Source organism: Belliella calami, from assembly GCF_022549695.1.
GTDB lineage: Bacteria > Bacteroidota > Bacteroidia > Cytophagales > Cyclobacteriaceae > Belliella > Belliella calami.
The window spans coordinates 346,029-403,699 of record NZ_JAKZGS010000003.1; the positions used below are offsets into that span (position 1 = coordinate 346,029).

A 57,671-nucleotide genomic window follows, 5' to 3' on the forward strand; every position below is an offset into this window, starting at 1 on the left:
ACATAATTTACTTTCAATTCAATAAATGTATCATTTCCTTTTCCTAAAGGAATCATCAGTCCACCTCCAAGCTGATAGATTGTTGCCCAATCATAAACTTCAGTCCCTGAAGAAATGGGTTCCGAAATTCTGTTTTCCCTAACTCTGGATCTTGTGTAAGTATGAATCCCTCCAAAATGACCTTCTACAAAGGGCCTTACCAAGAAACTTGTCACAGGCATTACTCTCACTACTCCAGTAAGATTGACGGCATTGTTGTTTCTTCTGATCCGGAAACTTTGTTCTGTGCCATTGATGATATTGCTGCTTCGGGTCATTTCTGTCCCATATCTTCCATAGCCAAGTTCACCACCGACGAAAATTGGAGTTTTAGGGATTTTATATAGACCATTTATACTGATTGAGGGAAAAACAATATTGCCAACCTCAGCATTAAAATCACCAGTTGGAATGCCAGCGTTGAAATTTATTCCTCCGAAGCCTTCCTGAGAAAATGCAGTATGTGATATAGTGAATAAAAGTATTATTCCACAGAGTAAATTCTTCATGCTTATGGTATTTAGAGATGGAAAGTTTTACTTTTTTACGGTAAATAATTAGGAAGGTTAGTTCGTTAGCAATTAATACCTCACTCTGGGGGTGATCCCTCGCATTTATTGGTTTTTTTCTTTGTGAATTTGGTGTTTTTACTTTATGATCCTTGTGGTAAAAATTATAAATACAAAGGAGATCACTAAGTCTCGGATGCACTTTAGTTGCCTTTAGGCGAAACCAAACCTGTCGGTCTTTAGCCGATGGTAGTTTAGTTTACATTACAGGCCCTTTCTTACAAGTAGCCATACAAAATGATATTTTTTTAAATCAATTGATGTACTGATAACTAATCTAGTAATAACCCATAACTATTATCCGCATGAATTTATCGGGAAATCCACCTATTGGTGCCATAGCGGATAATCATATTAATTTAAATGGAATTTAACATTTGCTTCGCAAAAGATTTTTAAAAGCTGTAATTTAGCGGCAGCAATAATCTTCGAGCAGTGTACAAATCCCTTATAAAACCGATTCTTTTTCAGAAAAACCCTGAATCAGCGCATCATTTCACCTTTTCTTTAATCAAAAGCACTTTCAATTTGCCGGTTGTTAAGCAGTTTGTCAAAGCGCAATTTTCCTTCAAAGCTCCAAATTTGGAAAGGGAGGTTTTTGGATTGAAATTCAAAAATCCAGTCGGTTTGGCAGCTGGATTTGATAAGGATGCCAAGTTGATAGATGAAATGGCCATGTTAGGTTTTGGATTTATAGAAATCGGCACTTTGACCCCAAAGCCTCAAGAGGGCAATCCACAGCCAAGGCTGTTCAGGCTTCCGGAGGATGAAGCTTTGATCAATAGAATGGGCTTCAATAATGGCGGAGTAAAGGAAGCTGTGGAGCGCTTGAAGAAAAGAAAATCTGATGTGATAATAGGTGGCAACATTGGAAAAAATAAGCTGACGCCAAACGAAAATGCGGTAGATGATTATTTGATCTGTTTGGAAGCATTGCATCCTTATGTGGATTATTTTGTAGTGAATGTAAGTTCTCCAAACACTCCTAATCTGAGGGATTTGCAAGAAAAGGAGCCTTTAAAGAAATTATTGCTTGCTGTCAAAGAAGCTAATGACAAAAAAGACTTTCCAAAACCAATCTTGCTAAAAATCGCTCCTGATCTTACAGATGGACAATTGGACGATATTGTAGAGATCGTACAAGAGACAAAGATAGCTGGAGTCATAGCTACAAATACCACCATAGATAGGAGTAAACTGAAAACAGATCCTTCATTAGTAGCATCCATAGGTGCAGGTGGGGTTAGTGGCAAAGTTTTGGCTAAGAGAAGTACTGAGGTAATCAAATATTTGTCCCAAAAGTCAAACAAGTCTTTTCCAATAATTGGCGTTGGTGGCATCATCACAGCAGCGGATGCGATCGAAAAACTTGAAGCGGGAGCAAGTTTGGTTCAGGTATATTCGGGGATGATTTATGAAGGGCCAAGTATGATCAAGAAAATCAAAAAGGGACTTTCGTCACATTTCCGAGATCAATAAATTAGAATTCTGTATATTTCGATTTAATCATTTTCATTAATAGATTGACAAGTTCAAAATATGGCGTCATCGACCCCCAAAACAAATACTTTTAGAAAGAAAAATGAAGCTAGGGAAAAAGCTGGAGCAAAGCCTGCCAGAAAGTTTTCCTTTGAATTCATGAAAGATAAAAAGATTCCCATCACTATCGGTATAGTGATGATTGTCTTTGGTTTGGTAATGTTTTTTGCTTTTACAAGCTATTTGTTTACCGGAGAAGCCGATCAGAGCACGCTGACTGAATTGGACGCTGGTGTTAGGGAAAATGCCACCCAAACAAAAAATTGGCAGGGTTATTTTGGTGCATATCTTGCCGAATTGTTTATCAAAAGATGGTTTGGAATAGCAGCATTTCTTTTGCCACCATTCTTGATATTACTCGGAGTAAGGCTGACATTTAAGTATACGATTTTTTCACTTACGCGATACAGTATTTTTGCATTGTTTTTCACCTTTTGGATAGGTTTGCTGACTGGATATATCGTACAGTTGACTGAAGGATATTCTGCTTTCAATAACCTTAGTGGAGGTTTTGGCTATGAATTGGGTAAGTTGGGAAATGATTTTCTTGGATGGGGTACCATTGCCTTGGTGGCAGGTGCATTGCTGATTTTTGTCGTTTTCTTTTTTAATATAGATCAGCTAAACTGGTTTTCGAATGGACAAGCTGATTCAGGAGATAGTGATAAAAGTGATAATGAGGCAATCAAAAATGCCAAACATAGCATTGATGCCGATGAAGAAGAATTTATTGATGATCTTGATGAAGATTTGATTTCTCAAGAGGAAGAGACGGATATCAATGATAAGTTCAAGGCGATGTATGGATCAGTAGACTTAACTGAAGAAGATGAAGCGCTAGAAAATGATATTCTTGATGATGGGAGTTCTTGGACTATCAATAAAGATGCAAAAGAAGATAAGAAAACAGCACCTGAGCTTGATTTCAAGATAGAGGGTGCAGAAGATTTACCAGACGAATCAGAATTGGAATTGGTTGAGCCACTGGAGAAACGGTTTTCCGTAGCCACTGCTGGGGAGGAAAAAACGGCAGAAGAAGTCTCGAATTTAGATCCTTATGATCCGACTTTGGATTTACCATCCTACCAATACCCAATACTTGACCTTTTGAATGAATATGATGTCAAAAAAGTCACTGTATCTCGTCAAGAACTTGAGGAAAACAAAAACAAGATTGTAGAGACTCTTGTGAATTTCAAAATCGGAATCCAAGAAATAAAAGCTACAATAGGGCCGACAGTAACTTTGTATGAAATCGTTCCGGATCCGGGAGTGAAAATTTCGAAGATCAAAAACTTGGAGGATGATATTGCATTGAGTTTGGCGGCATTGGGAATTAGGATTATTGCCCCGATTCCTGGGAAAGGAACAATCGGGATTGAAGTTCCGAATAAAAACAGAGAGTTGGTACCGGCTAGGGCCGTGTTGGGGACAGAGAAGTTTATGCATAGCGACAAAGACTTGCCTGTTGCCCTTGGAAAGACGATTTCCAATGAAGTATTTGTGATGGACTTGGCGAAAATGCCTCACTTACTAATGGCCGGAGCTACCGGACAAGGAAAGTCCGTAGGTTTAAATATGATTTTGGCCTCTTTGGTCTATAAAAAGCACCCGTCACAACTCAAATTTGTTTTGGTGGATCCGAAAAAAGTTGAGTTAACACTATTCAACAAAATTGAGAGACATTTCTTAGCGAAGCTTCCGGGAGCAGAGGAGGCGATTATCACAGATACCAAGAAAGTAATTTATACCTTAAATTCACTTTGTATTGAAATGGACAATCGCTACGATTTGTTGAAAGATGCAGGTTGTAGAAATTTGAAAGAGTACAATGCGAAATTTGTAGCCAGAAAACTTAATCCTGAAAAAGGTCATAAGTTCATGCCTTATATCGTCTTGGTTATAGATGAGTTGGCAGATTTGATGATGACTGCGGGCAAGGAAATTGAAGCGCCTATTGCGAGATTGGCGCAATTGGCAAGGGCTATCGGGATTCACTTGGTAGTAGCAACACAAAGACCATCGGTCAATGTAATTACAGGTATCATTAAGGCAAACTTCCCAGCAAGGCTTTCATTCAGGGTTACATCCAAAATTGACAGTAGGACGATCCTCGATGCAGGAGGAGCAGATCAATTGATCGGTATGGGTGATATGCTGCTTTCCACGGGTTCAGAAATGACCAGGTTGCAATGTGCATTTTTGGATACCCCTGAAGTAGATGCGATTTGTGATTGGATTGGAGAGCAAAAAGGCTATCCTGATGCATATTTACTTCCAGAGTTTGTAGGTGAAGATGGTGACGGTAGTAATTTGGATGTAGATCTGTCGGATAGAGATCCACTTTTCGACGATGCAGCCAGGTTGATCGTGATGCATCAGCAAGGAAGTACATCATTGATTCAGAGAAAATTGAAACTTGGGTATAATAGAGCTGGTAGGATAATCGATCAATTGGAAGCTGCAGGAGTTGTTGGGGCTTTTGAAGGAAGTAAAGCAAGAGAAGTTCTAATCCAAGATGAGGCAAGTTTGGAACGGTTGTTGAGTAGCTTATAAAACCTAAACATTAGGTTCAAATAAGAGAATTAGACAATGTCATGTTAAAAAAAATAATAGTAGTTATACTGCTGGTTTCTGGGATTTCTTGGACATCATCAGCACAAAAAGATTCAAACGCCAAAGCAATACTAGACGCAGTCAGCGAGAAGTATCTAGCGCTGGAGGGGTTGAAGGCCACATTTGAATATTCATTTGGGATGGTAGGGGAGTCATCTCCACAGAGCCAGACAGGAGAAATTGCAATTAAAGGAGATAAATACCATCTTGTGTTACCTGATCAAGGTCAGGAGATTTTCAACAATGGCAAAACGATTTGGACATTTATCAATTCTGGAAATTATAAAGAGGTAACCATCAATTCTGCAGGTGAAATGGATGATGAACTAAAGCCTTCATCAGTTTATACCATTTACAAAAAAGGGTATAACTACAAATTACTTGGCGAGAAGACAGTCAATGGACAAATAGTTCAAGAAGTTGAGTTGACAGCAGAAAAATCAGGACAACCTTTCAAAAAAGTGACGCTATTTGTTGACAAAAACAAAAAAGACTTAGTAGGTTGGGAAATACTTGATGATCAAGGAGGGAAATTGAAATATCAATTTAAATCTGTGGATACTAAAGTGAAGTTGGCTGATAGTTACTTTGTGTTTGATCCACAGAAACATGGAAAAATAGAAATAATTGACTTGCGCTAAGAAATACACTTAGCGCATTTTTTATTTTTTCTGTTCAAAAATCCCTATTTTTGCCCAAACCCAGCAAAGGCATGAACAAGGCAGAATTATTTCAACAAATTAAGCGTAAATCATCTTTTTTATGTGTTGGATTGGACACTGATCCATCCAAAATACCAAGTAGCCTCCTAAAACTTCAGGATCCGATTTTTGAATTCAACAAGCAGATTATTGATGCTACGGCAGATTTTGCAGTAGCCTACAAGCCAAATATCGCGTTTTATGAAGCACTTGGCCCAAAAGGTTGGGAAAGTCTGCAAAGAACACTCGATTATATTCCCAACGATATTTTTACAATTGCAGATGCAAAAAGAGGGGATATAGGAAATACTTCTGGATTGTATGCAAAGGCATTTTTTGAAACCATGAACTTTGATTCTATTACCGTAGCACCATATATGGGTGTAGATAGTGTGCAACCGTTTTTGGAATTCAAAGACAAGTGGGTAATCCTTTTGGCTTTGACTTCAAATGGTGGAAGTTCAGATTTTCAACTGATAGAATCAAAGTCGGGAAAGCCATTGTTTCATGAAGTTTTGGAAAAAAGCCAAGTTTGGGGAAATGCAGATAATATGATGTATGTAGTAGGTGCTACAAGAGGGGAGCTGATAGCAGAAGTAAGGAAGATTGTTCCCGATCATTTTTTCTTAGTACCCGGAGTAGGTGCACAAGGAGGAAGTCTGAATGAAGTCGCTAAGTATGGAATGAATGCCTCCTGTGGACTTTTGGTCAATTCATCAAGAGGGATAATTTACGCAGGGAAAGGTGATGATTTTGCAGAAAAAGCAAGACAAGAAGCTGAAAAACTCCAGAAAGAGATGGCTGTTTTGTTGGAAGAGTATTGTAAGTAGAAATTTTCAAAAGAGAATTTTTTAGCTTATTTTTAATCAGTTTTAGTGACTGGCATTATTGTTTTACATAAAATTTTTAAAGATGGATTTTCAGGAAAATTTTCTTCAGACGGTATGGAAATACCAGTATTTTGATAAAAATAGTTTAAATACGACAGATGGAAGCGCTTTGTCAATTCTTAAAATTGGCTATCATAATTTTCATGAAGGCCCAGATTTTTTGGAAGCCCAGATTCAAATAGGGGAGATGAAATACTTCGGTCATGTGGAGGTGCACCGCAAGTCTTCCGACTGGAAAAACCACGAACATGATGTCGATCCTAGGTACAATAGTGTAATTCTTCATGTGGTTTGGGAAGATGATAGACCGATATTGAGAAATGATGGGACAGTTATTCCTACTTTGGTTTTGAAGGGAAAAATTTTACTTGATGTCGTCCGGAATTATGAACGTTTGGTGAATGGCAAAGGGGCTTTGATATGTGCTTCGGGACTGGGAGAGATTCCAGATATCATTCGTTTTTCTTCGTTGGAAAAATCATTGGTAGAGCGACTGGAAGGTAAAGCAAAACTAATTTTCAAATTACTAGATGATACCAACAAGGATTGGGAAGAAACCTGCTTCCGTTGGCTAATGTCAGCATTTGGTTTCAAGACAAATAGTGAGACGATGCTCAGGCTTTCAGAAAAAATCCAATTTAAAACCCTGAAAAAGCATAGTGGAAATACGGTCATTATCCAAGCTTTGTTGTTAGGCCAAGCAGGAATGATTCCTAATCAGCAAAGAGATGATTATGGAGATGTGCTCTTTCGGGAATATGATTTTTATCAGAAAAAGTACGGTTTACTACTTCCTGTTTATTTTTCGGAGTGGAAATTTATGGGAGTAAGGCCAGGGAACTTTCCTTCGCTACGACTCGTGCAGCTTGCGGAGATTATTTCCAAAAATCCGAGTCTTTTGTCCACAGTTCTGAATGATGCAAGGAATTTTGGTGAGTTCAAAAAAGTATTTGATATCAAAGTGCCTGAGTATTGGCAGCATCACTATCAAATAAATAAACCAACCATTAAAAGGCTTTCTAGATCACTGAGTGCTCAGACCCTGAATTTGTTGATGATCAATTTTGTAGTTCCTCTATGGTTTGCATATGGAAAATACATTCAAGATAGCAGCTGGCAGGAAAAGTGCTTTGACCTATTGCAGGAAATTGATTCAGAGGAGAATTTCATAATTAGAAAATTTAGAGAGTGCGACTGGAAAGCAAGCAATGCATTCGAATCCCAAGGGATGATTGGGCAGTTTCAGAACTATTGTAACCAGAAAAAGTGCTTGGATTGTAAAATTGGACAAAATCTTCTGAAGCCTATCAGAAAATGATTTTTGCTAAAAACCTCAATTAGCCGTACTTTTGCCATCCAAACGTAAAAGCATAATGGAAAAACCTGTAATAATTTTAGGAGCAAAAGGGATAGCGCACCCTGCATTGGAAATTTTCAATAGCAATAAAGTGGTTGTCTATGGGTTTTTGGATGAGGATGAAAAATTGCATGGTCAAGAAATCAATGTGGTTCCTATTTTGGGAAATCCTGAAGATGAAGGCTTCTTGAAGTTGATTGGGAAAAAGTGCGAAGCATTTGTTGCAGTTGATGACAATAAATACAGGCAGTTTTTGGTTAAAATGCTCAATGATAACCGAAAAGTCCAGCCAGTAAATGCAATACACAACACTGCGTATATATCTACAGATGCGGCCATAGGTCATGGTAATTTCTTCAATGCGAAAGTAAATGTCGGTACGGGTGCGACTATTGGCAGTCATTGTATCTTACATTCTGGAGCTATTGTGGATCATGGTTCCAAACTTGCTGATTTCGTCCAACTTGGAGCCGGAGCGATCCTCAACTCCAATGTGACTGTTGAAGAAGGGGCATTTATAGGTTCTGGAGTAGTGGTAGTATCAGGGATTACTATAGGGAAAAATGCTAGAATAGGAGCAGGTTCGGTAGTGATTTCTGATGTAAAAGCAAATGATACAGTATTTGGAAACCCAGCTGCACCTATCAAAAAGTGAGTTTGAATAATTGGGAGTGGCTTTGATCGAAAGAAGTCAGTGCTTGTGGTGATACGCGATAAATGTTAAACGTCAATCTTTAAAATTCCACAAAAACACTTTAGTCAGTACGTGTTTTGATTAGTGATGACAAGATCAAATTACCTTTAATGTAAGTATTCCCTTTCTTGCAAGTAGCCAAACAAAATAGTTTGTTACCAATCAATAGGTTTACTGATAACAAATCGACTGATAACGGAAAACGATCACCCGAATGATTCTATGTAAAAATTCAACAACAGCTGTCATTTCGGATAATCATAATAACTTATTTCTTACTTAAAAAACCAAAACACCTTGTCGGAAACAAGGCTCTAGTTATGGAAAACAAAGACTACAGTATTTTGCTTTATTACTGCTATGCTGATATCGAGGATACAGAAGCATACAGAGAAGAACATCATTTGTTCTGTATTGAAAACAATATCCGAGGAAGGATAATTATTTCTTCCGAAGGCTTGAATGGAACAGTCTCAGGGCTCAAGGAAGACTGTGAAAAGTACATGGATTACATTCACAGTGATGCCCGATTTGCCAAAACTGAGTTTAAGGTGGAGGATCATGATAATCATGCATTTACCAAAATTCATGTAAGGGTAAAGCCTGAGATAGTTCACAGTAGCTTGAGGCATATTGATCCAAAAGTTAAAACAGGAAAGCATCTAGCACCTGATGAATTCAAGGCTTTGAAAGATCAAGAGGATGTGGTCATTTTGGATGTAAGGTCTAATTACGAACATGAACTTGGTAGATTCAAGAATGCTATTACACTGGATATTGATAATTTCAGGGATTTTCCGGAAAAAGTAAAAGAACTGGGGCACCTCAAAGGAAAGAAAGTCTTGACTTATTGTACCGGTGGAATCAAATGCGAAAAAGCATCAGCCTTTTTGCTGGATCAAGGTTTTGAAGATGTTTACCAACTTCATGGAGGAATCATCAAGTACGGTATAGAAGCTGGAGGGGAAGATTTTGAGGGGAAATGCTACGTCTTTGATAACAGAATAGCCGTAGATATCAACAAGGTAAACCCTACAATTGTATCAGCGTGTCATGTTTGCGGAGAGAAGTGTGATCGAATGGTGAATTGTGCCAACCCAAAGTGCAATGAGCATTTGCCGATCTGTGAAGAATGTGGTTGGGAACTGGAAGGGGCTTGCTCGACCGAGTGTAAGGAACATCCAGAGAAGCGTCCTTATGATGGAACTGGATATTATCAAAAAAACACCAATGGATACAATCCTTACAAAGGACTAATCCGAAAAGAAAAAAAGGATAAAACTAAATTAGAGATACATGACTAAGCGCATTCCTGAATCTGAATTGATCATCAATGCCGATGGGAGTATATATCATCTTAACTTGAAGCCAGAACATCTGGCTTCAACTGTTATAGCTGTAGGTGATCCTGATCGGGTGGAGAAAGTTTCCCAACACTTTGACCATGTGGAATTCAAAACATCCAAGAGAGAGTTTGTGACGCATACAGGCACTTACAAAGGCAAAAGGATTACGGCTATCAGCACAGGGATGGGGACTGATAACATTGAGATTTTCATGACAGAACTTGATGCGCTGGTGAATGTAGACTTGCAAACCCGATTTCCTAAAGAAATACACACTAGCCTCGATATTATCAGAGTTGGCACGTCAGGAAGTATGCAAAGTGATGTCCCGGCAGGTTCACTTTTAGCCTCTGCTTATGGAATTGGTTTAGATACTTTGATGGCTTTTTATAATACAGAATATTCTGATTTGGAGAAAGAAGTAGCGCAAACTGTTCAAAAGACTTTGAATTTACCATTTGTTCCTTATTGTATTGAAGGCTCAAAAGTGCTTTTGGAAAAGATTGGAGTAGGATTGATTAAAGGAAATACAGCAACTTGTCCGGGTTTTTTTGGCCCACAGGGAAGAGAAGTGAGGGTGAAGCCAGCTATTCCAGATATTATTGAAAAGTTGTCATCGATTGATTTAGAAGGTTTTAAGATCACTAATTTTGAAATGGAAACCTCAGGTTATTATGCAATGGGTAGATTACTTGGTCATGAAGTGTTAAGCCTTAATGCAATAGTGGCAAATAGAATTACGCAAGAGTTTGCTTCAAACTCATATGATATTGTGGATGATTTGATTAAACATACATTGGATAAGATTGCTGATCAATGATTTGTATTAATTTCGTCAAATCGAAAAATAAATTCAAATCCAGGAATTTCAATTTTGCTATGCCAACACTCTTGTGGGATACATTTCATTGGTAATTTTGATTTGATCCCAGTCGCTGTATTCAATTGTTTTTATCAAGTTTATAAGTTTCTCTGCACATTCTTGTTTACAAATGTAGATTCCAAAGACCTCTTCATTTTTGTTAATTAGAAAAATTCTATTGCTACCAAAGATGCTGCATAAGCTCTTCCAATTTGAAAGAATTAACAATTCATCTTTATTTTTCATTGTTTGAACGATCTTGAAAGAGCCAAAAGAGCATTTGATTTCCATTACAATTTTTTTTAGGTTCAGATCAAAGGTAGTCCGAATGGAAGCTTCATTCAATACGTACAAACACCTATTTTTTGAACTTTGAATAACAAAAAGTGCAATATGGTGTTTTATCAAAGATTCTATTTCTAGAATGAATTCTACCAATATTTTTTGCTAGTTGGATTATCATTGAAGGTGATTTCCTTATTAAAAAGATTCAAAAAATGGAGTTGAAGGAATATACACGGGGATCAAAAAAATTTCCCTTTGTTATTTTGTGCCCATATCAACAAAGAATTATGTTTTTTATCCAAATTCATTTTACTGATAATATTACTTCTGTGTTTGTCAACGGTTCTCTCCGCTATGAATAATTTAATTGCTATTTCTTTAGAAGTGAGGCCATCTGCTATTAGTTTTAATATTTTGATTTCTGAAGGAGTGAGTTTTTCGTTTTGAACAGTATTGAGATTGTTTTTTTCTTCAGGAAACAATTTTTCACTATAATATTCCTCACCGACATTGATTTTTTGAATACAGTTGATCAACTCTTCAATAGCAAAATCCTTCAGTAGATAACCAGAGATATTGAGAGTTTTCGCTTGGTGGAGTATGAATATTTCTTTGTGAAGTGTAAGCAATATTATTTTTGTATTTATTTTTTTTATTCTGCATGCTGTAGCCACTTCCAATCCAGTCATTTCAGGCATTTCTAAGTCAAGAATTGCAATTTTTGGTTTGTGCTTTTCAATTAAACCCAAAGCATCTTTTCCATTGTTTGCCTGTGCTAGAATATTAAAGTTGTTTTCTTCCAAAAAGTCCCTGAGCCCTTTTAGAAGTAATGGATGATCATCTGCAATAATCAGTTCTATGCTCATTTTATATGGTGATTAAAAATGAAAATATTGTTCCTTTCTGCATTTCAGAATCTACCTTCATGGATCCTCCTAAGGTAGCGGTTCTTTCTTTAAGAGTTTTTAATCCTAGGCTTTTAAAGTCATTATATTTTTCGGAAAAATCAAACCCAATTCCATTGTCTTGTATGGTTAGCAAGATTTCTTTTTCTTTTTTGGTTAGCATTACCCTTACAGCAGATGCTTTGGCGTGCTTTATTATATTGTTGAAAGATTCCTGTACTATTCTATAGATGTGAAGTTGCTGGTCTTTGTCAAAAAGGTTGTCAATATTATCGATTTCTGACGACACAAAAATAGCTGTTTCTTCATCTATTTGGTTTAATAGATTCTGAATAGCTCCACTTACACCGAGCTCTTCTAGTTGAAAGGGGTGGAGTGATCTTGATATGCCCCGAAGTTCTTCTATCGCATTGTCAAGCAAAGTTGATGTGGAGTTGTCCTGATTTAAGATGATTTTGTTTTTGATCAAAAGAAGGCTTTGTCCAAGTCCGTCATGCAAGTCTTTTGAGATGCGTTTTCGTTCATTCTCTTGACTTATAAGAAGATCTCTACTGAATTTTTCCTGTTGTATTTTGGCTTTTTTTGCTGCTTTAAGGTTTTTGATCAAAAACCAAAGCAACATCACAGTTAAGATTAAAACAGAGATGATGACGATGGTTCTTATTTTCTTTATTGTTTTGGCTTTGATCTCGGCTAATTCTTGCGTCTTCAGTAGTAAGTCCCTTTCCTTTTTCTCTGTTTCATAGAGTGTTTGGAAGTACGAAAAAGTGTTAGCTTGATTTGCCTGAAAAAGCGAGTCAGTGAAATTTTGGTATTTTGCAAGTGACTCAAAAGCATTTTTGTAATCTCCATGTTTTTCAGAAATCCTAGACTCAATTAGGTAAGCGTCAATGATCTGATCCATATTGGCAGCATCCACAGCTTGTGTTGTGTATTCTTTTGCCAATTCATAAGCTCTATTAAGATTGTTTTGATTTTCATATATCAAAATTCTTGATTTTAATAGAGGGAGCCTTATGAATGATGAACTTTCCAATTGATTTTTCACTAGGAGTTGAGCTTCTTCGAAATGCTTGGTTTGCATTTCTTTATCGTTCTTTTGGGAATAGTAGTTAGATAGGGATAGGTTGACAATCGTGCGTATATCTGGGTCTATAGTGCTGTCATTGTTGATTTTTCCATGTACTTTTTTCAATGCAGCGAAGCTGTCTTCTTGTTTGTTTTGTTTGACGTAATCACGAGATTGGTTGTATAAAGTAATTGCCCAGTCATTAAGATTTCCTTGTTTAAGGTAATTTTCAGCAAGACCAATCCTTATCTTTTCTGCTTCTTGGAAAATGTTGTATTTGCTATACAATACAGCTATTCCATTGTTTACATAATTTACATAATCAATGTCATTCAAGTTTTCATAGATAATTTTGGCTTTTTGATAGTCATTCATAGAACCAATAAGCTCACCTTTGTAGTCCTTAGCTTGGGCTCGAAAAAATATTGCATCAGCTAAATAAATTGAGTCATTTTCGGAAAATTCAAGTTCAGCCATCGTGTAAGCTTCAATTGCCTTTGTGAATTCGGTTTTACTGTAATGTGCTGCAGCAAGTTTGAGATAGATAATTCCCCTCACACGGTTGTCATGCACTTCTTGAATGTGGCTTTTTGCTTGTTTCATCAAGCTTAGTGCTTCATTTTCATCATTTGGATCAAGTCTGTAAATCTCATACAATTCAATGGACCATTTTCCAAACTCCAAAAAGTTTTCAGTTTCCTCTGCAATTTGAAGTCCAGCTTTGTAATATTCAATCACTCTTGACCTATCATAGTCCTGATCGAGATTGGACAGGATATTTTTTATTAATTCGAATCTTTTTTGAAGGTTGTTTTCAACTTCGAAAGCAGGAATAAGTGAATCAACTATCTGATTTTGAGCAATGCTTAAAGTGCTGTACAGTAATTTGATACAAAATATTGCAGTAAATATGGTGTTGCTTTTCAGACTTGTGGTGATCATAGGTGCTAAAGTACTGATTATTAGAATTAAAATTAGAAGATTATAAATTTAAACTATTCCCTTTTGTATAATCATAGGTCAGTACAACAGTCTATTTTACCATATATGTATATGCAACAGTTTTTGGAACATAGATTTGTTTCAGACGTTGTTTATAATGTGCTTTATTCAGTTAAAAATAGAATAATTATCAGATTCTTAAGAGTGCCAATTAGAAGCCCTATTTAGAATATAATTTTATAATTATTAGAAAATTTAATAAAATATAAAGTAAAACTAAACCAACTTTCAAAAAACTAGACATATTATGATTTTGATATGCCTAGTTTATTATTCGAAAAAAATCCATTATGCTAAAGATTTTATCTTATTTATTGTTAACATTTTCTCTAATGTTCTTGCAGAGTGTAAATGCACAAAGTATAGAAATCAAAGGGAAAGTAATTGAAGCTGAAACATCCGATCCTCTAGAATTTGCAAATATAGCACTATTGTCTACTGAAGATTCGACACTAGTGACAGGGGGTATGAGTGAACTGGATGGTACTTTTTCTTTTACAAGTAGCCCAGGTTACTATATTCTAAGAGTAGGTTTCATAGGTTACGAGAGTAGATTTAGAAATGTCACTGTAGGAGAGAAGGAAGTAGTCAATGTAGGAAATGTAAGACTTCGAAAAGATGCACAAAACCTCGATGAAGTAGTAGTAGAGGGAGTGACATCGATGTTTGAAAGTGATATTGACAAGAGAAGGTACAACGTAGAAAACAGCATCGTAGCCGAGGGTGCCACAGCATCAGAGCTTCTTTCTACTTTGCCATCCATCCAAATGGATGATGAAGGTGGTATTTCTATGAGAGGAAGTGGTAATATTTTGATTTATATCAATGGCCGACCTTCAAACCTATCCGGTGATGATGCCGAAAGTGTACTAGCCCAATTTCCAGCCAACAGCATCAAATCAGTAGAATTGATAACCAATCCATCATCTAGATATGATGCGACAGGTGTTGGTGGGATTATCAACATTATCCTTAAAAAAAATGAAAAAACAGGTCTTAATGGGCAAGTAGATGCTTCCATAGGGACACGAGATAAATATAGTGCTGGTCTAAACATGAATTACGGAACTGAAAAGGCAAATTATTATTTGTCTTATAGTTTTCAGGATAGAAGAAGGTTTAGAGAAAGTGAATCTTTTAGACAATCAAATATCACAGGGGTTTCCCCGATCCTTGACCAGGATTCTTACCAGTTGAATAGAGATGTCAATCACCTTGTAAGAGGTGGGATAGATTGGCGCTTGACAGAAAACAAAAGCTTGGGAATTTATGCCCAAGGGAATTTTAGAGATAGAACCGGTAGTGAATTATTAAACCAAAGAAATATTAATGCCAATCAAAGTTTAGATAGCTTATTTCTAAGGGATATTGAAGAGACAAGGTTTAGTACAAATTTTGAAACTGGAATAAATTATTCTGTAGATTTGGATACTTTAGGACAGAGATTTTTTACTTCAGCATCTTTTTCAAGAGATGAAAGGACACAAGAGGAAATTTATAATCAAACTTTTTTCAATTCATTTAACCAAGAAGTACCTTCCAATAGAATTCTCCAAATTAATGAAAGGCCTCAGACCAGTAATTTGTATGTGTTACAACTAGATTATGAAAAGCCCTTCATTGGTGGAGGAATGTTGGAATCTGGACTGAAAGGGACATTTGGGCAGTGGGATCGTTCTCAAAATTTTTCAGAAGGCAATGAAGATAATGGTTTCAATCCAGTACTGAATGATTTCTTCAGTGATGGGTTTAATTTCAAGGAAGATGTATATGCTACTTACTTAAGTTACAGAAATAAACTTGGGAAATTGGGATATCAAGGTGGGTTGCGTGCTGAATACACTGAGACAATTTCCACACTTGAAAGTGACCAATCGCAATATGTTAACAATTACTTCAATATATTTCCAAGTGCTTATTTAAGCTACGAAATTAGACAGGAAGAGGAGTTTACTGCAAATTTCAGTCGTAGGATTTCAAGACCTGGGATTTGGTCTTTAGCTCCGATATTTGGAGTAGGTGATTTATACAACTTAAGTATCGGTAACCCACAGCTTCAACCTGAATTCACAAATAGCTATGAAGTAGGATACATGAAGGGTTGGGAAAAGTACCTTTTGAATGCGACCGTTTACCATAGATATTCTACAGACATCCAAACTAGGGTGATCCGACTAAATGATGATAATGTTGCGATCCAGACCAGAGAAAATGCAAATAGCCGTGCAAGTACTGGTTTTGAATTGATCAATCAAATTCAGTTCACACAATGGTTTGATGCGACGCTTTCAGGAAATTTCTTTTACTCTGAAATCCAAGGTGATAATATTGAGGCAGGTTTCAATAATTCCAACTTTTCTTGGACAGTGAATTTGTTGGCTAATATGGCAATTCCAAAGTTTGCAACCTTACAAATACAAGGAGACTACAGAGGCCCTATAGTTTTGCCGCAAGGTGAGATAGAACCACTTTGGGGTGTAAATGTAGGTTTGCGAAAAGATATTTTGGATAAAAAGGCTACTATAAGTCTTAACGTAAGTGATATTTTCAATACAAGAATTTTCAAAATCAGAACAGAAGATCAAAGATTCACACAAGATCGAATGTTCAATAGAGAAACGAGAATTGGTACTTTATCCTTTACCTATAGATTTGGAGGTTTCAAAGATAAAAGAAATGGTAGTGAAGATCGAGAAAGGGATGATTTTGATGATGGAGATTTTTAGTCTCTCATGAAAAATCCAAAAGGACTCTCCTTTTGGATTTTTTCATTTTTAGTCGGTTTATTATTTTGAACTCCTTTTCTTTGTAGGATGATTACGATTTATACAGATGGAGCAGCCAAGGGAAACCCAGGTCCAGGTGGATTTGGCACAGTGCTGCTTTATAATCAACACAGGAAAGAACTTTCGGAAGGTTTTAGGCTTACCACCAACAATAGAATGGAACTCTTAGCCGTGATTAAGGGATTGGAAGAACTGAAAGTGTTGGGTATTCCAGTTTCTATTTTTTCAGATAGCAAGTACGTTGTCGATGCGGTTGAAAAAGGCTGGATTTGGGGTTGGCAGAAAAAGGGATTTAAGGACAAAAAAAACGTTGATCTTTGGAAAAGATATATCCCCCTACATTTAAAATTCAAGCCTAAATTCGTTTGGGTGAAAGGACATGCCGGAAATCCACTCAATGAACGATGTGACCAATTGGCCGTGGCTGCTGCTGAAGGAAGAAATCTTCAGGCTGACATAGGCTATGAGGCGGATAAAAAAGGAGCTTCTGATTTGTTTTGATCTTTGTTGATTCCAATGGCAAACTCCTTTTTTCAATTCAAGCAATTTGGGATTCATCAAGATCGGTGCGGTATGAAGGTCAGTACCGATGCTGTTCTTTTGGGAGCAATAGCAGGAACTGGAGCTATGGTTTCCGCTTTAGATATTGGTGTTGGTACCGGAGTGATTTCTTTGATGCTGGCGCAAAGGTTTCAAGATATCGAAGTTGTGGGGGTAGAATTAGATGATGAAGCTTATATTCAAGCCTCTGAAAATGCCAAATCATCAGTGTTTTCTAATCGAATCACATTTCATCACGGATATTTTCAGGATTTTTCGAAAAACAACACTGCCCAGTTTAACTTGATTGTCAGCAATCCACCCTATTTTCCTGATCATATCAAAACAAAAGATCTTCAAAGAAACAAAGCGCTCCACAATGATAGCCTCCCATTTGAGGAGCTAGTTCTAAGTGTAGTGCCCCTCCTGGAAAGAAGTGGAGAATTTTGGTTGATTTTACCCCCAAGACAAATGCAGGATTTTCAGGCATTATGCTTGGATCATGGGCTTTTTCCTTTTCATCAAGTTAGGGTTAGTGACAAAGCAGCCTCGAAAGTAATCAGGGTTATCCAAGCTTTTTCTTTTGAACAAAAAGGAATGGTTTCCAAAGACCTTCATATCAAAAATAATGATGGTACTTATGCAATGGGTTATAGAAAACTCCTTAAGGATTTTTTGACCATCTTTTAGATTGATTCGATTTTCTCTTGAAAAATCACATTTTCTTTCTCCAGTGATTCAAGTATTGGAATGTAAATTTCAGGTATGATAGGGATCTGAAGACCTCGAGCTTTGATTTTTCCATCAAGAAATAGATCCACCGCTATCGCAAGTGGCAAGCCGACTGTCTTTGCCATAGCTGTATAGTCTTGGTTTTTCCCTTTGCTGACAAGGCTAGAAGTAATTTTCTTGATACCAGAAGCTGTTTTTACTTCAAACAAATGTTGCATTACGATCATGTCTTTGTCTTCAGGTTTTAGTGCCCATTTAGCCTCGAGTAATACCTGTAAAATGGCTGCAGGGCTTCCCTTTAAGATGGGTAATACTATGTCGTCAAGAAGTCCAAGCCAAGTGATTTTCTCGATGATTTCATCTGTTACCCATGGAAGAAGTTCCTTTATTTTCAATTCTACTGATGTTTCTTCTTGAAATGGTAAAAAGGAATTTACAAACATCCTTGCAGTAAAGTCTTCTGGCAAATCCATTTTGAAGCTATCGTCAGTCATTCCCAATTGGACAAACACATCCCAGCTCTGGCAAAAACCGGCTCTTCTGAGCGTACCTCGAAGCAAGGTAGGAATATTTTCCAATCCATAAATTTTTCGGTAGCTAAGCGAATCTCTATTTGGATAACCATCGAAATCCCCAATCTCGTCAAATGAAATTGTCTCCAACCTTCTGAAAAGCATGTGGTAGGGGATATACTTATATCTTCCGTTTCGGATAAACCTAGAAACACCCTGGCCAGCCAAAACCACATTTCTTGGATTCCAAGTGAACTTGTATTTCCAAGGGTTATCTTCACTTTCGGGAGTCAATACGCCTCCAGTGTAGGATTTGAAACTCAGGATTTCATGGCCCTTGGCTTTTTCTGAGTCGATTATTTTCATAGCTGACATGTGATCTATCCCTGGGTCTAGACCACACTCGTTCAGAAACAGAAGATTTCTTGATTTGATCTCTGCTGACATACCTCTCAATTCTTCTGATTCATAAGATGCAGTGAAAAAATGCTTGCCCAGTTCTAGACAATCCTTTGCAATCACGGGATGAAGAAAAGCAGGTAGCATAGATATAACAACATCAGCATCTTTGATTATAGAATGTCTGTTTTTTATATCTTCCAAATCTATAGATTTGGCAAATACATTGTTTTTGCCATTAATTTTTTTTGCAGCTATTTCTTCCGAGATATCGGCAAGTATGATTTTCCTGTTTTTTCCCTCAGTCGTACCTATCAAATATTCGATTATATATACAGAGGATTTGCCAGTACCAATAATCAAGATAGTATGCATGATTTAGAAATTTGTCTAGTCCAATCCGAAGATGAAAAAAATGAACGACTCAAAAAAATTCAATTCAATATTTTGAATGAAAAATAACATTTGCCATTTTTTTTTTGTTTATTAAAGCCCTTTTAAAATTAATTATGACAAAAAAAATAGAAATAAAGGTCTCTCTCGAAGTTTTTTCTAAAAATGAGTGGCTAAGTGAAGATGCCCATTTAATAGAAAAAGCCAAATCAATTTTGGAAAATGCCCATGCTCCTTACTCCAATTTTTTGGTTGGTGCAGCCTTGTTGTTGGAAAATGGTGAGGTGTTTGTAGCTAACAATCAAGAGAATGTGTCTTTTCCAGTAGGGATCTGTGCTGAAAGAGCTGTTTTGAGCTATGCTATGGGGAATTTTCCCAATGACAGACCTGTTAAGATTGCGATCGTTGCAAAGAGAAGGGTAAACAATCAACTGGCGACAGTGACGCCTTGTGGTCTTTGCCGTCAGACAATCAATGAATATGAAGTGAAATTCAACCATCCAATTGAAATCTTGATGTTGAATCCTCAAGAAGAAATCCTTAAAGCATCAGGTATTGATCAATTGTTGCCGTTTAGGTTTAATGATTTGAACAGCTAATGAAATGTCAAGTCAAATATGAACACATTGCCCAATATTATCTTTCTCATAAGCCATCTGGAGAAGAAAAAGATATTTGGATGGTTTTCCATGGTTATGGTCAATTGGCTGAATTTTTTTTAAGAAAATTCAAAAGCTGTTTTTCAAAAGAAAAACTTTTCGTGGCCCCAGAAGGTACAAATTACAATTATTTGCAGGGATTTGAGGGAAGAGTTGGTGCAAATTGGATGACCAAGCACGAAAGGGAGTTGGCCATTGCGAATAACGAAAGGTTTTTGAATAGTTTGATTGAAGTCATTTGTGAAAAGTATGAAGTTTTGCCAAACATCAATATTTTGGGATTCTCTCAAGGTGCTGCTACTGCTAGTAGGTGGTGTAACCAGCTCAGATACCCTATTAATAAATTGGTTCTTTGGGGTGGAGGTTTTGCCAATGATTTACAAATAGTGGGTTTGGGAGATCGTCTTATGAAATCAGAGATAAGTATTGTTTTAGGTGACCAAGATGAATTTGTCAGCACAGACTCAATTCAAAAACAAGAGGAGTTAATCCTAAGTCTCAAAGTAAAAGTCAATAAAATCACCTACCCTGGAGGACATGATTTGCATACTCCAACACTTGAAATGATAGTTCTTTAAAAAATTAATCTATTGCTTATGAAAAATAGTTTGATATTAACCCTCAGTTACTTAATTTTCTGAAAATTTTATATATAATCTGTAATGCTGACCCTAACAGAAAAAGAAATTGAAAAAGTCGCAGCTCTGCTGCAAAAAGGCATGATTTGTTTTTACCAATTGGATAACAAAAAAACACATCATTTACCAGATGACGAAGATTATTTCAACTACGACTTGACTCCTGAAGAAGAGGATGTACTCGATGAGATAGATGATAATCCAGATAATTTTGCGGAATTCACAAAAATGGATGCCAATCAAGAACATCAAATGATGGAAAATTTTGCTGACAGAGTTGTCAAAGAGAAAAATTTCCAAGACGAACTTTTTAATGCCTTAAGCAAGCCTAAAGCTGCGACAGGCTTTAAGTTTCTTATTGATAATTCAGGTAAGTACAAAGATCGTTGGGTGGAGTATAAGCTTGAGAAATATAAGGATTGGGTAATGGAGCAAATTGATGCTTTCAATTACGCGGATGAATAAAAAAAGGGCTGTGAAATCAAATCACAGCCCTTTTTTTTAAACATTTACATGCCTCTCTGCATGATATGAAGACCTGACCAAAGGTCCAGACTCTACATACTTCAATCCACGGCTAAGTCCCTCTTCTCTATAAAGGGCAAACATATCTGGATGTATAAACTCTGCCACTTCAATATGCATTTTAGTAGGCTGTAGGTATTGACCTAGTGTCAAGATATCACATCCATTTGCAGCTAGGTCATCCATAGCTTTGAATACTTCCTCTTTTTTCTCACCAAGACCTAACATTATACCAGTTTTGGTTCTCTTACCATACTCTTTTGTAAGCTTAATCTGCTCGAGTGATCTGGCGTATTTTGCCTGAGGTCTCACCCTTCTATACAAGCTTTCTACCGTTTCCATGTTGTGGGAAACTACTTCTTGTCCACCACTGATCATTCTGTAGAGGGCATCCCAATTTGATTTTACATCTGGGATCAGGGTTTCAATAGTCGTCTGTGGCGAGAGTTTTTTTGTCTCTACTACAGTTTGATACCAGATTTCGGCACCTTTGTCTTTCAATTCATCTCTGTTGACAGAAGTAAGTACGGCATGTTTTACTCCCATCAACTGGATAGCTTCTGCAACTCTTCTTGGCTCATCTGTGTCGTACTCAGGAGGTCTGCCAGTAGCCACAGCACAGAAAGAACAGGATCTTGTGCAGACATTTCCCAAGATCATAAAGGTCGCTGTCCCAGCACCCCAACATTCCCCCATATTTGGGCAGTTGCCACTTTCACAGATTGTGTTTAATTTATGTTGATCGACAAGTTTTCTGACTTTAGCATATTCTTTTCCTACAGGCAACTTCACCCTGAGCCAGTCAGGTTTTTTTCTTTTTGTTGTCTCTTCAGAAATTACAGGTAGTTCAATCATCTCTTTTTACTTATTGATTGGGCAAAATTAATGTTTATAGCTTTAGAAACCCAAAATAATTGCTACTTCCTGAATCCATAATATAAGGTGAAATATGCAGATTGATAAAACTGCCTATTTTCAGTAGTGGGCATCAATTCGATTTCCTTTGTAAAACCCTCGAATTGGTATCCTAGTTCCAATCCAATGGCACTAGATCGAAATGTTCCAAATTCAAAAAATATGGCAGCTTTTGCATTTCCCCCAAAAGCTATTTCAGATTGACTCAATCCTTCAAAAATCCTTCCTGTACCTAGGATGTTGAACCTGCTTTGGTGTACTTCTGGGTTATATTGTTCCCGGATAGTTTCTACTCTACTAAGCGCATACTCTATGATGTATGGAGATACTAAGCCAATTGAAGGTCCAATTGCAGCTAGAGCAGATATCTGGACACCTTGGGAAGGGGCTTTGTTGAAAAGGACGATTTCCCTTCCATAGTATGGTCGAATTGCGTATAGGTAGTTTGATTTGCCAAAAATATATGAATTGCCTAGTATCGTATTGTACCTCACTTCCTTTGGGTTTTTGACATTTGCCAAATCAAGCCCAAAAAACTGAAAATTCGTATCATCAATTCGATAACCAAGTTTTAAAGAGGCACCTCCAATCAGTCCACCGTTGGTGTTTTTGTTGAGCCCAAAAAACACCTCTCTATCATACTCGTAGTTGCCGGCATCTTCCCTTTGGCCAAAGCTGCTTATGCAGATTGAGATAAAAAGGCCAGTTATTATATATTTTAATCCCTTTGTCATAGTTAGTCAGGAATTTAACGCTAATTTTGGTTCTAAGTTACTAAACCAAAAATAAAAGTAAGAGTTTATGCCAACTTTAAAAAGTTCATACCTAGGAAATCTCCGAACACAAATGAAACATCTTCAGTCAGGGACTGAAGTCATCACAGATGCACCAGTTGATAACAATGGAAAGGGAGAGGCTTTTTCGCCCACTGATTTGGTAGCTGCTGCTTTAGGTAGCTGCATGGTCACTATAATGGGTATTGTCGCAGAAAGAGAAGGAGTTGAGCTATCAGGAATGACGTGGGAAGTGACAAAAATTATGCAGGCACAGCCTAGGAAAATTTCTGAAATCATAGTGGATTTTGAATGGGATGCAGGTACAATTGATGAAAAAATCATCCAAAAATTGAAAAATGCAGCTAAAACTTGTCCAGTGGCACTGAGCTTGGACCCAAATATCAGCCAAACTATAAATTTCAATTTTTAGAATTGATTTAATTATTGGCAGCATGTAAGGATTAGCAAAATCCATACATGCTGCAAATTTTAAGATTAAGAGAAAAGATTTCGCTAGACTGAAATCTCGTGTCATTTTTTTTCTTATTTCTAGGAAATCCAATCACACCAAAAGATTCCTCATTATTCATCATATTGGCGGAGGCCAGCTGCTTGAAGAGTGTTTATTCCAGCACAAAATCATAAGGTATTACTGTTATTGATAATCAATCAGGGCTTGCGTTACTTTATCAATTTAGTTACAGCAATGTTACAAAATTGTGATTAATCCTCAGGAGCGTGATGCTATTGAATACAAAGTTCAAAGCAAGCAGAGTCAAAAACCGAAAATTTCAAAAACGTTGTAGCATTTTATTAGTTTTCTACGTCTCGTAGATATAATCAGGAAAACAATTGTCTGACTCATTGGAGCATCACTATATTCAAAAAGCTAAGAATGGAGATCCTAAAGCTCTAGAATTGCTTTATAAGCATTTCTATGGCTATGCTATGAGTATAGCGCTAAGGTATTCGAATTCAAGGGACGAGGCTTGCGAGATTGTCAATGACAGTTTTATGAAGATGTTTGATAAAATAGGGCAGTACAAAGAAGAAAATTCTTTTAAAGCTTGGTTTAGAAGGATTCTGGTAAACACTTCAATTGATTATTACAGAAAAAATGTAAAGCATTTTGCTGTGATGGATATAGAGTCAGCAGAATTTGAAAGCTATAATCCTGAAATTATAGACCAGCTGTCCAAAGAAGATATTCTTGGGGTGTTAAGAAGTCTTCCTGAAATGCTTAGAATAGTATTTAATATGTACGAAATAGAAGGTTTTTCTCACAGTGAGGTTGCAGAGAAATTGGGAATTCCTGCAAGTACATCAAGGACTTACCTTGCTAGGGCAAAGCATATACTTAGAGATAAAATCACAGTACTTAATCAAATTAACAATGAAGGAGCAGTTCGATAAGAAACTTGCAGACAAGATCAAAGACTCCTTTGCTAACCATACGGAGCCATATGATCCAAAACAATGGGAAAGGCTCTCATCGTTATATTTCAAACCAAGAACCAAGTCTAAGCCTATTTGGGGTTGGTTAGCCACTGGTATAGCAGCGAGTTTGGTGGTTGGCCTATTGGTTTTTTCTCAATTTAGCGGTCTTGAACCAATATTTGAGAACGAACTGTCAATGTCAGATAGCGTCAAGCAAGATGATCAGGAAAGGAATGTATCAGAGAATTTAGCAATAAAAAAGGACTCAACCGATTCAGTAAACGAAAGCCTTGCCTTTTCTAAAAATAATGACCTACATAAACAACCAGAAGAGTTGTCCAACAAAGGTGTTGATGATAAAAGGTTTGATAAGAAAATTGAAGAAGCAAAATCTCAAGAAAATCTTATTGCTCAGGAGTCTAAGCAAAATATACAGGAGTCATTTCCGCCAAGTATTGTAAGGAAAACATTGGGGATGGAGTTCAAACCAGAATTCACATTTGGACTACCACAAGTCGCAAAGATTGATTTGCGAAATGAGCCTGAGAGAAATGTGGCCGTTATCCCACAATTTGACCAGAAAAATGTCGGTATTTTACCTGCAGACCAAAAAAATGCTTTTTTGGCAGATGATGTTGAAAATGCACAGCAAATCATCAATAACTGGCTTGCTGAAGTGAAAGTTGAGGAAGATGAAAAAATGAGTCCAAGAGGAGGGAATGATAAAGCAATGAGGCTGGGGGTAATTCTTGCTCCACAAACAATTTCAAACACTACCCAATCAATGAACCTTGGGGCTGGAGTCTTGTCTGAATTTTCTTTCTCTAAGAGGTTGAAATTGGATGTGGGAGTTGCTTATGCGAGGCAAACTATCAACCCTTCTGTCAACAACGAAGTGAGGGGAATGAATAATGCTCAAAACTCAAGTGATGCATCAAGGTCTTTGTCTTTTGCCAGCAATTTTGTGAACGCTTCTTACGAATTGAGTTTTGGCCAGCTTGAAATCCCTCTTAATTTGAAATATAAATTATTAGATAACAAAGCGTCTGATTTTTATTTGATCACTGGTGTATCGAATATGGTCTATATGAATCAAAAAAATGTAGGAACTTTCACAACAGCAAATTTTAACACTGCTGGATTGATGCAAGCTAATCAGACTGTTCAGACATTTAGTGAAACGGCCACACCGAATACTGTAGATGGCGGAGATGAAATGAATATTGGGCAAATGCTGAATTTTTCTTTGGGGTATGAATACAGTCTGAAAAATGGGACATTTATCTCCTTAGAGCCTTTTTATAAATTGTCAGTGGGAGGACAGACATTTGTCAACCAACAGTTTGCAATAGGTGGATTAAATCTTCGAATGAATTTCCAATTAAAAAAGTAATAAACAAATTATGAAAGCAGTTAGAATACCTGTCATCCTTTTCTTGATGACATTGATGGCAGGAAGTTGTATCCAAGATGATGATTCGAACTATGATAGGATAGTAGAGCGGGATAATAGGTTTCTGAAAGACTACCTTGAAAGAAACAATATCACGGCCATCGAAAATCAACTAGGCTATTATTATGAAAAGGTTGAATCAAATGATGTAGGAAATCAAATAGTCAATGATGACGTGCTAGGTATATATTATGAAATTAAAACAATTGATGGTCAATTGATCGAAAGCTATTTAGATGAATCAAAAAGTCCTAGAATCTTTAAACATAACGATGGAGGCTTAATTCCAAGGGTTATAAATTTCAACTCAGGCTTGGCAAAAGAAGGTGAGACTTTTATGATTTATTCCCCCTCTTATTTAGCTTATCAAGAGTATGGCTTCCAGCAATTGATCATCCCAAATTCGAATTTGGTAATCAAAGTGAAATATGCTTTTGTTTTTAGTGAAGAAGATTTGATCGCTTTAGAAGATGATTTGATACAAAATTATTTAGAGGAAAAAGGGCTTGAAGGCTTTGAAAAGACTGAAGAAGGTCTCTATGTAAGAGTTCTGAACGCTGGAAAAGAAGGTGCAAAAGTTTCTGCAAAAGACAATATTGTACTTTTTGAGTTTGAAGTGAAGCAAATGTTGGGTGATAATTTGATTTCAAAATCAAACACTAATTCTCCAATTCAAATAAAGATTGGTGATCAAGGTAATTTAAGTTTCTTGAATTTAGGATTGATAGGTACCAAAGAAGATATGGAGTTTGAAATACTTTCTCCTTCAAAGCTTGCGTTCGGAGTTAGTCCACAAGTTTTTCCCTTTCAAATTAGACAAGATTTATTTAATAGGGGAGCTTTGAACGTAGCCGCAAGACCCTATGAACCAATTTATTTCAAAGCAAAAATTAAAGAAGTGAAGTAGTTTTTTTGACAGTCAGCAGGCATTTTCTTTTTAGAAAAAAAAGTGTCTGTTGACTGTTATTAGTTTTTATATCCCCTCAATTTCTCAATAAAGTCATCTTTACAGTTTATTGAAATTATATTTTGTAATTCAAATGAGGGCTTTTGAAGAATACTTGCAATACTAAGGCTTTAAAGTTTCACTAATATAAAACTAGCAGAGAGTCCTATTCATTTTTATTTCAAGCCCAATTTGTTTTGTGGTTTACTTTGCTCAAATTTGTTTAAGTATAAACCCAAACAATAGAGATATGAGTTTTCTTTTTGACAGCTTTAGAGGCTGGAAACAATATTGCGAAAATAATCACCTTGAGCTTTTTGAGGCGGTCATTGAATATGAGACCACTCAAAAAGGGAAAGATGAGCAAACTATTTGGGATGGCCTTCAGAATGCCTATGAAGTCATGAAAGATGCAGTAGAGACTGGCCTCAATGAAGAGATGACTTCCAGATCAGGTATGATAAACAATGGGGCAAAAAAAGTTTATAAACATCCTGTTGCAGTTTTATCCCCTGAATTCCAAAAGTTGATTTCACGAGCATTGGCAGCCAAGGAAGTGAACTCATGCATGGGCAGAGTAGTGGCAGCACCTACTGCTGGCGCTTCTGGGATTCTTCCAGGCACGCTCTACACCCTTCAGGAAATTCATGGATTTGAAGATAGAAAAATCCTAGAGGGACTTTTGGTCGGTGCCGGAATTGCTTTGATCATTGAGGAAAAAGCAAGTTTGGCAGGAGCTGTAGGAGGTTGTCAAGCTGAGACGGGTTCTGCTGCCGCGATGGCAGCTGGAGCAATGGTTTACTGTCTCGGAGGGCCAATAGACCAAGTTTTTAATGCAGTGGCTATCACCATTCAATGCATGCTAGGTTTGGTGTGTGATCCAGTAGCTGGCCTAGTAGAAGTTCCCTGTGTGGTAAGAAACGCAAGTGCAGCAGCGATTGCCAACAGTTCTGCACAAATAGCACTCGCAGATGTGAGTTCTGTGATTCCGGTAGATGAATGTATTGAAGCTATGGGAGAAATAGGTTCAAGTATGGAGAGCAAATATAAGGAGACTGCTATGGGTGGGTTGGCTGCTACGATTACAGGTCAAAGTATTTCAAAAAGGGTTTTGATCCAGGATATTGAAATGCTACCAGATGAGGATTCACCCCAATAGTTGGTCTACAAACGGAATGGATAAAATGTGCTGTATAGAAGCCGACAATGTCAATGCCCATATCAAAGCACTAATAAACATATAAGTAAATACTTTCCTTTTCTCAACTCGAAAAGCAATCATGATAATCGTTCCCCCAACTGGGGTCAGGAGAATAGGTGTGATAGTTGCGATTCCGATAGGCCCAAATTTTTGCCAAATTTTGACAATTCTTCTGTTCTTCTTCGAAAATATCATTTTTTTCTTTCGAGATTTTACTTTCCAATTTGCCTTTACCCAATCGCCTAAATAGGATATAAAAAACACCGTGGTCATCATTCCTGAGACAGTTACCAAAGTGATTTCAAAAATTGAATATCCAGCAGCGGCACCCAAAATGGGACCTGCTACAAACTTAAAAAGGCAGGTGAAATATATAGCTAGAAACTTGAGGATATAGGCTATCATAAAATCACAAAAAGGTAAACTGCATAAAACAATACCAATATTCCTCCTTCCCACCTAGAAATATCTAGTTTACTTCTCAGAATTGGAAAAAGAAGAAGTGTGGCTGCAAGCATCCATAAAAAGTCTTGATTTAGAAACTGCTCTGAAACATTGATAGGTTGGACTAAAGCTGTGATACCTATAATGCCCAGTACGTTCATGATATTGCTTCCAAGAATATTGCCTATAGCAATGTCTGTTTTTTTATTGATAGCTGCAATGACAGAAGTAGTCAATTCTGGCAAACTAGTACCGATTGCAATGACAGTAATGCCGATTATCCTTTCACTTACACCAAACAATCTTGAGATCTCGACAGCACTATCGACAAACATATCTGAGCCAAAATAGAGCCCCAAGATACCTAGAACAATAAGGCTTACCGCTTTTATTGACGACTCTTTTTTCAAAAGAGCTGCCTCCTCTGAGTTAATTTCAGGCTCACTGCCTTTCAGTTTTTTGAAAATGTACAAATTCACCAAAACCAATAATGTAACGAGTACAATGCCTTCTATTCTGGAAATTATTTGATTGTAAGCTAAAATGAAAAAAAGTAGAGAAGACAATACTGTGAATAAATAGTCTAACTTGAGTACAGATTTACTGAGGGCTATAGGAAATATTACAGCACTAATTCCAAGTACAAGTGTGATATTAGCAATGTTTGAACCTACTACATTTCCAATTGAAATATCACTTGTTCCTTTTAACGCAGCATTTACACTTACCAACAATTCCGGAGCAGATGTCCCAAAAGCAACTACAGTCAAACCTATCAAACCTGCACTTAAACCTAATTTGGCAGCAATAGTAGAGGCTCCATCTACCAATAATTTACCACCCGCCAATAGAATGACCAAGCCTAATATTAAAATCAAGTAAACTGTCATAATTATAATTTTGTCCCAAAAGCCAAATCACCTGCATCTCCTAACCCAGGCATTATGAAAGATTTTGAGTTCAGTTTTTCATCCAATGCGCAAGTCCAAATGGAAAAAGGAAGGTTAAGGTTATTTTTAATATACGCTATTCCTTCAGGGGCAGCAATGACAGAAGCAATATGGATATGCTTGGGAGTGCCATTTTTAACTAAATTTTCAACACTTTTTACAAAGGATTTTCCAGTCGCTAGCATTGGGTCTATCAATATGACTTCTTTGCCAGTCAAATCTGGTGTAGCTTGATAGTTTAAAGATATATTTATCCCATCAAAATCAGATTCCTCAACTCTAAAAGCCCCTATGAAACCAGAATCAGCATGGTCAAAAAAATTGGAAAAGCCTTGATAAAATGGAACTGCTGCACGCAATACACTGATCAGTATGGGGAAATCTTTAAGGGTATTCAATTCTGTTTTTTGTAGGGGAGTTTCGATTTCTGTCTTTTGATAGGCTAATGATTTGGATATCTCATAAGCTAAAATTTCCCCAAGCCTCTCAAGATTCCTCCTAAATCTTAACCTGTCTTTATGAATAGTAATGTCTCTAATTTCGGACAGGAAGTGGTTTGCAATACTGTTATTTTTGTTTAAGATAAACATAACTGAATGAATTTGGTACAAAAAAAACCCGATCCGTAAAGATCGGGTTTTCAATTGATATATTATATCTTATTTTACTTCGAAGCTAGTTCTTCTAGCAAGTTGACGAGCATCTGCAGATTTTTTATCTACACTTGTGTCTTCGCCATAACCTTTGTAAGACAATCTAGAAGCATCAATACCAGAAGCAACCATTTGGTCATATACTGATTTTGCTCTTCTTTCAGATAACTTCATGTTGTAATCTTCAGGACCTAATTCGTCAGCATAACCTTTGATCTCAACATTTACACCTGGATTTCTTTTCAAGAAATTAGCAACATAGCTTACAGAAGAAGCAGAGTAACCCAAAGGCTTAGCACTGTCAAATGCAAAGTATACGTTTACATAACCTTCATTGATAGCTTTTTTGAAGTAATCAACTTCTTTAACTTCTTCAACTGGACATCCGTCGTTAGATGCTGGACCTGGAGCGAATGGACACTTATCCAAATGATCAGGAATACCATCACCATCAGAATCCAAAGTTCTACCATGTGAATCTACTCTAGCACCAGCTGGAGTGTTAGGCTCTTTGTCAAGATAGTCAGGTACACCATCACCATCAGAGTCTTTCAACATGTCTTTGATTTCACCAATTTGGTTAGCAAGTTCTTCTTTAGTAGCATACTTATCAGCAGCAACATACCAGTCAGCATGAGTGCTTTTGCTTCCAAGATAGAAAGTCAAACCTAAAGTACCTGTCCACCAGTTGCCATTAGCACCATAGTAACCATTGTTAGTACTTGGATTGATGTTTGAAGCACCATCAAAAGCAACATCTTGTCTTCCGTTGATGATTGTGCTGATGTCAGCGTTCAAAGCAATTCTCTCAGATAGTTTAACTTGACCAGTAAAACCAGCAATGAAATTGTAAACGTTGTCATTGAAGTCAGCGTTTGCATTTTCCTGAGGATTTACTTGACCGATACCTGCGCCAAAGTGACCTAAAAGATTCACTCTTCTTGAGAAAGACTCAAAATTCATGATTCTTCCCAAGTTGGCAACTCCTTGTAGATTTGCTCTCCAATAGTTGGTAGAGAATGATGGAGTGTCATTTGCTTCACTGAACGAACCAAATCCGAAATCTAGTTTCGTACCGAATTTTTCATTGAACATGTATCTAACTCCAAGGTCAGCATGTCCTAAATTCAAAGATGGGGAGAAATAACCAGGCGTGATTGGAGCCATTGGTTTGTTGAATCCGCCATTTACTTCGATTGACCACTTGTTGTAGTCATCCTGGGCGTTAGCTCCTAAAGCTAAGGCTCCAGCCATTAATGTAGATAGTAGTAATTTTTTCATGATAAAAAATTTTTTTTCAAAATTTTGAGTGTTTAATTGATTTAATTGCAAATTTATAAACTTTTAACTTATCACAAATGTATATTTAATTTTTAAATCTTTAAACTTTATTCCAAATCTTTTAGAAATAACCTATACATTCGCAGGTTTTCTTTCATAAATAGTGCCAAAATGAAGCTTTTATTAGATTTATTAAATATACAAAGTGTGTCTGGTGGAGAAACACCGATGAATAAGTTTCTTATAAACCTTATCCTACAACGGATGCCAAATTGGAAGGTTACACCAATAATGTATTCAGGTGAAGAATTTCATGATTGTATTCTGCTTAAGTTTGGAAATCCGAAGACTGCCGTGTTTGCCCACATAGATACGATTGGGTTTATGGTTAGGTATGATAACCAGCTGATTACGATAGGAGGGCCTGAGGTTGATGATGGGATTGAATTGGTAGGCCAGGATTCTTTGGGACCGATTTCCTGTAATCTAAAAAATATTGATGGAAATTTATTTCATGATTTCCCTAGGGCAATAGACAGAGGGACTAGCCTATCATTTAGCCAAAACATTAGAATTGATGATAATTTTATCAGTGCAGCATATTTGGATAATAGATTGGGTGTATATAATGCCCTCAAAATTTGCGAAAATTTAGAGAATGGTTGGGTAGTTTTTTCCACATATGAGGAACATGGAGGTGGTAGTATGCCTTTTTTGTTGAAATTTATAATGGAAAATGCACCAATTAGACAAGCGTTGATTTCTGATATAACATGGGTTACAGATGGTGTGACTCACGGAAATGGTGTAGCTATTTCAATAAGAGATAAATTTATTCCTAGAAGGAGCTTTATTGATAGGGTGGTTGAATTGGCACAAAGAAGCGGTGTTGCTTTTCAACTGGAGGTAGAAGACGCAGGAGGGAGTGATGGCCGTGAAATTCAGTTTTCTCCTTACGCCATAGATTGGTGCTTTATAGGAGCTCCTGAAGACAATGTGCATTCTCCAAATGAAAAGGTGGCATTGTATGATTTGGAATGCATGATTGATATGTATAAATATTTAATGGCTCATCTATAATGTATTAGCAATTTTATAGGAGGATGAGAATCATTTTTTTCTATATTTGCGATGCCCTTGTTTATTAAGGGCATTTTTATTTAGCTATGACTGTAAAATTAAAAGACAAAGAATTTGTGCCATTCATCAGTGCTGAATCTATCGATCAGCGATTGAAAATACTTGGGGCACAAATTTCGAAAGATTTTAAAAATGACAATCCAATACTTTTAGGAGTATTGAATGGTTCGTTTATGTTTCTTTCTGATTTAGCCAAATACATTGATATACCTTCAGAATTCACTTTTGTGAAACTATCATCTTATTCCGGTGAGAATTCTACAGGTAAAGTAAAAAGTCTTATAGGATTGGATTCTGATTTGAAAGGCAGAAAGGTAATTGTGGTTGAAGACATTGTGGACTCTGGTCTGAGTATGAGTCATCTCTTGGAGATTCTTCAGACCAAAGAACCTCTTGATATTTCAATCGTATCATTATTGTTTAAGCCGGAAGCATTGAAGTTTCCTGTTGAAATAGATTATGTGGGTTTTGAAATAGCAAATAAATTTGTGGTAGGTTATGGCTTAGACTACGATGGTCTAGGAAGGAATTTGCCATCTATTTATCAATTGAAATAATCGTCGAGTGGTGCTAGTCGCACTTATTGATATCTTATAAATAAAAATAATTCCAAAAGAATTTGTTATGCTTAATATAGTATTATTTGGCCCTCCTGGAGCCGGTAAAGGAACTCAAAGCGAAAAGCTTATTGAAAAATACAATTTAATTCATCTTTCTACCGGGGATTTGTTTAGGAAACACCTAGGAGAAGGGACTGAGTTAGGGAAATTAGCTCGCAAATACATGGATGAAGGCCGACTTGTTCCGGATGAAGTTGTCATTGGTATGGTAGAAGATAAAATCAAAGAAACCAAAAGCGGCAATGGTTTTATCTTTGATGGATTCCCTCGAACGGTTGCCCAAGCAAGTGCTTTGGATAAGGTTTTGGCGGGTTTGAAATTAGAGATTTCTGGTATGATAGCCTTGGATGTTCCTGAAGATGTGTTGAAAGAAAGAATTCGTGAAAGAGGAAAAACTTCTGGAAGAACAGATGACCAAGACGAGTCGAAAATTGAAACTAGGATAAAAGTATATTTGGAAGAGACATTGCCTGTAGCCGGGTTCTATGAAAAGCAAGAGAAATTCACCAAAATACATGGTGTTGGAACAATCGATGAGATATTCAGCAACATTGCAAAAGTGATAGATCAGTATTAATACTCAAATATTTATTACCTTTGCAGCATCAAATATTTTGGCTAAGCATATTTGCTTAGCCTTTTTTATTCCTAAAATTATATATCGTGGCAGATTCCAATTTTATAGATTATGTGAAGTTTTGCTCTAGGTCTGGAGCAGGAGGGGCTGGCTCAGTTCATTTCCGAAGAGAGAAGCACGTGCCAAAAGGTGGTCCTGATGGCGGTGACGGTGGTAGAGGAGGGCATATTATCCTCAGGGGGAGTTCACAATTATGGACTTTGCTGCATTTGAAATATAAAAAACATGTGATTGCCGAGGCAGGAAAGAATGGTGAAGGAGGGAGAAGAACAGGCAGAGATGGCCAAGACATCATTTTGGAAGTTCCTTTGGGGACAGTAGCAAAAGATGCAGAGACATTCGAACTTCGTCATGAAATCACAGAGGATGGTCAAGAAGTGATCCTTACAAGTGGTGGAAGAGGAGGATTAGGAAATGACCATTTCAAAACAGCAACAAATCAAGCTCCACACTATGCCCAGCCCGGTGAAGAAGGAATAGAAGAGTGGATTATATTGGAATTGAAGCTATTGGCTGATGTAGGTTTGGTTGGATTTCCGAATGCTGGCAAATCTACTTTGTTGTCGAGTATATCAGCAGCTAGACCTGAGATAGGGGATTATCCTTTCACTACTTTGGTCCCAAATCTTGGAGTGATACCTTACAGAGATGATAAATCCTTCGTAATGGCAGATATTCCTGGAATAATCGAAGGAGCAGCTGAGGGTAGAGGTCTAGGGATTCGATTCTTAAGGCATATTGAAAGAAATTCTATTTTGCTTTTTATTATCCCGACAGATGCTGACAGTATTAGTGAGCAGTATAGGATCCTATTGGGTGAATTAGAAAAGTATAATCCAGAACTTCTTGATAAAAAACGTCTATTGGCAATCACCAAAGCGGATATGCTCGATGAAGACTTGATGAAGGAGATGGAGGCAGATGTACCAAAAGAGTTGCCTTATGTTTTCATCTCTTCGGTAAGCCAATTCAACTTAGACAAATTGAAAGATATGTTGTGGCAGGCTATCAATGACTGACTTGTGTCAGATTGTCAGCTTTAGGCCTGTGGCAAACAAATTGATAACCATTCGTAGAAATCAGAATGGATTGTCTAAAAACATTTAGTAAAGTGTGGTTTGAGTTTGATTCCACCTAATAGAAAAAGAATAAGATTATTAGAACAATCTGAGCGTATATTAAAAGTGTCAAGTAATTTTAAAAACGTGACAATTAAAAACATGAACAAGGAAAATATGACTTCAGAAGCAGAAGAGATTCAAAAAAATGAAGTGCCTGTGCAAGAGGAGAATGTTGAGAGTAGTGGAGATCAAGTTGCTTTAGAAAGCAAAAGTGAGGAAAAGTTACTTGCAGAAATTCAGGAATTAAAGGACAAATACTTACGGTTGTATTCGGAATTTGAAAATTATAGAAGAAGAACTTCAAAAGAACGCCTTGATTTAATTAAGACAGCTTCGCAAGATTTGATGTCGGAAATAATACCAGTAGTAGATGATTTCGAAAGGGCATTCAAGGCTATTGAAAACGAAGAGGATGCGAATAAAGTGAGAGAAGGGAATCTGTTGGTATTCCAAAAATTCCAAAAAATTCTAGAAAGCAAAGGCTTGAAACCTATGGAAGGCTTGGTAGGGGAGCCGTTCGATGCAGATACGCAAGAAGCGATCACGCAGATCCCATCTCCTTCTGAGGACTTGAAAGGAAAAGTAATAGATGTTGTAGAAAAAGGATATACTTTAGGTGACAAAGTTGTCAGGTATGCTAAAGTTGTCATTGGAGCGTAATTGATATGGCGAAAAGAGACTATTACGAAATATTAGGTGTAGCAAAAAATGCTACACCAGATGAGATAAAGAAAGCATACAGAAAGCTAGCGATACAGTTTCATCCTGATAAAAATCCAGATAATCCGGAAGCAGAGGATAAATTCAAAGAAGCAGCGGAGGCCTATGAGGTATTGAGTAACCAAGAGAAGCGCCAAAGATACGATCAGTTTGGGCACCAAGGAGTAGGAGGAAGTGGTGGATTTGGTGGTGGAGGAATGAATATGGATGACATATTCTCCCAGTTTGGAGATATCTTCGGTGGTGGAGGTGGAGGTTTTGAGTCGTTTTTTGGAGGTGGAGGACGAGGTAGAAGAACCAAAAAAGGAACTAATCTACGTGTGAAATTGAAGCTAACCCTCAAAGAGGTAGCGAATGGTGTAGAAAAGAAAATCAAAGTCAAACGTCATGTCTTAGCTGATGGGGTAACATTTACCACATGTAGAACTTGTCAGGGAACTGGACAAGTAAAAAAAGTAGTAAACACGATGCTTGGTCAAATGGTATCAGCAAGTACTTGTCCCGCATGTGGAGGTAATGGACAAATGATCGATAAAAAGCCGGCAGAAGCAGATGCACGTGGCTTGATTTTGAAAGAGGAAGTTATCGCGATCAATATCCCAGGTGGAGTTGCTGATGGGATGCAATTGAGCATGTCTGGAAAGGGTAACGAAACTGCTGGAGGTATTGCTGGGGATTTGTTGATCGTCATCGAAGAGATAGAAGACGAAACCCTTCAAAGAGATGGAAACAATGTTGTCTATGATCTTTATGTGAGTTTCATAGACGCTGCCCTGGGAGCTCAAGTGGAGGTGCCTACGATAGATGGAAAAGTCAAAATAAAAATCGATGCTGGTACGCAAAGCGGTAAGATGCTTCGACTCAAAGGTAAAGGTATCAAAGATATCAACGGATATGGCAAAGGGGATCAGTTGATCCATGTAAATGTTTGGACCCCGAAGCAATTGAGCAAAGAAGAAAAACAAATGCTGGAAGGATTGAAGGACTCCGATAACTTCAGACCAGACCCAGGAAATTCAGAAAAAAGTTTCTTTGATAAGATGAAAGAATTTTTCTAAAGTTGAAGCTGGAAATTTTTCCAGCTTTTTTTTTTACTAAAAAAAACCTTTTCTGAATATCACCGTAATTTACCCGTATGTTGAGAGGATTGTGTTTTATGATTTGTCTGGTTTTTGGAGTCGAAATACCCTCAAAAGCCCAGATAAACAAAGTTTTTAAGATTGAGGAGCGCAAAGGATACAATTTAGTTCACGTGGATTTCAACGTGTACAAAGGGATTACTGAGCTCAAAAGAAGTCATGGGGATTTTCCTCTGCACATCAATTCATCCCTTTCTAAAGTAAATATTCTCCCTACATTTTCTCATGAAATAGAAAATGGGGTCTTGTTTACATATCTGACTCACAGAAATGTGGAGTCGGAAACTTTGGGAAAAAGTCTTTCTTACAAATTGTTTTCAAGTGATTCTGAGGACTTCGATCACAAGTGGGATGTAGGTTTGAGTTCTAACCATCTGTATGATCTCAATCTTTATTTTGGAATTGGTAAAGCTGATTTGGATTTTTCATATATCCCAATTTCGAATTGTAAGATAAAGTCTGCCAGTGCAGATATCAAACTGGGTTTTAGTAAAAAAATAGCAAACTCAGTGACAATGGATACGATGATGGTTTCGATCAATATGGGGAGTTTGGATGCCTCAAATGTCAATTTCGCTAATGCTGAGAATATGATGTTTGAAATCAATTATGGAACTTTAGACCTTTCTTTTTCTGACAATATGCTTCATGATGTCAAAGTTTCTGCAGTCGTAGGAGCGGGTAAAGTGAATCTGACACTTCCTGACCAGTCCCAACCTTATCGCTTGAAAATTATTTCGACTGCAATGACGAGAACTTATCTTCCCAAATATCTAAAGGATGCAGGAAACAAAACATATTATAGTAAAAGCTACAAACCTGATGCACCTGACCTGCTGGACCTTACTATTGATGTCTCTGTAGGTTCTGTCACAGTAAAATAGATTTTATGTCTCCAATTCATTACTTTTAGGAAAAGCAATCACCTTGAATATTTTAGAAGTCCATCACCTCCATAAAGCCTACGAAAATCACATCGCGCTCCAAGATGTAAGTCTTTCTATACCCAAAGGCTCAATATTTGGTTTGTTAGGGCCAAATGGTGCTGGCAAGACAACTTTGATCCGAATCATCAATCAAATCATCGATAGAGACTCAGGTGAAATTTTTTTCAACAATGAGAAATTGCAGTCCAAGCACATTCCTTTCATCGGCTATTTGCCAGAGGAAAGAGGGTTATATAAGAAAATGCAAGTTTGGGATCAATTGATCTATTTTGCCAGATTGAAGGGAATGCCACTTCAGGAAGCAAAAACCAAAGTGAATTATTGGCTTGACAAATTGGAAATACAATCATGGAGAGAAAAGAAGATTGAGGATCTATCGAAGGGGATGGCTCAGAAAATCCAATTTATAGCCACTGTGATTCACGAACCAGAGCTATTGATATTGGACGAACCTTTTTCTGGATTTGATCCTGTCAATGCTGAATTGATCAAGAACGAGATTTTGGAATTGAGAAAAAAGGGCATTACAATAGTTCTCTCAACCCATAGAATGGAATCCATCGAGCTTTTGTGTGATCATATAGCAATGATACATCAGTCCAAATTGATTCTAAGCGGTGGACTTTTAGAAGTAAAGAGGAAATTCAGAAAAAAAATCTATAAAGTGATTTTGGAGCCTTATGGTGATCTAGAAGTGCCAAAAGAGTGGAAATCAATTACTGCTGATAACCAGATGATATTTGAAGTGCCACTTCAGGAAAAAAGCCCAAATGTGTTATTGAATGAAATGATAGCAATAGGGGAGGTTCAAGGTTTCTCCGAAATAATCCCGACTATGGAAGAGATTTTCATCCAACAAATCAAATCCCATTCTTATGAATAAGGTTTTTCTAGTGATTCAAAGAGAGTATTTGGCGAGGGTAAAAAAGAAATCATTTTTGCTTGCGACTATTCTGACGCCTTTGATTTTCCCAACTGTAATGGGGATATTTCTTTGGATTGCTGTGGGGGAAGAGAAGGGAGCTTCTTTGAGAATCATTGAAGTCGTTGATGACAATAATCTATTTTTCTTAGAAAGCAGAGATCAGTATGCCTTTTCTTTTTCCAAAGTAGCTATTGATGAAGGCAAGCGTCAGGTTCAATCGGGGGAAAGATTCGGCTTTTTGTATATCCCAAAAATCCAACTTGACAGTCCTACAGGGATTACTTATTTCGGAGAGACCAATCCAAGTATGACTTTTATCGCTGACCTGGAATCCAGTTTGAAAAGAAGGATAGAAGAACAGCGTATGATGGAATCAGGAATAGATCCCAAAGTACTGGATGCCTACAGGACGCGCGTGAGTATTCAATCAATTACCCTCGATAATTCGGGAAATGAAAAGATTAATGACGCCACAATTAACTATGGAATAGGTTTTTTTACCGGGATCCTAATTTACATATTCATTTTTGTCTATGGCAATCAGATCATGCAAGGGGTTATTGAAGAAAAATCTAGTAGAATCATTGAAATTTTGGTATCCTCGATCAAGCCCTTTCAGTTGATGTTAGGAAAAATAATTGGGATAGGAGCAGTAGGACTGACTCAGTTCCTGATTTGGTTGATGCTCATAGCAGGTGTCTCTAGTATAGTGATAGGGTATTTTGGTATGCAAATGCCACAACAAACAGCCATGGAACTTGCAAGTCCAGCCATGACTGAGATGTCAAATATGAACATCAATAATGATTATTCTGAAATTATTCAGGTTATTGGGGGGATTAATTTTGTCAAGATAGCATTGACCTTTGTCTTTTATTTTATAGGAGGGTATTTGTTGTATGGGTCATTCTTTGCTGCGATAGGTGCTGCTGTAGATACGCCTTCCGATGCACAACAATTTATGCTGCCTGTGACCATACCTTTATTGATCGCTTATTTGGGTTTATTTGTTTTTGTGCTTGATGATCCCAATAGCAATGTGTCATTTTGGCTGTCAATTGTCCCTTTTACTTCTCCGATTGCAATGATGGGAAGAGCCAGTTACGGGGTGCCATTCTTCGACCTCGCTTTGTCAATGTCCCTATTGATAATTGGGTTTTTGTCTACAACTTGGTTTGCAGGAAAAATTTATAAAATCGGTATACTCATGCACGGGAGTAAGGTGAATTACAAAACTTTGTGGAAATGGATAAAAATGGACTAATCAAAAAGCCCGAAACTAATCGGGCTTTTTGATTTTATTCTTTTGATCTTTTAAAATTCAATCGATTACTTCAAGTAAGCAGAAAGCATCCAAACTACTTTCTCTTTTCCAGTGATGTATCCACTCATCAAGTCAACCGTTCCTTCATCATTCTGCTCAGAGGCTGTATCAAGCGCTTCTCTTTCGAGCTTCAAAAGTACATTCAGGTTTTCCCTTACAGTTTCCACCATTTTCTTTGCATCGGTGATTTCTTTGGCTTCTTTGATTTCTGAATTTTTGATATATTCCTCAAAAGAAGAAAGTGGTCTTTCTCCAAGCGTCAAAATCCTTTCCGCAGTCTCATCAATTCCCAAATTCGCCTCGTTGTACAACTCTTCAAACTTCGCATGAAGTTCAAAGAAATTAGGGCCTGACACGTTCCAGTGGAAGTTTCTTAAGTTTTGATAGTAAATTTCATAATTCGCCAAAAGGCTATTTAGCTTTTTAACTAATTTTTTACTGTCTTTTATTTCTAATCCTATATCGTTTGTGCTCATTTTATTATATTTTTGGTTTCTGTGTACACTTTAAGAACAAATATAAAGCCATAGTCAATCAAAGTAAATTTTGTCCGATTGATAATAACTATCGAAATATCGAGTTCTCTATAATGTTACCCTCAAATCCAATTAGAGTTGCCAAATGAAGAATACCCTTCACGAATTTACCACTTTAGATTTTTATCAGAATAAAAGCAGGATCAAATGGTTGATATTTATTTGTTCAGTCGTGATAAGTTTTGGCTCCATCTACTATACAAATAATCTGGTCGAGGAACTCAAAGAGCGAGAAAAGAGGCAAATCGAGCTTTTGGCAAGAGCCTTGGAGTATGCTTCGATTTATACTGACAATTTGACCTTTATCAATCAAGAAATCATCCAGCAAAACAACTCCATTCCCTTGATAATCATGGACGAGTATGGGAATCCTGGGGAGTATAAGAATATCAAGTTTGGGAAAAGGGCTACAGAAGAAGACAAATTAGAAGTCCTCAAATCTGAGCTGCAGAAGATGAAGCAAGATTACGAACCCATCCAAATGGAGAATGGTTCTTTTATTTTTTATAGAAATTCTGAATTGCTTACTTCCTTGAGATACTATCCCTATGTACAATTGGCAGTGATTATTGTCTTTGGTATATTGGCGTATGCTGTCTTCAACCAATCAAAGATTGCTGAGCAAAACCAAGTCTGGGCTGGACTCACAAAAGAAACAGCGCACCAGCTAGGTACTCCTATAGCATCGCTTATGGCGTGGATAGACTACCTCAAAAATTCCCCAGTTTGGGAAGAAAACAAAGAAGTAATCCAAGAAATGGACAAGGATGTCATCAAGTTGAGAATGGTGACCGAAAGATTCAGCTCCATAGGGAGCAAGCCGGTGATTGTGTCTGAAAATGTATTCAAAGTGGTAGATGATGCAATCACTTATCTCAGACCTAGGATATCCAGTAAAGTGGAAATGAATGTAAATGGATATGCGAGAGATATCGAAGCCATGATCAACAAACCTCTTTTCGAATGGGTAATAGAGAATATCTGTAAAAATGCAGTAGATGCCATGAAAGGTCAAGGTAAAATCTCAATTGATATTGTGAAGGAAAGTGAGCAATATGTAATTGTCGACATTACTGACAATGGGAGAGGGATGGAAAAAAATATGTACAAGAAAGTCTTTAACCCTGGGTTTTCGACTCGGAAAAGAGGTTGGGGACTTGGGTTGACTTTGGCTAAGCGAATTATAGAAGGCTATCACCAAGGGAAGGTTTTTGTAAAAACATCAGAAGTTGGGAAAGGGACTACCTTTCGTATTGTTCTAAATGGAGTGAAGGAACAGATGGATGAGAAAACCAAAGAGAATTTTTTCAGTTTTTGATAAATAAAAAAGGCTTCAAAGAAGCCCAGATAAAAGATAAAACAACCAGAGATTGTCAAATCTTTCCATTTATTAAACCTTACAGCTACTAAGGTACTATACTCAACCGATTTATCAAAATTTTTAGAATCTACGGTCAGCAAAGGAAGTTCAGCTGGTCGTATGGGTTCCAATTCTGATACTTGGGAAGGTAAAAGGCAGCTGTGTTGTTTTGAAGACTTGTACTTGCTATTTTCAAATCCATCTGTATCGGACAGATATTCTTCGGGATAGTTGTTAAGTTTAAAGTTTTAATCATAATTACAACTTTAAACTTATGTGAATAAGTTGTAATTAGGGTTACAGTATATTTGGTTGATGTTGTAATCATAATTACATAAAATGTTTCGATACCTCAAAAATCAAAGACAACTACCTTAAGACTGTCATTACGATGGAAAGGTTTGATGGCAATACTTTCGATGGAATCAAACAATTGGATTTGAGGAGTTTTTTGAAAGAGTAAAGTATAGTCTCAAATTGGTGCAAGACTTAATCTTGGGCCTTTGCATTAGCAGTCCAAGGACTTCTTTCTTAAAGTAATAGTCTGAAGACTGTTCAAGTATGATGAATTGAGCCACCTACCCACTCAATCCGCCGCATTCCAATAAGCCATCCTTTCGCAGCTTTCTACTTCGATACTGTAAAAGTCAAATTCTTGGGTCACTTTGCCTTTGATCAAATAGATGCCACGTCCTTTGAAAGGGTGCTTTTTGACCACAGGAGGGAAATGTACTGTGTCAATCCAATCTCCTTCCCGGTCTATAAAAGTCCCAAAATTCATCACATCTCCCTTTACAGTTCTGGTGTATTTGATCGTAACCAGATAGCCGACTATCTGTACAGACTTACCCAAGTACTGCTTCAGGTCTTGAGCCTTGATGCTGAAGACGGTCTGATCCTTGACTAGATGGAAAGGTGAGTCTAGGGGAAATTCTAATATTTCGATCTGGTCTACGATCTCTTGCCTTACATCTGCGTCTTCTAGCTCGGGAACTTCAAGTTCCCGAAAGCCAGCTTGCTTGAAAAGCTCGTTGGCTGTATTTACAGTCTTGCGTTTGTTGAGGATAAAGTGTGCTTCCCAGAGCAAGGTCTGCTTGCTTTTTTCCGTAAAGCGAAAGCATCCTATCCGAATCAAGATCAATAGCTGCTCCAAGCTAATGTTTGCCCGTGCAACAAAATCAGCCAAACCAAGAAAATGGCCATGCTCCTGTCTTTCGTTGAGGATTTTATCAATGCTGTTTTTCTCTAAAAACTTTAAGTGAATAAAGCCAAGATAGACCATTTTTTCACTGATACGCGTCAAGTAATTGCTTTCGTTGATATGTGGAGCTTGGATGTCTGCGCCGTTCATCCGCAATTCGTGGATGTAGAATTCGGTATGATAGAATCCTCCAAAATTATTGATCACCCCGACCATAAATTCCAATGGGAAGTAAGCTTTCAGATACAAGCTCTGATAGCTCTCCACGGCAAAGGAAGCAGAGTGCCCTTTGGCAAACGAATAGCCAGCAAAACTCTCGATCTGATGCCATACTTCTTTGGTGATCTTTTGGTCTCTTCCCAGTCTTTGGCAATTGCTAAAAAACTGATCTTTGACCCTTTGGAATTCGTCTTTTGATCTGGATTTTCCACTCATACCTCGACGCAGCACATCTGCTTCTGACAGGCTAAGTTCTGCAAAGTAGTGGGCCACTTTGATCACGTCCTCTTGATAGACCATGATACCGTAAGTTTCGGGCATGATATCGACCATAACGGGATGGGCGGTTTTTCTCCGCTCGTGATCGACATGCCTGAGAATGTACTCGCGCATCATTCCCGAACGCGCCACACCCGGGCGTATGATGGAGCTGGCAGCCACGAGCTCTAGGTATTCGTCTGCTTTCATCTTGGCCAGCAGCATACGCATGGCGGGAGATTCTACATAAAAAGCCCCGATTGTATGGCCTTTTCTGAGGTGCTCCTTGATTTTTGGATCTTTTTTGAATTGTTCCACTTGGCGGATGTCCACTTTTACACCTTGATTTTGATAGATGATCTCCATGGCACTTTTGATATGGCCCAGACCCCGCTGGGAGAGGATGTCAAACTTGTGCAAGCCAATATCTTCAGCTGTATGCATGTCAATATGTGCGAGAGGAAATCCCTTGGGAGGCATCTCTGTAGCGGTATAGTAATGTATGGGTTTGTGGGAAATCAGTATTCCACAGGCATGGATAGTCAAGTGCGAGGGCATGCCGTGGAGGACTTTACTATATTTGATGATTATTTTCCCGTACTGATCAGGGATGTAATCAGGTTTGGCAGCGTGATAGATGAGGGATTCGATTTCGGTTTTTGGAAGTCCGAAGACTTTTCCAAGTTCGCGTAGCATCGAATTGGACTGAAAGGTGCTGTAGGACCCCAAGAGTGCGACATGTTCGTGGGTTTCTGTATTGTATTTGTCAAAAATATAGCCCGTCACTTCATCACGATCCGTCCAGCTGAAGTCCAGGTCAAAATCGGGTGGGTTTTCCCTGTATAAATTGATAAATCGCTCAAAGTAGAGGTCTAGCTCTATCGGGTCTACATCAGTGATATACAGGCAATATGCTACAATGCTATTTGCACCACTGCCTCTGCCCACGTGATAGAAGTTTCTGCTGTGGGCAAATTTGATAATGTCATAGTTGATCAAAAAATAGGACACGAAGCCTTTTTGCTGAATAAGGAGTAGTTCTTTTTCTATTCTTGAGCTGATCTCAGGACTGAGCTCAGGATATCTTCCCAATGCACCTTTGAATGTTTCCTGCCTGAGGTAATCGTAATCCTCCCAGTCTGATCCGAGGATGTCTCTTTTGTTTTTGACAGCTTGGAAATAAAATGAGAATTGACATTGTTCCAAGAGTTTTTGGGCATTGTAAAGCAGGTAGCTATGTCCTTCACAGCGGGCCACCATGTCGGCATAGCTGTAGAGCATGTCGCTGATATCTCCCTGTTCTTCGGTTTTTAGTTTGCTGAGCAATGTGTTGCCATCGATTGCCCTGAGAAGACGATGGGCATTGAAATGAAGCTTGGAGCTAAAAGTAGCAGGCTGAAGCAAGACAAGTTTGTCTTTGTACCGAAACCAAGCGGATTTAGCGATTCTGTTGAGTTGATGGGGATGGATACCGATAAACTCATTTTCCCGAAGGGTAAATACTTTTTCAGGAAGTGGATAGATGATAAAGCTATTTTGGAATGAAGGTGCCTTTTCTCCAAAAGAAAAACCCTTGACCCTGTGCTGTGATAGGTGGAGGTTTAGTTCATGAAAACCTTCCTGGTTTTTTGCCAAACCAATGTACTGTTGCTTTGATCCATTTCTGAAATCAATACCGATCACAGGGTGGATGCCTCTTTTTTGTGCTTCTCTGATAAAAGGAAATACACCTGCTACGCAATTGATATCGGTCAATGCAAGAGCGTCGAGCTTTTTGCTTTTAGCCTCATCGATCAGTTCGGTTATGGAGAGAGTGCCATATTTGAAGCTATAGTAAGAGTGGCTGTTGATGAACATATAGATTCTACTTTGTGAAATCAGGATTCCTTTGGTCGGTATTACATGTTTATGTTGTCGGGAATGTCAATTTTATAAACATTTTGGTGTTTATAATTTAATCATTATAAATTGATAGATACAAGCTTGTGGAGAAAATTGTCGATGAAAGTTTTTGGACTGCCAATAAAATGGATGAAATTGTATGTTGATAAAAGTGTATGTATAAATAATGAATTTTTAAGGATATGGAAGAATGGATTGATTATCTAAATGGCATCATTGAATATGAGTTGAGATGGAATGCCTATAAGACTATTTTAATTGTTTTGACTCTATGGTTGATCAAAAAAGGTGCATTCAAGATAATCGGGTCTAAGAGGGAAGAGACCGAGCTCAAAAAATTCTATCACTGGAGAAAAACAGTGCAATACACCATCGTGTTTTTGGGGTTTTTGCTGATAGGAAATATTTGGATTAGCAATTTCCAATCAATCACAACGTTTTTGGGTTTGCTATCAGCAGGGATTGCAATTGCATTGAAAGATATCTTTGTAAATATCGCCGGTTGGATGTTTATTCTTTGGAGAAGACCTTTTGATATTGGTGATAGGATCCAAATCGGAGAATTCAAAGGCGATGTGGTTGATACAAGGTTTTTTCAGTTTAGTATATTGGAGGTGGGCAACTGGGTAGATGCCGAACAAAGTACTGGAAGGATAATCCATGTTCCCAATGGGATGGTTTTCTCAGCGCCACAGGCCAACTACAGTCAGGGTTTTGATTATATTTGGAATGAGCAGAGGATCAATATCAGCTTGAATTCAGATTACAAACGTGCCAAATTGATCTTAAACGAAATGCTTGATGAGATTTTTAGAAAAGAGTATAAGGGGATCCAGATCGCATTAAAGAGGGCACACAAGGAGCATTTTATTTCTTTTACGCAATATACACCAACTATATATGCAAAGATCCACGAAAAGGGCATTCAACTCTCCTTACGTTATTTGTGCAATCCGAGAAAGCGAAGGTTTTTCGAGCACCTAATCACAGAGAGCATTCTAGATCGATTTAGGGAAGAGCAAAATGTCAAGATCGTATATCCAACTACTTCTGTGATTATTGAAAATTCAGGCAAGGAATAATTGTTCTTTTTAGCTGACTTTTTTTCATACCACTCGATAAGAAATCATTTAGTGTTTGATTAATTGGCGCTTATAGAAATAACTAAATATGATTATACGCTTTTTTGCCAGTAGCTTTAATTCCATGGTCGATTGCTTGCTTATGTTCAATATCTAAGAGTATCTAATATCAATTTATATCGGATCTAAGCTAAATCAGGCTTGTCTTTAGTTAGTGGAAAAGTTCCATATATCCATATAACTAAATTAGTATATTGTATATAGATGTTATTTTTACCTTGATTTTTCCAATGCATTTTCCACATCTTTGATGATGTCTTCTTGGTGTTCCAAACCAACAGATAATCGGATAAGCCCATCTGAAATCCCGACTTGAGCTCTTTCTTCCTCGCTTAGCTTGCTGTGTGTTGTAGATGCAGGGTGTGTGATGATGCTTCTGCTGTCCCCAAGATTGGCTGTCACAGATATCATTTGAAGTTGATCAATAAACCTTTGTGCTCTTTCAATTCCACCTTTTAGGTTCAAAGTGATGATTCCACCACCATGTTTCATTTGTTTTTTTGCCAAATCATATTGTGGATGAGAAGCTAAAAAGGGATACTTCACAAATTCCAAATCCCTATTTTCTTGAAAATATTTCGCTACCGACAGTGCATTTTCACAGTGCCTATCCATTCTTACTGCTAATGTTTCCATGCTTTTTGCTAAAATCCAGGCATTGAACGGGGAAATAGAAGGACCCGTATGTCTTGTGAAGAATTGTACTTCTTTGATCAATTCACTTTTACCCAAGATCAAACCTCCCAAAACTCTTCCCTGTCCATCAATGTATTTAGTGGCAGAATGCGTCACGATATGTGCTCCCCATTTGGCAGGTTGTTGCAAGTAAGGTGTAGCAAAGCAATTATCAACCACCAAAATTAAATTGTGGGCTGCTGCAAATTTCCCAACCCATTCCAAATCTATAATCTCCAACCCTGGATTTGAAGGGGTCTCAATAAAGAGCATTTTAGTGTTTGGCTGAACCAATTTTTCCCAGTTTGCAATGTCAGAAATATCACCGTATGTTGAAGTGATCCCCCATTTTGGAAAAACTCTTGTCAGAAGTTGATGGGTAGAACCAAACAAAGACCTTGAAGCCAAAATATGATCGCCTTGCTGCAGGAGCGAAGCAATACTGCCAAACATTGCCGCCATTCCAGAAGCTGTAGCGATACCGTCTTCAGTTCCTTCGGCTGCACAGACTTTTTCTAGGAGCTCAGAAGAGTTTGGGTTTGCATATCGGGAATAGATATTTCCTTGGATTTCCTCAGCAAACATAGCCCTTGCTTCTTCGGCAGAGTCAAATGTAAAACTGGATGTAAGATATAAAGGAGCCGAGTGTTCTCTTTGGTTAGATTTTGAAGAACCTATTCTGATGGCATCTGTTTCGAAGTGAGACATGGTATATTAGTTAACTTTGAATTAGTTATGAGTGAATAGGGTAAGAAATTTGAAGATTAATATTTCTGAAACAAGTTAGAAATATGATAGCAATACAGTGGAAATACTGTTTGAAGATAGGGAGACATGCTAAATTTCTATTTACATTTTTAATAATGTAAAAGAATCTTAAAGCATGCAAAGACTGATTAGAAATATACATAACATCTAATTTATAGTTCCCACTTAGGGCAGGTTTTGGCACCTTTCACTTGGGATGTGATGGTTGCCAGAGGTTCATTGAGCCTGTTCTCTCACCTCTTCTTTATAAATCAGTAAACTGAAGTGAATACAAAGTAAAGCTCTAATTTCCGAAAATCAAAAAAAAGCAATAGTTGATTTTTACTTAATTTTTGATTTTTAGGAGTTAGATTTTAAATTGGGTTTGTTCTCGCAGGTCCTTCCTTAAGTAGTGTAAAGCTCCCTGAGGGAAGGCAAGTACGCGGATTTTAATTTGCCAAATATAAATAGTGGGTTGATTTTAAATTTCAGAAGGTAGATTTAAAATTTGCCGGAACTGTCCCTGATTTCATAGATGAAACATTTTTAAATCTAAAATCTAAAATCTTAGATCTAAGATCTAAAATTCCTTTAATCATTAAACTGAGTCATTGTCATATTGATCCCTATAGTTGCGAAAGACACAATCATATCGACCGCTTTGTCCATGAATATTGGGAGTTCTTCGATTTCCTTCGGAGTCCATCTTCCCAATACATAATCTACCTGTCTACCTTTTGGAAAATCATCTCCAATTCCAAATTTCAATCTTGGGTAATCTTGTCCACCTGTCAATTCCTCAATGTTTTTTAACCCATTATGTCCTGCTGCAGAGCCTTTTCCACGCATTCTTAATTTTCCGAAGGGTAATGCAACATCATCTACAATGACTAGGATGTTTTCTTTTGGGATACCTAATTCTTTCATCCAATAGTTCACAGCTTTTCCACTGAGATTCATATAGGTGGTTGGTTTGATCAGATGAAATTGGCGCCCTTTGTACTTGAACTCTGTTGTAAAAGCGAGCCTACCACTTTTCCATGTAGCTCCTTGCTTATCTGCTAGCCTATCCAATGTCAGGAATCCAACATTATGACGGGTTAATTCATATTCGGGACCTATGTTTCCCAGTCCAATGATCAAATATTTCATCTATTATATACTTAAATCTTATACTAAACCTGACAGTTTGGTTTGAAAATATTGGGACAAAAATAAAAAATCCTGCTCGCGAACAAGCAGGATTTCCAAATATTGTGATAAGTTGATCTTATTCAGCTTTTTTACCTCTAAGTGCTCTAGGGATACCGATGGTAGCGATAGAAACATTACGGTTTGTAAGAATTTCGAAACCTTCTACTGAAAGCTCACTTACTTTTACTGACTTACCTAGGTCTAGGTGAGAAATGTCAACAGGGATTCTGTCAGGAAGGTTTGCAGCCAAACCTTTTACTTTCAAAGTTCTAGCTTTCATTTCCAATTTACCACCTTTGATGATACCTGGAGAACTTCCTTTGATTTCAACAGGGATATCCATTTTGATTTCTCTGTCTTCAGTGAAAGCTAAGAAGTCAGCGTGAAGCAATACTTCACTTACTGGATGATACTGAGCATCTCTTAGAATAGCTTTTACCATTGTTCCTTCGATGTTCAAATCTACCATGTGAACTTCTGGCGTGTAGATCAAGTCTCTGAAAAGGATGGCAGGCGAATAGAAGTGAATTTGTTCCTTGATACCTGGACCATATACTACGCATGGTACATTACCTTCCTCACGGATTTGGTTCAACTCTCCTTTTTCGAGATTTGCTCTTTTAAACCCTATAATCTCTAAAGATTTCATAAATTTTAAAATTGATTGTTTATAAATAATTAAGTAATAATTCTTAGATAAATAATGCTGAAATAGAGGTGTTTCCTGTCACGGCATGTATTGCTTTGGCAAACAAGTCAGATACAGTAATCACTCTGATTTTTTCAGATGATTGTTTCACTGGTATTGTATCTGTGATTACTAGCTCTTGAAGCACTGAGTTCTCAATGTTTTCGTAAGCTTTTCCAGATAATACTCCATGAGTAGCGATTGCCCTTACAGATAATGCTCCTTTGTCCATGATGATTTGTGCTGCTTTGCAAAGTGTGCCTGCGGTGTCCACCAAATCATCGACCAATACGACATCTTTTCCTTCAACATCACCAATAACTTGCATTGATGCTACTTCATTGGCTCTTTTCCTGTGCTTGTCACAGACTACCATTTCTACTTCAAAATGCTTCGCATAAGACCTAGCTCTTGCCACACCCCCTACATCAGGAGCTGCAAAAATAAGGTTTTTTGTATCAAGCCTTTCCAAATAGGGCACAAAGATAGCTGAACCATTCAAATGATCCAAAGGTAAATCAAAAAATCCCTGAATTTGTCCTGCATGAAGGTCGCATGTCATAATTCTGTCAGCACCAGCAGATGTCAATATGTTGGCTACAAGCTTGGCAGCTATCGACACTCTCGGACGATCTTTACGATCTTGCCTTGCGTATCCATAATAAGGAATGACTGCACATACTTTATATGCACTTGCCCTTTTGGCGGCATCTATCATCAAGCAAAGTTCTAATAGATTATCTGCACTTGGGTTTGTAGATTGAATCAAAAATACCGTGCAACCCCTCACTGATTCATTGAAGCTAGGTGACATTTCACCATCGCTAAATTTGGACATCGTCAAGTCGCCAAGCCTCTTGCCATAGTGCTTTGCGATTTTTTCTGCTAATTGTTTGCTGTTGGTTCCGGAGAAGAGTTTGACCTCAGACATGTTTTAAGAAGGTTTTTGGAATGGATCTAAATGATTTTGATACTCGTAAAGGTAATGATTTTTGTAAGCTTTTGGAAAGAAGAGTCTTTCTATGTAATTATTAATTTGATTCAACTTTTTGAGAGACAAGTACTTGGTTTTGAAGTTTTCCGATCATGTCGTACTTGTCAATGGTAAGGCAAAAATCTATATCAGCTTCGATGTTATGGTTTTGAAGACGCTTCGCATGGGAGGCTTGGGAAAGGAATTCCTTTAAGTCTGATTGATTTGCTTCATAAATTGCTTTCATCGCAATAGCCCCATCACAATCAAATTTGAAATCTTCAGACAACAAACTTACCAATGCCCCAGCATACAAAGAATCTTCAAGGTTGAACTTACCTTTCCAGCCCGCACAATGGATCAGCACATCGTGTTCTTTTGATTTCAAGTAATCAGCTGTAGCACTTAGATTGACGAAAGCACCAATCAGTACTTCCGCAGAATTCTCCTTAGATTTTTCGATGGCAACTGTACCATTTGTGGTGGTCATGGCTATCTTTTTTCCCGAATAGGCATTGTTGAGATAGGCAAGGGGGGAATTTCCCAATTCAAAGCCTTCTTCAATGATCCCATTTCTTTCTCCAGCGATAATGTGGCCAGATTTGGACATTTCTCTACATATCTCTAGGTTCTCTACAGGAGTAATGCTCAGTACACCATTTGCCAAAGCAGCCATCATAGTGGTCGTAGCACGGAAAATATCCACTACCACTATTATTTTCCCATCAAGCTGATGGAGATGTATCAATTCCGGAGTAAAGCAAACTTCAATTTTTTTTGTCATTTTTATAAATGAAAAAACCCGCAAAAGCCAAAGTTAGCGCTTGCGGGTCAGATATTATTTTTTGAGTAGTGGAAGTTTTTCGACTTTTGCAGCCAAATTTTTATTTCTCACCGTTATGGCGATTTCTGTTCCAGGGGTAGCGTATTCAGTTTTGACATATCCCATGCCAATACCAATGCCCATTGATGGGGACTGGGTTCCCGAAGTCACTTCTCCGATCACTTCCCCTGAAGTATTTACGATAGGATAGTGGCCTCTAGGAATGCCTCTTTCTTGCAAAGTAAATCCGACAAGTTTTTTGTCCACTCCAGCTTCTTTCTGTTTCTTTAGATTTTCGCTGTTGATGAAATCTTTGGTGAATTTTGTAATCCAACCAAGACCCGCTTCAAGTGGAGATGTTTCGTCATTGATATCATTTCCATAAAGACAATAGCCCATCTCAAGTCTCAAAGTATCTCTGGCACCAAGTCCAATTGGTTTGATATTCAGACCCTTTCCTGCTTCAAATACTGCCTTCCAAACCTTTTCTGCATCTTCATTTTTGACATAAATCTCAAATCCTCCTGCACCAGTATAGCCAGTGCCTGAGATGATTACATCTTGCACACCTGCAAATTCACCAACTGTAAAGTGATAGAATTTCACTTCCGAAAGATTGACTGGAGTGAGTGATTGAACAGCTTCTATAGCTTTTGGGCCTTGTATGGCAAAAAGTGAAAGGGTATCGGAAATATTTTCCAATTCAGCTTCCATGGTGTTATGCTGATTGATCCATGCCCAGTCTTTTTCGATGTTTGAAGCATTTACTACCAGCATGTATTTTTCTTCTTCAAATTTGTAAACAATCAAATCGTCCACAATACCTCCCTTTTCATTTGGGAAACAAGAATATTGAGCTTGTCCGATTATCAATTTACTGGCATCATTTGAAGTTACTTTTTGGATCAAATCTAGCGCTTTTGGTCCTGTGACCATAAATTCACCCATGTGGGAAACATCAAAAACACCTACCCCTTCACGGACTGTCTTATGCTCTTCGATATCCGAAGAATAACGTACGGGCATATTATAACCTGCAAAAGGGACCATTTTTCCTCCAAGAGCTACGTGGAGGTCATTAAGTTGGATTTTTTTGATATTATCTTCCATAAGGGTTTATTTCTTGAGGAGGCAAAGGTAATCCATAAACATGGATTACAAAAAACAGAATCCTTCTTTCTTCAACATATTTTGTTTAGTTTGGAAACTCAAAACAGAACTATATGAGTATCCGCAATGATGGTCGTTGGCTCAAACGAGGTTTAATCTCATGCTGACAACAGTCGACGGTCATCCGACAACAGCGGATTTAAACTTCAAACAATATTTTAAATGGCTCTAGTATAAAAAGGGATATCCAATTAAACGAAGAATCAAAACCTGAAACTAGACACTAATGTGTAAACTAAATTCAGGCAAGATCATCTTTGTCACGTCCAGAAAATACTTGACACTTTTTTCTATTGATTTCTCTACATTTCCGATAGCTATTCAATTGCCCTGTCAGGGCAAAAGTGACTTAGACATTTACCATTGCATTGGGTTTCAACCCAATGTTATTGTCGGTTGCCCTTACAGGGCATATTTTCATTTCTTTGTCAAACTTCGTCTTGCGTCTCATATCTTGTGTCTTATTTCTTTTCAAAAAGAATATCTTACCTGACTGCCTTTCTCTGCATCCAACTCAATTTTTGCATAGACTTCGATCTCTTGTTGGAGCTCTTCGACGTGGGAGATGATGCCAACAACTCTGTTTTCGTGACGTAAGGCTTTGAGGGTTTCGAAGACTACTCTGAGGGAATTCCTATCCAAAGCGCCAAAGCCCTCATCCAAGAAGAAGAAACTTTGATCTGCTTCGTTGAGAGATTTGACTTTCTCAGCCAAAGCCAAAGCGAGACACAATGACGCTTGGAAAGTCTGACCGCCGGAAAGGGTTTTGAGGAGCCTTTTTTTGCCACCATTGAGATAATCAATAACCCAGAAAGTGTTGTTGTCATCAATTTCCAAACTCAGGCTGTTTTTGGTGAGTTTGTTGAATCTGATATTGGCAGTATTGCAGAGTTCCTTGAGATAGATCGAACTCACGTATTTTACAAATCCACTGCCTTTGAAGAGCTTTTCTAGTTCTCGCAGATTGCTTTCCCTGTTTTCCAACTTTCCATAGGTTTGCTGAATCCGTTTTTTTTCTTCAAGCTTTTCTACACTTTCTTTGATCTCTCGGTCTAAGAGTGTGAACTCCTTTTTGATGGCATCCAGTGCTTTTGTTTTTGAATCCAAAGTGTTTTTCAATTCTTCGAATGATTCTTGGTTGAAATCACTGATGCCTTCTGTTTTTTGGATTTCTTCTATCCGAGTTTCTACCAAATGAACCCTCTGTTCAAAATTTCTAATCTCAATCTCAACTTTGTCTGCATCTAGTCTGTGGTGGAAAAGCTCAAATAATTTCTCCTCATCTTCAAAGCCATGTTCATTTTTGAGTTGGGAAAATAGTGCTTTGAGTTCTTGAATCTTATTCTCAGCTTCCTTGAGGGATTTTTTTGAGTTTTCTAGATTAGCTAAATTAGTAGCTTGCTTAGCCCGAATTTCAACCAACACTTTTTGGATACCATTTAGAAGGTCAGCTGTTTTGTCAATATCCATTTGGACCTTTTGGATAGTAAGGAGGATACTTGCCGCATCTTTTTCGAAAAAGGCTTGGCAAAACCCCAAGTCCTTAATGTCATTTCTTTTTGAGTTTTGAAGGGAGTGAAGTGTCAGTAGTCCTTGCTTTAGCTCTTGGTATTGTTGGTCATCTGCTTCGAGCTTGACTTTCTCTTCTTGCCAGTTTTTTCTCCAACTTTTAAGCTGTTTGTTCTGACTGTTACGTTTTTCGATTTCGTTTTCAGTGTTTTGGAGAAAAGACCTTACAGCTTGGATATCATCAAGCTTTTGTTGCTTAAGACTTTGCTCCAAGTCTTTGATTTGATTTTCAAAACTTTGAAGATCAGATTTTTTTGATTGAAGTTGTTGCTCGAAAGTTTCTTTTTTGAAATTGGATTCTACCAGTTTTTGAGAAAGGGTCATAACTTCCTCTAAATGGTTTTTGGTCTTTTCTATTTCGAATTCTATTTGAGAAAAATAATGGTCTTCAGCATCATCGCTGAGTGGATTTGGGTGGCTCAAAGATCCACATAGAGGACATGGATTACCATCTTCCAAAAGGTGAATATGTGCATTAAGTCCTTTCTTTTGAGTCAGTTTGTTTCTTTCTATTTCAAGGTCTTTGATCTTATTTTTCAGAGTCGCCATCCACGAATCGAATGTGGATTCTTGGGGAGGGATTTTTTCTTTGATTGAATCAATGACATTTTGGAGACTCTTTACAGAAGTTTCCAGATCTTCGATTTGCGCATTTGAGTCTTTTTTGGATTTTGTCCACGTTTCCCAGTCTTTTACGGCACTTTTGAGTTCAGCAAGCTGATTGCTATCTGGGATCTGATTTTTGTCCAGTTCTTCTTCCAGAGAATTTATTTTAGCTTCTAGCGCTAGTTGAGCAGATTTTTTTGTCTCAAGTGTAGGCTCTATTACTTCAATTTTCTTTTCAGATTCCTTGATCTTTTGTTGGATTTCTTGGATTTCTTTGACTTTTTCCAAGTCTCTGATCTTGGATTCTCTTTCTGATTTTTTGTTTGCTTTTTCTTTTAAGTCAGCTTCTTCCAGTTCTTTTTGTTTGATTTCCTGAATATAGTTTTCCCTGAATCGCTCACAATCAATTAGGCTCACTTTGTGTTTTTCGATTTCTTTGTTTTTCTCTTCGATTTGATCCCAGACAGGTTTGAGATAAGTTTTTGCTTTGAGAAAATCCTTGTAGATTGTTTTTTTCTCTTCGATTTCAGGTTTTTTGGCTTCCAAATCACTATATTCTCTTTGGAACTTTTGTAAGGAAAGGAATAGCGTTTGGATTTGTTCTTGTTTTTTGAAAGTGGTATCGGCTATTTGAAATTCTTTTTCCAAAACACCTGCCTGATCAGCTATGCGTTTGATTTCTTTTTCTTTTTCTTCCAAAAGCTCATCTGTGTAGCCTTCCAAAATATCCAAATGTGTTTTTTGAATTGTCTTTTCATGCATGACATTTTTCAGAAGACTGCTAGTTTTATGACTTAGGTCAAACCTTTCCAGTCCAAACAATTCCTTCATCATCTCAGCTCTAGGACCAGGAGTAAGGTCAATAAATTCCTTGAATTTACCCTGCGGAATGATCACAGTCTGCTTGAAATGCTCCTTTTTCATTCCCAAAATTTCTTCCCCACGAATAGTAAGGGGCTCGAGATCTGAATCAGTTTTGAGATAAAAAGTATGTTCGGCTGGCTTGACATCATCAAACTTCTTGGGATTTCGTTTGGCACTGTATCTTGCGATGTAGGTGCTCCTGTTGTTTTTCCCTGCTTTGAATTCAAAATTGATCAATAAACTCTCGCTTTGAAGATTGACCATACTGTTTTTTTCACCTCGATCCGAAAGCCGCTCAGTGCTTCCATAGAGAGCAAGTAACACAGCTTCCAAAATCGATGATTTTCCACTTCCTACAGCTCCAAAAATCCCAAACAAACCCGCAGCGGTCAGTTGGTCAAATTCTATTGTTTGCTTTTCTTTATAAGAGTAAAGTCCTTGTATTTCCAGTTTGATAGGGATCATAAATCTTCGTTTTGGCTGATTACTTCCTTAAAAATGTCTATTAGTTCAGTGTTGGGTTCCTGACCTTTTTCACTTTTGTAATACATGTTGAAAAGTGACACCATATCTTTGCCAAGGTCTTCGACTTTTAGGCTGAGACTTTCTTGGCCTTTGGGGTTGAGAATTTCGGGGATCAGGTTCACAATGCCATCGTGAGCTTTCATGATGGCTTTTCGCGTAGCAGCATCGATCGCATGCTCCGTGGCAAAGGTGATTTCCACAAAGCAATATGGGTTTTCTTCAAGCCAAAATAAAGTATCTGCAAGATTTTCAAATCGCTTTCTGAACAAAGGACGCCCTTCTTTGAGTGTAATTGCTTCATAGTCCACATCTTTGTTAGGTTCTGCTTGGATGATTACGACCTTTTTTTCTTGATCAGCTTCGCTAAATGAATAGGCAAGTGGAGAGCTTGAATATACTGCCGGAACAGGGGATTTGCTTACGGCGTGGTATCTGTGCAAATGACCAAGGGCAGCATATTGGATTTCAGAGGGTATGTTTGAAGTGTAAAGGGCCTGTGCTCCCCCGACATGCAAAATTGGGCGTTCACTTTCAGGCTCAGGTTCTGGTTTTTCACCTTCTTTGACAAAGAAAAAGTGTCCGGTAAATAGGTTTATTCCATTTTGGTCACAGTACTTGTCAGCTAAAGTTTGCCACTTGTTAGCAAGGATATTTCGCATTTCATTTTCCCGATCTTCTTCACCTAGATAGGTCTTGAGTAAAACTTCATTGGCATAGGGTGCTAGGATGATTCGGATAGGTTCGCTGTGTTGTGGAAGTTTGATTTCGACAAATCCTGATTCCGAATTCAAGACTTCTATTCCATTTTCCAATTTACCAACAGGAATGATAGAGTCATACCTGCTATAGAAAAAGATGCCCATTTCCCGAGCAAGTGGATCTGGTGCTTCGACGAATTGGGTGCTGTCATGATTTCCAGAGATGGCGATGATCGGTCTTTCTCCATTTTTGGATAGTTTTCTCAGTGTTTTGTAGAGTAATTCCACCGCTTCATGGCTGGGATTGAAGCTGTCAAAAATATCACCAGCTAGCAGAACAAGGTCAACTTGCTGTTCATCTGCGATTTGGATGATTTCTTCTAGGGCGAGTTTTTGTTCTTCCATTCTGGAGAAGTCCTGTATTCTTTTGCCTAGGTGCCAATCTGCTGTGTGTAGGATTTTGATCATAGCTGAAAAGTATTCTGTAGATTTTTATGAAAATATTCTAAATCTATTCGTAATTGAATTTAAAGTTATCAGCTTGGTGCTTCTCTTCCAAGTACAATTTTATTAATTGACTGTAGCTGACAAGAATTCTATTCTGTCTCAGGCATACAGGTATGGCTAGGGCTTAAATTAGGGGTGATTTGTCTCGTTATAAATAATCAAAAGCAATTGGAAAAAATGATATGTTAACAGTTTTTTGAACTAAAGTTTATATGCCAATCTAAATCCAGTCATAATTGCTCGCAGATTAACTTGATCGGGAACTATTAAAGTTGTTGAGCCACCAGGTACAACTCTTTTGTACATGATATAGTCAAAATCCGCAAA

At 37.6% G+C, this 57,671-nt stretch carries 51 protein-coding genes and 1 riboswitch (2 of these 52 cut by a window edge); of the genes, 30 read left to right on the forward strand and 21 right to left on the reverse strand.

The window, feature by feature from the left end:
* Positions 1–548: the 5' portion of a hypothetical protein gene (locus tag MM236_RS06190; protein WP_241274075.1), read on the reverse strand. The gene continues 133 nt to the left of window position 1, outside the view; the window shows 548 of its 681 coding nt (coding positions 1–548); the start codon lies at positions 546–548; its stop codon lies beyond the left edge, outside the window.
* 495 nt (positions 549–1,043) lie between these two features.
* Between MM236_RS06190 and MM236_RS06195 the strand changes: the two genes are divergently transcribed.
* The 8 genes from MM236_RS06195 to MM236_RS06230 all read left to right on the forward strand — a co-directional run bounded on the left by MM236_RS06195 (position 1,044) and on the right by MM236_RS06230 (position 10,571).
* A complete protein-coding gene (locus MM236_RS06195; RefSeq protein ID WP_241274076.1) occupies positions 1,044–2,087 on the forward strand; it encodes a quinone-dependent dihydroorotate dehydrogenase in 1,044 nt (347 codons plus the stop codon).
* 60 nt (positions 2,088–2,147) lie between these two features.
* Entirely contained in the window at positions 2,148–4,703 is a 2,556-nt protein-coding gene (locus tag MM236_RS06200; RefSeq protein ID WP_241274077.1) for an FtsK/SpoIIIE family DNA translocase, read from the forward strand.
* A 41-nt stretch (positions 4,704–4,744) separates the two neighbouring features.
* The gene (lolA1, locus tag MM236_RS06205; protein ID WP_241274078.1) at positions 4,745–5,404 is read left to right on the forward strand and encodes an outer membrane lipoprotein periplasmic chaperone LolA1; all 660 of its coding nucleotides are present in this window, start codon (positions 4,745–4,747) and stop codon (positions 5,402–5,404) included.
* Between the two features lie 71 nt (positions 5,405–5,475).
* A complete protein-coding gene (gene pyrF / locus MM236_RS06210; RefSeq protein ID WP_241274079.1) occupies positions 5,476–6,294 on the forward strand; it encodes an orotidine-5'-phosphate decarboxylase in 819 nt (272 codons plus the stop codon).
* Between the two features lie 82 nt (positions 6,295–6,376).
* Positions 6,377–7,672 carry a DUF2851 family protein gene (locus MM236_RS06215; protein ID WP_241274080.1) on the forward strand — a complete coding sequence of 432 codons (1,296 nt, stop codon included), beginning with the start codon at positions 6,377–6,379 and terminating at the stop codon, positions 7,670–7,672.
* Positions 7,673–7,727: 55 nt separating this feature from the next.
* Positions 7,728–8,366 carry an acetyltransferase gene (locus tag MM236_RS06220; protein ID WP_241274081.1) on the forward strand — a complete coding sequence of 213 codons (639 nt, stop codon included), beginning with the start codon at positions 7,728–7,730 and terminating at the stop codon, positions 8,364–8,366.
* Between the two features lie 359 nt (positions 8,367–8,725).
* The gene (gene trhO / locus MM236_RS06225) at positions 8,726–9,709 is read left to right on the forward strand and encodes an oxygen-dependent tRNA uridine(34) hydroxylase TrhO (RefSeq protein WP_241274082.1); all 984 of its coding nucleotides are present in this window, start codon (positions 8,726–8,728) and stop codon (positions 9,707–9,709) included.
* Positions 9,702–10,571 carry a nucleoside phosphorylase gene (locus tag MM236_RS06230; protein ID WP_241274083.1) on the forward strand — a complete coding sequence of 290 codons (870 nt, stop codon included), beginning with the start codon at positions 9,702–9,704 and terminating at the stop codon, positions 10,569–10,571. The genes trhO and MM236_RS06230 overlap by 8 nt, the downstream gene beginning before the upstream one ends.
* A 566-nt stretch (positions 10,572–11,137) precedes the next feature.
* On the opposite strand, the gene MM236_RS06235 is transcribed toward MM236_RS06230, so the two are convergent.
* Together MM236_RS06235 and MM236_RS06240 are read right to left on the reverse strand one after the other, a co-directional pair.
* Positions 11,138–11,764 (reverse strand): response regulator, encoded by a 627-nt coding sequence (locus tag MM236_RS06235; protein WP_241274084.1) that lies wholly within the window; start codon positions 11,762–11,764, stop codon positions 11,138–11,140.
* A 1-nt stretch (position 11,765) separates the two neighbouring features.
* Positions 11,766–13,814, reverse strand: a complete 2,049-nt coding sequence (locus MM236_RS06240) for a tetratricopeptide repeat-containing sensor histidine kinase (RefSeq protein ID WP_241274085.1) — start codon at positions 13,812–13,814, stop codon at positions 11,766–11,768.
* A gap of 392 nt (positions 13,815–14,206) precedes the next feature.
* Here MM236_RS06240 and MM236_RS06245 point away from each other — a divergent pair, with 392 nt between their 5' ends.
* The 3 genes from MM236_RS06245 (at position 14,207) to MM236_RS06255 (ending at position 17,890) form a co-directional block, all read left to right on the forward strand.
* Positions 14,207–16,600: a TonB-dependent receptor gene (locus MM236_RS06245; protein ID WP_241274086.1), complete on the forward strand. Its 2,394-nt coding sequence runs from the start codon at positions 14,207–14,209 to the stop codon at positions 16,598–16,600.
* Positions 16,601–16,687: 87 nt separating this feature from the next.
* Complete coding sequence (gene rnhA / locus MM236_RS06250) at positions 16,688–17,161, forward strand: ribonuclease HI (RefSeq protein WP_241274087.1); 474 nt, start codon at positions 16,688–16,690, stop codon at positions 17,159–17,161.
* A gap of 72 nt (positions 17,162–17,233) precedes the next feature.
* Positions 17,234–17,890: a tRNA1(Val) (adenine(37)-N6)-methyltransferase gene (locus MM236_RS06255; RefSeq protein WP_241274088.1), complete on the forward strand. Its 657-nt coding sequence runs from the start codon at positions 17,234–17,236 to the stop codon at positions 17,888–17,890.
* On the opposite strand, the gene MM236_RS06260 is transcribed toward MM236_RS06255, so the two are convergent.
* On the reverse strand, positions 17,887–19,218 hold the full coding sequence (locus tag MM236_RS06260) for a saccharopine dehydrogenase family protein (RefSeq protein ID WP_241274089.1): 1,332 nt from the start codon (positions 19,216–19,218) through the stop codon (positions 17,887–17,889). The genes MM236_RS06255 and MM236_RS06260 overlap by 4 nt on opposite strands.
* Positions 19,219–19,352: 134 nt before the next feature.
* On the opposite strand from MM236_RS06260, the gene MM236_RS06265 reads away from it, so the two are divergent.
* The 3 genes from MM236_RS06265 (at position 19,353) to MM236_RS06275 (ending at position 20,998) form a co-directional block, all read left to right on the forward strand.
* Positions 19,353–19,835: a cytidine deaminase gene (locus tag MM236_RS06265; protein ID WP_241274090.1), complete on the forward strand. Its 483-nt coding sequence runs from the start codon at positions 19,353–19,355 to the stop codon at positions 19,833–19,835.
* Complete coding sequence (locus MM236_RS06270; RefSeq protein ID WP_241274091.1) at positions 19,835–20,473, forward strand: alpha/beta hydrolase; 639 nt, start codon at positions 19,835–19,837, stop codon at positions 20,471–20,473. Before MM236_RS06265 ends, MM236_RS06270 begins: the two co-directional genes overlap by 1 nt.
* Before the next feature lie 84 nt (positions 20,474–20,557).
* Positions 20,558–20,998, forward strand: coding sequence for a UPF0158 family protein (locus MM236_RS06275; RefSeq protein ID WP_241274092.1), 441 nt, complete (start codon positions 20,558–20,560; stop codon positions 20,996–20,998).
* 36 nt (positions 20,999–21,034) lie between these two features.
* Here the strand turns inward: MM236_RS06275 and lipA are convergent, their stop codons facing one another.
* Together lipA and MM236_RS06285 are read right to left on the reverse strand one after the other, a co-directional pair.
* Positions 21,035–21,913 (reverse strand): lipoyl synthase, encoded by an 879-nt coding sequence (gene lipA, locus MM236_RS06280; RefSeq protein ID WP_241274093.1) that lies wholly within the window; start codon positions 21,911–21,913, stop codon positions 21,035–21,037.
* 62 nt (positions 21,914–21,975) lie between these two features.
* Positions 21,976–22,707 carry a hypothetical protein gene (locus MM236_RS06285; protein WP_241274094.1) on the reverse strand — a complete coding sequence of 244 codons (732 nt, stop codon included), beginning with the start codon at positions 22,705–22,707 and terminating at the stop codon, positions 21,976–21,978.
* A 67-nt stretch (positions 22,708–22,774) separates the two neighbouring features.
* On the opposite strand from MM236_RS06285, the gene MM236_RS06290 reads away from it, so the two are divergent.
* The 5 genes from MM236_RS06290 to sdaAA all read left to right on the forward strand — a co-directional run bounded on the left by MM236_RS06290 (position 22,775) and on the right by sdaAA (position 27,744).
* Entirely contained in the window at positions 22,775–23,179 is a 405-nt protein-coding gene (locus tag MM236_RS06290; RefSeq protein ID WP_241274095.1) for an OsmC family protein, read from the forward strand.
* A gap of 434 nt (positions 23,180–23,613) precedes the next feature.
* Positions 23,614–24,162 carry an RNA polymerase sigma factor gene (locus MM236_RS06295; protein ID WP_241274173.1) on the forward strand — a complete coding sequence of 183 codons (549 nt, stop codon included), beginning with the start codon at positions 23,614–23,616 and terminating at the stop codon, positions 24,160–24,162.
* Entirely contained in the window at positions 24,143–25,579 is a 1,437-nt protein-coding gene (locus MM236_RS06300; RefSeq protein WP_241274096.1) for a porin family protein, read from the forward strand. The genes MM236_RS06295 and MM236_RS06300 overlap by 20 nt, the downstream gene beginning before the upstream one ends.
* Positions 25,580–25,589: 10 nt before the next feature.
* A complete protein-coding gene (locus MM236_RS06305) occupies positions 25,590–26,546 on the forward strand; it encodes an FKBP-type peptidyl-prolyl cis-trans isomerase (RefSeq protein WP_241274097.1) in 957 nt (318 codons plus the stop codon).
* Positions 26,547–26,835: 289 nt separating this feature from the next.
* Positions 26,836–27,744: an L-serine ammonia-lyase, iron-sulfur-dependent, subunit alpha gene (gene sdaAA, locus MM236_RS06310; protein ID WP_241274098.1), complete on the forward strand. Its 909-nt coding sequence runs from the start codon at positions 26,836–26,838 to the stop codon at positions 27,742–27,744.
* Here sdaAA and MM236_RS06315 read toward each other — a convergent pair.
* From MM236_RS06315 to MM236_RS06330, 4 genes are all read right to left on the reverse strand, one after another.
* Positions 27,733–28,191: a hypothetical protein gene (locus MM236_RS06315; RefSeq protein ID WP_241274099.1), complete on the reverse strand. Its 459-nt coding sequence runs from the start codon at positions 28,189–28,191 to the stop codon at positions 27,733–27,735. The genes sdaAA and MM236_RS06315 overlap by 12 nt on opposite strands.
* The gene (locus MM236_RS06320; protein ID WP_241274100.1) at positions 28,188–29,120 is read right to left on the reverse strand and encodes a calcium/sodium antiporter; all 933 of its coding nucleotides are present in this window, start codon (positions 29,118–29,120) and stop codon (positions 28,188–28,190) included. The genes MM236_RS06315 and MM236_RS06320 overlap by 4 nt, the downstream gene beginning before the upstream one ends.
* 2 nt (positions 29,121–29,122) lie before the next feature.
* Complete coding sequence (upp, locus tag MM236_RS06325; RefSeq protein WP_241274101.1) at positions 29,123–29,770, reverse strand: uracil phosphoribosyltransferase; 648 nt, start codon at positions 29,768–29,770, stop codon at positions 29,123–29,125.
* A 69-nt stretch (positions 29,771–29,839) separates the two neighbouring features.
* A complete protein-coding gene (locus MM236_RS06330) occupies positions 29,840–31,114 on the reverse strand; it encodes an OmpA family protein (protein WP_241274102.1) in 1,275 nt (424 codons plus the stop codon).
* A gap of 171 nt (positions 31,115–31,285) precedes the next feature.
* Here MM236_RS06330 and MM236_RS06335 point away from each other — a divergent pair, with 171 nt between their 5' ends.
* The 9 genes from MM236_RS06335 to MM236_RS06375 all read left to right on the forward strand — a co-directional run bounded on the left by MM236_RS06335 (position 31,286) and on the right by MM236_RS06375 (position 39,627).
* A complete protein-coding gene (locus MM236_RS06335; protein WP_241274103.1) occupies positions 31,286–32,194 on the forward strand; it encodes a M20/M25/M40 family metallo-hydrolase in 909 nt (302 codons plus the stop codon).
* Between the two features lie 86 nt (positions 32,195–32,280).
* On the forward strand, positions 32,281–32,811 hold the full coding sequence (gene hpt, locus MM236_RS06340) for a hypoxanthine phosphoribosyltransferase (RefSeq protein WP_241274104.1): 531 nt from the start codon (positions 32,281–32,283) through the stop codon (positions 32,809–32,811).
* Positions 32,812–32,878: 67 nt separating this feature from the next.
* On the forward strand, positions 32,879–33,451 hold the full coding sequence (locus MM236_RS06345; protein WP_241274105.1) for an adenylate kinase: 573 nt from the start codon (positions 32,879–32,881) through the stop codon (positions 33,449–33,451).
* Positions 33,452–33,537: 86 nt separating this feature from the next.
* A complete protein-coding gene (obgE, locus tag MM236_RS06350) occupies positions 33,538–34,530 on the forward strand; it encodes a GTPase ObgE (RefSeq protein ID WP_241274106.1) in 993 nt (330 codons plus the stop codon).
* A 201-nt stretch (positions 34,531–34,731) separates the two neighbouring features.
* Entirely contained in the window at positions 34,732–35,292 is a 561-nt protein-coding gene (locus tag MM236_RS06355) for a nucleotide exchange factor GrpE (protein ID WP_241274107.1), read from the forward strand.
* Between the two features lie 5 nt (positions 35,293–35,297).
* Positions 35,298–36,410 (forward strand): molecular chaperone DnaJ, encoded by a 1,113-nt coding sequence (dnaJ, locus tag MM236_RS06360; RefSeq protein WP_241274108.1) that lies wholly within the window; start codon positions 35,298–35,300, stop codon positions 36,408–36,410.
* Positions 36,411–36,604: 194 nt separating this feature from the next.
* The gene (locus MM236_RS06365) at positions 36,605–37,375 is read left to right on the forward strand and encodes a DUF4097 family beta strand repeat-containing protein (RefSeq protein WP_369415187.1); all 771 of its coding nucleotides are present in this window, start codon (positions 36,605–36,607) and stop codon (positions 37,373–37,375) included.
* A gap of 43 nt (positions 37,376–37,418) precedes the next feature.
* Complete coding sequence (locus tag MM236_RS06370) at positions 37,419–38,321, forward strand: ABC transporter ATP-binding protein (RefSeq protein ID WP_241274110.1); 903 nt, start codon at positions 37,419–37,421, stop codon at positions 38,319–38,321.
* Positions 38,314–39,627 carry an ABC transporter permease gene (locus MM236_RS06375; RefSeq protein ID WP_241274111.1) on the forward strand — a complete coding sequence of 438 codons (1,314 nt, stop codon included), beginning with the start codon at positions 38,314–38,316 and terminating at the stop codon, positions 39,625–39,627. Before MM236_RS06370 ends, MM236_RS06375 begins: the two co-directional genes overlap by 8 nt.
* A 65-nt stretch (positions 39,628–39,692) precedes the next feature.
* On the opposite strand, the gene MM236_RS06380 is transcribed toward MM236_RS06375, so the two are convergent.
* Positions 39,693–40,163 (reverse strand): Dps family protein, encoded by a 471-nt coding sequence (locus tag MM236_RS06380; RefSeq protein ID WP_241274112.1) that lies wholly within the window; start codon positions 40,161–40,163, stop codon positions 39,693–39,695.
* Positions 40,164–40,308: 145 nt separating this feature from the next.
* Between MM236_RS06380 and MM236_RS06385 the strand changes: the two genes are divergently transcribed.
* Positions 40,309–41,541: a sensor histidine kinase gene (locus tag MM236_RS06385; protein ID WP_241274113.1), complete on the forward strand. Its 1,233-nt coding sequence runs from the start codon at positions 40,309–40,311 to the stop codon at positions 41,539–41,541.
* 628 nt (positions 41,542–42,169) lie between these two features.
* Here MM236_RS06385 and MM236_RS06390 read toward each other — a convergent pair.
* The gene (locus tag MM236_RS06390; RefSeq protein ID WP_241274114.1) at positions 42,170–45,118 is read right to left on the reverse strand and encodes a DNA polymerase III subunit alpha; all 2,949 of its coding nucleotides are present in this window, start codon (positions 45,116–45,118) and stop codon (positions 42,170–42,172) included.
* A 227-nt stretch (positions 45,119–45,345) separates the two neighbouring features.
* On the opposite strand from MM236_RS06390, the gene MM236_RS06395 reads away from it, so the two are divergent.
* Complete coding sequence (locus tag MM236_RS06395; protein ID WP_241274115.1) at positions 45,346–46,245, forward strand: mechanosensitive ion channel family protein; 900 nt, start codon at positions 45,346–45,348, stop codon at positions 46,243–46,245.
* Between the two features lie 273 nt (positions 46,246–46,518).
* Here MM236_RS06395 and MM236_RS06400 read toward each other — a convergent pair whose 3' ends face one another.
* From MM236_RS06400 to MM236_RS06440, 9 genes are all read right to left on the reverse strand, one after another.
* Positions 46,519–47,688, reverse strand: coding sequence for an O-succinylhomoserine sulfhydrylase (locus tag MM236_RS06400; protein WP_241274116.1), 1,170 nt, complete (start codon positions 47,686–47,688; stop codon positions 46,519–46,521).
* Positions 47,689–47,897: 209 nt separating this feature from the next.
* A riboswitch (SAM riboswitch) is annotated at positions 47,898–48,001 on the reverse strand.
* A gap of 317 nt (positions 48,002–48,318) precedes the next feature.
* Entirely contained in the window at positions 48,319–48,879 is a 561-nt protein-coding gene (gene pth / locus MM236_RS06405) for an aminoacyl-tRNA hydrolase (protein ID WP_241274117.1), read from the reverse strand.
* Between the two features lie 118 nt (positions 48,880–48,997).
* Positions 48,998–49,570, reverse strand: a complete 573-nt coding sequence (locus MM236_RS06410; RefSeq protein WP_241274118.1) for a 50S ribosomal protein L25/general stress protein Ctc — start codon at positions 49,568–49,570, stop codon at positions 48,998–49,000.
* Positions 49,571–49,613: 43 nt separating this feature from the next.
* On the reverse strand, positions 49,614–50,540 hold the full coding sequence (locus MM236_RS06415; RefSeq protein ID WP_241274119.1) for a ribose-phosphate pyrophosphokinase: 927 nt from the start codon (positions 50,538–50,540) through the stop codon (positions 49,614–49,616).
* Positions 50,541–50,640: 100 nt separating this feature from the next.
* Positions 50,641–51,366 (reverse strand): 2-phosphosulfolactate phosphatase, encoded by a 726-nt coding sequence (locus tag MM236_RS06420; RefSeq protein ID WP_241274120.1) that lies wholly within the window; start codon positions 51,364–51,366, stop codon positions 50,641–50,643.
* A 54-nt stretch (positions 51,367–51,420) separates the two neighbouring features.
* A complete protein-coding gene (gene gcvT, locus MM236_RS06425) occupies positions 51,421–52,515 on the reverse strand; it encodes a glycine cleavage system aminomethyltransferase GcvT (protein WP_241274121.1) in 1,095 nt (364 codons plus the stop codon).
* Positions 52,516–53,046: 531 nt separating this feature from the next.
* Complete coding sequence (locus tag MM236_RS06430; protein WP_241274122.1) at positions 53,047–56,079, reverse strand: AAA family ATPase; 3,033 nt, start codon at positions 56,077–56,079, stop codon at positions 53,047–53,049.
* Positions 56,076–57,305, reverse strand: a complete 1,230-nt coding sequence (locus MM236_RS06435) for a metallophosphoesterase family protein (protein ID WP_241274123.1) — start codon at positions 57,303–57,305, stop codon at positions 56,076–56,078. Before MM236_RS06435 ends, MM236_RS06430 begins: the two co-directional genes overlap by 4 nt.
* Before the next feature lie 240 nt (positions 57,306–57,545).
* On the reverse strand, positions 57,546–57,671 hold the end of the coding sequence (locus MM236_RS06440; protein ID WP_241274124.1) for a hypothetical protein. It continues 657 nt past the right edge of the window; 126 of the gene's 783 nt are visible here — the last part of the coding sequence; the start codon falls outside the window, past its right edge; its stop codon occupies positions 57,546–57,548.

Coding starts and splice junctions, on each gene's coding strand:
- MM236_RS06355 (WP_241274107.1), top strand. CDS start 34,732: ATGAACAAGGAAAATATGACTTCAGAAGCAGAAGAGATTCAAAAAAAT.
- MM236_RS06215 (WP_241274080.1), top strand. CDS start 6,377: ATGGATTTTCAGGAAAATTTTCTTCAGACGGTATGGAAATACCAGTAT.
- MM236_RS06390 (WP_241274114.1), bottom strand. CDS start 45,118: ATGTTCATCAACAGCCACTCTTACTATAGCTTCAAATATGGCACTCTC.
- MM236_RS06235 (WP_241274084.1), bottom strand. CDS start 11,764: ATGAGCATAGAACTGATTATTGCAGATGATCATCCATTACTTCTAAAA.
- MM236_RS06330 (WP_241274102.1), bottom strand. CDS start 31,114: ATGAAAAAATTACTACTATCTACATTAATGGCTGGAGCCTTAGCTTTA.
- dnaJ (WP_241274108.1), top strand. CDS start 35,298: ATGGCGAAAAGAGACTATTACGAAATATTAGGTGTAGCAAAAAATGCT.
- MM236_RS06430 (WP_241274122.1), bottom strand. CDS start 56,079: ATGATCCCTATCAAACTGGAAATACAAGGACTTTACTCTTATAAAGAA.
- MM236_RS06320 (WP_241274100.1), bottom strand. CDS start 29,120: ATGACAGTTTACTTGATTTTAATATTAGGCTTGGTCATTCTATTGGCG.
- MM236_RS06220 (WP_241274081.1), top strand. CDS start 7,728: ATGGAAAAACCTGTAATAATTTTAGGAGCAAAAGGGATAGCGCACCCT.
- MM236_RS06400 (WP_241274116.1), bottom strand. CDS start 47,688: ATGTCTCACTTCGAAACAGATGCCATCAGAATAGGTTCTTCAAAATCT.
- MM236_RS06395 (WP_241274115.1), top strand. CDS start 45,346: ATGGAAGAATGGATTGATTATCTAAATGGCATCATTGAATATGAGTTG.
- lipA (WP_241274093.1), bottom strand. CDS start 21,913: ATGATTGAACTACCTGTAATTTCTGAAGAGACAACAAAAAGAAAAAAA.
- MM236_RS06415 (WP_241274119.1), bottom strand. CDS start 50,540: ATGTCTGAGGTCAAACTCTTCTCCGGAACCAACAGCAAACAATTAGCA.
- upp (WP_241274101.1), bottom strand. CDS start 29,770: ATGTTTATCTTAAACAAAAATAACAGTATTGCAAACCACTTCCTGTCC.
- MM236_RS06260 (WP_241274089.1), bottom strand. CDS start 19,218: ATGCATACTATCTTGATTATTGGTACTGGCAAATCCTCTGTATATATA.
- MM236_RS06345 (WP_241274105.1), top strand. CDS start 32,879: ATGCTTAATATAGTATTATTTGGCCCTCCTGGAGCCGGTAAAGGAACT.
- MM236_RS06290 (WP_241274095.1), top strand. CDS start 22,775: ATGCCAACTTTAAAAAGTTCATACCTAGGAAATCTCCGAACACAAATG.
- trhO (WP_241274082.1), top strand. CDS start 8,726: ATGGAAAACAAAGACTACAGTATTTTGCTTTATTACTGCTATGCTGAT.
- MM236_RS06380 (WP_241274112.1), bottom strand. CDS start 40,163: ATGAGCACAAACGATATAGGATTAGAAATAAAAGACAGTAAAAAATTA.
- MM236_RS06200 (WP_241274077.1), top strand. CDS start 2,148: ATGGCGTCATCGACCCCCAAAACAAATACTTTTAGAAAGAAAAATGAA.
- MM236_RS06335 (WP_241274103.1), top strand. CDS start 31,286: ATGAAGCTTTTATTAGATTTATTAAATATACAAAGTGTGTCTGGTGGA.
- lolA1 (WP_241274078.1), top strand. CDS start 4,745: ATGTTAAAAAAAATAATAGTAGTTATACTGCTGGTTTCTGGGATTTCT.
- MM236_RS06315 (WP_241274099.1), bottom strand. CDS start 28,191: ATGATAGCCTATATCCTCAAGTTTCTAGCTATATATTTCACCTGCCTT.
- rnhA (WP_241274087.1), top strand. CDS start 16,688: ATGATTACGATTTATACAGATGGAGCAGCCAAGGGAAACCCAGGTCCA.
- MM236_RS06435 (WP_241274123.1), bottom strand. CDS start 57,305: ATGATCAAAATCCTACACACAGCAGATTGGCACCTAGGCAAAAGAATA.
- MM236_RS06305 (WP_241274097.1), top strand. CDS start 25,590: ATGAAAGCAGTTAGAATACCTGTCATCCTTTTCTTGATGACATTGATG.
- MM236_RS06245 (WP_241274086.1), top strand. CDS start 14,207: ATGTTCTTGCAGAGTGTAAATGCACAAAGTATAGAAATCAAAGGGAAA.
- MM236_RS06230 (WP_241274083.1), top strand. CDS start 9,702: ATGACTAAGCGCATTCCTGAATCTGAATTGATCATCAATGCCGATGGG.
- hpt (WP_241274104.1), top strand. CDS start 32,281: ATGACTGTAAAATTAAAAGACAAAGAATTTGTGCCATTCATCAGTGCT.
- MM236_RS06300 (WP_241274096.1), top strand. CDS start 24,143: ATGAAGGAGCAGTTCGATAAGAAACTTGCAGACAAGATCAAAGACTCC.
- MM236_RS06255 (WP_241274088.1), top strand. CDS start 17,234: ATGAAGGTCAGTACCGATGCTGTTCTTTTGGGAGCAATAGCAGGAACT.
- MM236_RS06420 (WP_241274120.1), bottom strand. CDS start 51,366: ATGACAAAAAAAATTGAAGTTTGCTTTACTCCGGAATTGATACATCTC.
- MM236_RS06375 (WP_241274111.1), top strand. CDS start 38,314: ATGAATAAGGTTTTTCTAGTGATTCAAAGAGAGTATTTGGCGAGGGTA.
- MM236_RS06240 (WP_241274085.1), bottom strand. CDS start 13,814: ATGATCACCACAAGTCTGAAAAGCAACACCATATTTACTGCAATATTT.
- pyrF (WP_241274079.1), top strand. CDS start 5,476: ATGAACAAGGCAGAATTATTTCAACAAATTAAGCGTAAATCATCTTTT.
- sdaAA (WP_241274098.1), top strand. CDS start 26,836: ATGAGTTTTCTTTTTGACAGCTTTAGAGGCTGGAAACAATATTGCGAA.
- MM236_RS06270 (WP_241274091.1), top strand. CDS start 19,835: ATGAAATGTCAAGTCAAATATGAACACATTGCCCAATATTATCTTTCT.
- MM236_RS06265 (WP_241274090.1), top strand. CDS start 19,353: ATGACAAAAAAAATAGAAATAAAGGTCTCTCTCGAAGTTTTTTCTAAA.
- pth (WP_241274117.1), bottom strand. CDS start 48,879: ATGAAATATTTGATCATTGGACTGGGAAACATAGGTCCCGAATATGAA.
- MM236_RS06275 (WP_241274092.1), top strand. CDS start 20,558: ATGCTGACCCTAACAGAAAAAGAAATTGAAAAAGTCGCAGCTCTGCTG.
- MM236_RS06385 (WP_241274113.1), top strand. CDS start 40,309: ATGAAGAATACCCTTCACGAATTTACCACTTTAGATTTTTATCAGAAT.
- MM236_RS06285 (WP_241274094.1), bottom strand. CDS start 22,707: ATGACAAAGGGATTAAAATATATAATAACTGGCCTTTTTATCTCAATC.
- gcvT (WP_241274121.1), bottom strand. CDS start 52,515: ATGGAAGATAATATCAAAAAAATCCAACTTAATGACCTCCACGTAGCT.
- MM236_RS06410 (WP_241274118.1), bottom strand. CDS start 49,570: ATGAAATCTTTAGAGATTATAGGGTTTAAAAGAGCAAATCTCGAAAAA.